General features: G+C 40.5%; 35 protein-coding genes and 9 tRNA genes. 5 read left to right on the top strand and 39 right to left on the bottom strand.

The window, feature by feature from the left end; genetic code table 11:
- Window positions 1-638: 638 nt before the first annotated feature.
- From AXF17_RS05270 to murC, 10 genes are all read right to left on the bottom strand, one after another.
- Entirely contained in the window at window positions 639-1073 is a 435-nt protein-coding gene (locus AXF17_RS05270; protein ID WP_094234126.1) for a LytTR family DNA-binding domain-containing protein, read from the bottom strand.
- A 387-nt stretch (window positions 1074-1460) separates the two neighbouring features.
- Window positions 1461-1700 carry an RNA-binding S4 domain-containing protein gene (locus AXF17_RS05265; RefSeq protein ID WP_094234125.1) on the bottom strand — a complete coding sequence of 80 codons (240 nt, stop codon included), beginning with the start codon at window positions 1698-1700 and terminating at the stop codon, window positions 1461-1463.
- Window positions 1701-1954: 254 nt separating this feature from the next.
- Window positions 1955-2986 carry a hypothetical protein gene (locus AXF17_RS05260; protein ID WP_094234124.1) on the bottom strand — a complete coding sequence of 344 codons (1032 nt, stop codon included), beginning with the start codon at window positions 2984-2986 and terminating at the stop codon, window positions 1955-1957.
- 123 nt (window positions 2987-3109) lie between these two features.
- Window positions 3110-3388, bottom strand: a complete 279-nt coding sequence (locus AXF17_RS05255) for an HU family DNA-binding protein (RefSeq protein ID WP_009643555.1) — start codon at window positions 3386-3388, stop codon at window positions 3110-3112.
- A gap of 128 nt (window positions 3389-3516) precedes the next feature.
- Window positions 3517-5154, bottom strand: a complete 1638-nt coding sequence (locus AXF17_RS05250; protein ID WP_094234123.1) for a putative polysaccharide biosynthesis protein — start codon at window positions 5152-5154, stop codon at window positions 3517-3519.
- Between the two features lie 88 nt (window positions 5155-5242).
- A complete protein-coding gene (gene mfd / locus AXF17_RS05245) occupies window positions 5243-8602 on the bottom strand; it encodes a transcription-repair coupling factor (protein ID WP_094234122.1) in 3360 nt (1119 codons plus the stop codon).
- A 2-nt stretch (window positions 8603-8604) separates the two neighbouring features.
- A complete protein-coding gene (pth, locus tag AXF17_RS05240; protein WP_094234121.1) occupies window positions 8605-9174 on the bottom strand; it encodes an aminoacyl-tRNA hydrolase in 570 nt (189 codons plus the stop codon).
- 73 nt (window positions 9175-9247) lie between these two features.
- Window positions 9248-10195, bottom strand: coding sequence for a ribose-phosphate diphosphokinase (locus AXF17_RS05235; RefSeq protein ID WP_094234120.1), 948 nt, complete (start codon window positions 10193-10195; stop codon window positions 9248-9250).
- Window positions 10196-10236: 41 nt separating this feature from the next.
- Window positions 10237-10941, bottom strand: a complete 705-nt coding sequence (locus AXF17_RS05230) for a UDP-N-acetylglucosamine diphosphorylase (RefSeq protein ID WP_094234119.1) — start codon at window positions 10939-10941, stop codon at window positions 10237-10239.
- Window positions 10942-10953: 12 nt separating this feature from the next.
- Window positions 10954-12330: a UDP-N-acetylmuramate--L-alanine ligase gene (murC, locus tag AXF17_RS05225; protein WP_094234118.1), complete on the bottom strand. Its 1377-nt coding sequence runs from the start codon at window positions 12328-12330 to the stop codon at window positions 10954-10956.
- Window positions 12331-12480: 150 nt separating this feature from the next.
- Between murC and purR the strand changes: the two genes are divergently transcribed.
- On the top strand, window positions 12481-13278 hold the full coding sequence (gene purR, locus AXF17_RS05220; protein WP_094234117.1) for a pur operon repressor: 798 nt from the start codon (window positions 12481-12483) through the stop codon (window positions 13276-13278).
- 115 nt (window positions 13279-13393) lie between these two features.
- Window positions 13394-14182 (top strand): PHP-associated domain-containing protein, encoded by a 789-nt coding sequence (locus tag AXF17_RS05215; RefSeq protein WP_094234116.1) that lies wholly within the window; start codon window positions 13394-13396, stop codon window positions 14180-14182.
- Between the two features lie 194 nt (window positions 14183-14376).
- Here AXF17_RS05215 and AXF17_RS05210 read toward each other — a convergent pair whose 3' ends face one another.
- The 7 genes from AXF17_RS05210 to AXF17_RS05180 form a co-directional block, all read right to left on the bottom strand.
- The gene (locus AXF17_RS05210; RefSeq protein WP_094234115.1) at window positions 14377-15750 is read right to left on the bottom strand and encodes a L,D-transpeptidase; all 1374 of its coding nucleotides are present in this window, start codon (window positions 15748-15750) and stop codon (window positions 14377-14379) included.
- A gap of 150 nt (window positions 15751-15900) precedes the next feature.
- A tRNA-Cys gene (locus AXF17_RS05205) sits at window positions 15901-15974 on the bottom strand.
- A 6-nt stretch (window positions 15975-15980) separates the two neighbouring features.
- A tRNA-Gln gene (locus tag AXF17_RS05200) sits at window positions 15981-16055 on the bottom strand.
- Window positions 16056-16076: 21 nt separating this feature from the next.
- Window positions 16077-16152 (bottom strand) — tRNA-His (locus tag AXF17_RS05195).
- A 17-nt stretch (window positions 16153-16169) separates the two neighbouring features.
- Window positions 16170-16246, bottom strand: a tRNA-Asp gene (locus AXF17_RS05190).
- Window positions 16247-16252: 6 nt separating this feature from the next.
- Window positions 16253-16328 (bottom strand) — tRNA-Val (locus tag AXF17_RS05185).
- A 3-nt stretch (window positions 16329-16331) separates the two neighbouring features.
- Window positions 16332-16408: transfer RNA gene (locus tag AXF17_RS05180), tRNA-Met, on the bottom strand.
- Window positions 16409-16568: 160 nt separating this feature from the next.
- Here AXF17_RS05180 and lgt point away from each other — a divergent pair.
- From lgt to AXF17_RS05165, 3 genes are all read left to right on the top strand, one after another.
- Window positions 16569-17315 carry a prolipoprotein diacylglyceryl transferase gene (gene lgt / locus AXF17_RS05175; RefSeq protein WP_169711323.1) on the top strand — a complete coding sequence of 249 codons (747 nt, stop codon included), beginning with the start codon at window positions 16569-16571 and terminating at the stop codon, window positions 17313-17315.
- Window positions 17316-17337: 22 nt separating this feature from the next.
- A complete protein-coding gene (ychF, locus tag AXF17_RS05170) occupies window positions 17338-18429 on the top strand; it encodes a redox-regulated ATPase YchF (RefSeq protein ID WP_094234113.1) in 1092 nt (363 codons plus the stop codon).
- 412 nt (window positions 18430-18841) lie between these two features.
- Window positions 18842-20278, top strand: a complete 1437-nt coding sequence (locus AXF17_RS05165) for a ribonuclease H-like domain-containing protein (RefSeq protein WP_094234112.1) — start codon at window positions 18842-18844, stop codon at window positions 20276-20278.
- A 306-nt stretch (window positions 20279-20584) separates the two neighbouring features.
- On the opposite strand, the gene AXF17_RS05160 is transcribed toward AXF17_RS05165, so the two are convergent.
- The 22 genes from AXF17_RS05160 to mraZ all read right to left on the bottom strand — a co-directional run bounded on the left by AXF17_RS05160 (window position 20585) and on the right by mraZ (window position 43007).
- Window positions 20585-20660, bottom strand: a tRNA-Met gene (locus AXF17_RS05160).
- Between the two features lie 12 nt (window positions 20661-20672).
- Window positions 20673-20761, bottom strand: a tRNA-Leu gene (locus AXF17_RS05155).
- 10 nt (window positions 20762-20771) lie between these two features.
- A tRNA-Asn gene (locus tag AXF17_RS05150) sits at window positions 20772-20846 on the bottom strand.
- 120 nt (window positions 20847-20966) lie between these two features.
- On the bottom strand, window positions 20967-21596 hold the full coding sequence (locus AXF17_RS05145) for a YwaF family protein (RefSeq protein WP_237049006.1): 630 nt from the start codon (window positions 21594-21596) through the stop codon (window positions 20967-20969).
- A gap of 57 nt (window positions 21597-21653) precedes the next feature.
- Entirely contained in the window at window positions 21654-22661 is a 1008-nt protein-coding gene (locus tag AXF17_RS05140) for a tetratricopeptide repeat protein (RefSeq protein ID WP_094234110.1), read from the bottom strand.
- Window positions 22642-24171: a B12-binding domain-containing radical SAM protein gene (locus AXF17_RS05135; protein ID WP_094234109.1), complete on the bottom strand. Its 1530-nt coding sequence runs from the start codon at window positions 24169-24171 to the stop codon at window positions 22642-22644. Before AXF17_RS05135 ends, AXF17_RS05140 begins: the two co-directional genes overlap by 20 nt.
- Before the next feature lie 11 nt (window positions 24172-24182).
- On the bottom strand, window positions 24183-25901 hold the full coding sequence (argS, locus tag AXF17_RS05130; RefSeq protein ID WP_094234108.1) for an arginine--tRNA ligase: 1719 nt from the start codon (window positions 25899-25901) through the stop codon (window positions 24183-24185).
- A 17-nt stretch (window positions 25902-25918) separates the two neighbouring features.
- Complete coding sequence (locus tag AXF17_RS05125; protein ID WP_094234107.1) at window positions 25919-26389, bottom strand: DUF523 domain-containing protein; 471 nt, start codon at window positions 26387-26389, stop codon at window positions 25919-25921.
- A gap of 86 nt (window positions 26390-26475) precedes the next feature.
- Window positions 26476-28851 (bottom strand): endonuclease MutS2, encoded by a 2376-nt coding sequence (locus AXF17_RS05120; RefSeq protein ID WP_094234106.1) that lies wholly within the window; start codon window positions 28849-28851, stop codon window positions 26476-26478.
- Window positions 28844-29323, bottom strand: coding sequence for a cell division protein ZapA (locus AXF17_RS05115; RefSeq protein WP_157682575.1), 480 nt, complete (start codon window positions 29321-29323; stop codon window positions 28844-28846). The genes AXF17_RS05120 and AXF17_RS05115 overlap by 8 nt, the downstream gene beginning before the upstream one ends.
- A gap of 39 nt (window positions 29324-29362) precedes the next feature.
- Entirely contained in the window at window positions 29363-30205 is an 843-nt protein-coding gene (locus AXF17_RS05110; RefSeq protein WP_094234104.1) for a TrmH family RNA methyltransferase, read from the bottom strand.
- The gene (ftsZ, locus tag AXF17_RS05105; protein WP_094234103.1) at window positions 30205-31347 is read right to left on the bottom strand and encodes a cell division protein FtsZ; all 1143 of its coding nucleotides are present in this window, start codon (window positions 31345-31347) and stop codon (window positions 30205-30207) included. Before ftsZ ends, AXF17_RS05110 begins: the two co-directional genes overlap by 1 nt.
- A 149-nt stretch (window positions 31348-31496) precedes the next feature.
- Complete coding sequence (locus tag AXF17_RS05100; RefSeq protein WP_094234102.1) at window positions 31497-32645, bottom strand: cell division protein FtsQ/DivIB; 1149 nt, start codon at window positions 32643-32645, stop codon at window positions 31497-31499.
- Window positions 32646-32653: 8 nt separating this feature from the next.
- Complete coding sequence (gene murG, locus AXF17_RS05095; protein ID WP_094234101.1) at window positions 32654-33766, bottom strand: undecaprenyldiphospho-muramoylpentapeptide beta-N-acetylglucosaminyltransferase; 1113 nt, start codon at window positions 33764-33766, stop codon at window positions 32654-32656.
- Window positions 33767-33768: 2 nt separating this feature from the next.
- Complete coding sequence (gene ftsW / locus AXF17_RS05090; protein ID WP_094234100.1) at window positions 33769-34986, bottom strand: putative lipid II flippase FtsW; 1218 nt, start codon at window positions 34984-34986, stop codon at window positions 33769-33771.
- A gap of 41 nt (window positions 34987-35027) precedes the next feature.
- A complete protein-coding gene (murD, locus tag AXF17_RS05085; protein ID WP_094234099.1) occupies window positions 35028-36416 on the bottom strand; it encodes a UDP-N-acetylmuramoyl-L-alanine--D-glutamate ligase in 1389 nt (462 codons plus the stop codon).
- Window positions 36417-36434: 18 nt separating this feature from the next.
- Window positions 36435-37400, bottom strand: coding sequence for a phospho-N-acetylmuramoyl-pentapeptide-transferase (mraY, locus tag AXF17_RS05080; RefSeq protein WP_094234098.1), 966 nt, complete (start codon window positions 37398-37400; stop codon window positions 36435-36437).
- A 15-nt stretch (window positions 37401-37415) separates the two neighbouring features.
- Window positions 37416-38855, bottom strand: a complete 1440-nt coding sequence (locus AXF17_RS05075; protein ID WP_094234097.1) for a UDP-N-acetylmuramoyl-tripeptide--D-alanyl-D-alanine ligase — start codon at window positions 38853-38855, stop codon at window positions 37416-37418.
- 15 nt (window positions 38856-38870) lie between these two features.
- Window positions 38871-41045, bottom strand: a complete 2175-nt coding sequence (locus AXF17_RS05070) for a penicillin-binding transpeptidase domain-containing protein (RefSeq protein ID WP_094234096.1) — start codon at window positions 41043-41045, stop codon at window positions 38871-38873.
- A gap of 152 nt (window positions 41046-41197) precedes the next feature.
- Complete coding sequence (locus tag AXF17_RS05065) at window positions 41198-41611, bottom strand: FtsB family cell division protein (protein WP_094234095.1); 414 nt, start codon at window positions 41609-41611, stop codon at window positions 41198-41200.
- Between the two features lie 26 nt (window positions 41612-41637).
- Window positions 41638-42567 (bottom strand): 16S rRNA (cytosine(1402)-N(4))-methyltransferase RsmH, encoded by a 930-nt coding sequence (gene rsmH, locus AXF17_RS05060; protein ID WP_094234094.1) that lies wholly within the window; start codon window positions 42565-42567, stop codon window positions 41638-41640.
- Between the two features lie 8 nt (window positions 42568-42575).
- Entirely contained in the window at window positions 42576-43007 is a 432-nt protein-coding gene (gene mraZ / locus AXF17_RS05055; protein ID WP_094234093.1) for a division/cell wall cluster transcriptional repressor MraZ, read from the bottom strand.
- Window positions 43008-43346 lie beyond the last annotated feature (339 nt).

Genomic DNA, 43346 nt, shown 5'->3' with positions numbered 1-43346 from the left:
TTTGAATTGTACAGGGACATACGACATATTTGTACATCGTTTGTCTCTTATACGATCTTGAGATCTGATCTCCAGTTTGCACTGTGTCGATCTCTTGACCAGTTTCTACACTATGAAGTTGTCATGGTTCTGCTGACTGCGTTTGAGCGTTTTTAAGCTAACGGCTCTCTCGCGACAGCTTAATCATTATAGCGCACCATTTTTGACTCGTCAAGCACTTTTTATCTTTTTTGAAAGATTTTCTGCTCGACTCATCTTGGCTCGCATACCTGTCACCTAACAGGCAACAAGTGTTTCCATTATAGAGTCTGCACTATTGCCTGTCAACCCTTGATTGCAACGTTTAGATATTATTATATTCATTTTTGATATAACCTATTTAATAGTATCTACATTTATAATTTATTTATTATTTTGTAGGTGTATTTGCAATGCGTACACCCTACTCTCTTTTATTTTGCTTTGCAGCTGTTATTAATCTCTTTCACCTTTCTTACATTTACACACATTGTCACATCTACACTTATATAAGTAGAGTATTTTATAGATACTATTTTTTTCAATTCTTTTTTTGTATTAATTAATTTCCTTCTTTTTTCACACTCAGGTTGTGCAGCTCTACAACGGATGTTACTCACTTATAGATTTTTCTCTTTGTATTTTGATTCTTCTTCCCATAGTGAGTTTATTGTCGCATGCGGTTTGCTCTCCCAATCTACAGTCACATACGGCGGATATCTAAATAGATACTTTTTATACGCCCTTCTGATTTTAGAGTGATTGTTTCTGCCAATGCCTATCTTTCTCCCTGACTCGAATTCGATTTCGTATTTATCTATTCTTCTAACTTTATCAAAATTGATGATTAAACCTACTAATGGTCTAAAGAACGATCTTCCAACTAACGAATATGCAATATCGTTAATTTTGGTAAAAGTCTTGTAGATATATGACGAGGTATATATAAGAAGAGCTTTTCCTTCTCTGTCTATAAATTCGATGTCATCAATCGCAACTTGTGCACATGTCGATCCAGTGATAATTGATATAGTGTCTGTGTTTTCCTTATACATATTTTGCTCCTTCTTTCGTTATGAAATAACACACTTTTGCAACCAAGGTTGACTGGTGGCTTAATCTTAACCTTATAGATACCAAAAGTAAATCGACTTTTTTCGACCCCAAAATCGATATATAGACATCCTAAATTTTACAACCACAATCTCTGCCATTTTTTAAATGTCAAATTTATTCCCAGAAAATTATTTATATATTTTTTCTTGATTAATGTACATAAATCCTATTCGTGGGCATCATTTCACCTTATTAATTAATGAAATTACAAATTCGTTTAGATACGATTAACTAACATCTATACGAATAAAATAACTGCAACCTATCAACAGTTATAAGTATCAATTCTGTTGATGACTGCAGTTATTTTTATATACACGGTACCATTATATAACTGTAAACATCGACTCTGCATCGACTTTTTTTACAGTATCTAATAGTTTTTCTACTCTAACTTCAAGCTCGCTCGTTCCAAAAGTGATTTTTATAACATCTCCTTCCTTTAGTTCGACTCCGGGCTTCGCAACTTTTCCATTAACTTCTACTCTACCCTGCTCACACGCCTCTTTGGCAACGGTGCGTCTTTTTATTATCCTCGAGTTTTTAAGAAATTTATCAAGCCTCATATCTTCCCCCACTTTATATTTATTGCCTTGTATATAGTTGCATTAACAACTTGAATTTTGTTTTTAAGCATATTGTATCTTTGTAATTTAGATTTTGTTTTTAAGTTTATTTTACCTTTGCAGTTTGGATTTAATTTTTAAGTTTGTTATCTTTGCAACTCGAATCTGTTTTAAGCTTATTTTACCTTTGTAATTAGGATTTTGTTCTTAAGTTTGTTGTATCTTTGCAGTTTGCAGTTTACACCATGTACTATTTAATCATCATCATACTCGCGAGCAACCTCAGCGACAACACTGAACTTTGTCATCTTATTTTGTGTATCAAACCTTACATATGAATAATATTCATTCCAAAACAAGTGATCACTTCTCGGGCTCCACTGTATACCATAATAGAGACTTGTCTCATCTGTTGGATAGTTAGGTACTGACCACAAATGACGTCCAAAAGTATCCTTAAATTCCTGTTCACTTAAAGTAGAAAGTAAATCAAGTCCATTAAGTTTAACTTTATTACTGCAATTTCTAGCATTTTTTATACAATCCTCATCCATCATTATAGCAATAACTTTACAATCCTTGACCAGGGTATCCTTTTTCATATCGCCAAAGAAAAAAATACTGCCGATAACAGTGTCATTCTTTACTATTAAATATTTCGAATAAAGTATTCCTTCTTCAGTTCGCTTGTAACCAGCAGGGATAACCATATTGCTATCGGGCGAATATTTTTCATATCTTGGTGAATTTAAAATATTTGTATAGTCATCCTCACTCCAAGTGTCGTCACTTACTCGTACATATATATCAAACCCATTATCCATTAGCTCCGAAGCTTTCGTCTGCGCCATCTTAATATCCATGTCGCCAAGGGTTACAACTGGCGCCCTTTCCGGAAGACCAATTACAGCAAATGCCAACATAAGAAACAACGAGAGAAGTGCTGTTGCTGCAAGGATCATCAACGATCTGCCCGTTCTTTTGCGGGCATTAAATAGCGCAAGTGCCGGCGGCCCAATTATCCATCGCGACATAATTGAAAACCCAGAGCCTGCCCCTTTTACTAGCCTAATAGCTCCGCTAACCGCTATCGCTATCATCAGAACATAAACTATTAATTCGTTTATAGGAATTTTGCTCGTATCTGGCGATTCATTAACAGCACTATCGAGAAGAGATAAACCGTTAACTTTCTTAATCTTCATATACCTATACGCCCCAACGCCTATGCCGATATATAGTAGAGCCAAAAGCCCAAGTAACCCAAGTAATGTCAGTCTAGCCATTTTATCCTCTCAAACTGCTTCAAACTGTATGTGTGCACGGATGATATACACATATTACGTGAACATTAAATTTGCAAAGAAAAAGATGGGCACATCGTACCCATCCCCTTAAGTATCATTCAATTACTTGTTTACTGCATCCTTAAGCGACTTTCCTGCCTTGAAAACAGGCGCCTTTGAAGCTGGGATATCAATAACTGCCTCTGGCTTCTGTGGGTTTCTACCCTTTCTAGCCTTTCTTGATCTTGTCTCAAATGTACCGAAACCGATGAGTCTTACACTGTCTCCAGCAACTAGAGACTCTTCAATTGTTCCTAGTACAGCATCCAAAGCAGCCTCTGCATCCTTCTTCTTAAAACCAGTCTTATCAGCAACTTTGCTTACTAATTCAGCCTTATTCATAATTTTCCTCCTTATGGTAACTTAACTACACGTATTATACTGTTGAAGTATTGAAAAGTCAACGAATTGATTATGTTTATCTTGTTTTTAGTTTGTAAAATGCCTATAAAATGTAAAAATAACCACTTTTATTGCTTATTCGTCAAGTGAAGTTTATCTGTTAGTCTCAAAATCTTCTCTCCCTTAGGCATCATAATGATTTCCTCTGGCCCTAAGCATTTAGTTACAAATACGGCTACTACATAAACGAAGACAGCTATCATCATCGCTACAAGTGTCGCTAGTGAGTTGCTTCCTAGGAGTCTAAACACCAAAACATACGAGCCATGTGCTGCACCACCCATTATCAGTGATGCAATAGCAGGTTTAACAAATGTACTTATTATATCTAGGTTAGTTCCAGTAAGCTTATGCATTGCACGATAGTTGAGTATTGCAGTTATTCCATATGCGGCCACGTTTCCAGCAGCGGCACCATTTATATTAAACGACGGAATACCTACTAATATATATGTGATGATGAATTTGCATATAACACCTATCGAAAGGTTTATAACAGGTATCGCTGGCTTTCCTATTCCTTGTAGAACGCTCGAGAACGTACGTAAGATTGACAGACACACTATCCCCAGTGATAGAACCTGCAGTGTTGGTACTGCAAGCGCAGAATCCTCAGGCTGTCCTGGATATAATAGGAATAAAATTGGTCTTGCTAAAGCGATTAAACCAACCATGCAAGGAAAACTGATAATCATACTCGTCTTTATTCCTGTCTGGATATTCTTATGAAGACCAACCATGTCAGTTCTTACGAATGCCGATGAAATCGCTGGTACTAAGCTGACAGCTACCGCAATAGTAAACACCTGCGGGAAACCGATTAGCGGATCACAGAACCCGCTGATCAAACCATATAGTTGTTTTGATTGATGGTGACTCCACCCTGTAGCCTGTAACCTTCTCATTACTAGCCACAAATCTACAATCATCATGAACGGTAAGATTGCAGAACCAATAGTAATCGGTACAGCGATTTTGAGAAGTTCCTTGAATATTGATTTTGTAGATTCATCCTTGTGTACCGATTTCTGAAAGTGAAGTCTACGAGCATTAGATCCTGCAATGTAGACGATTAACAGTAGAATTAGTGCCGCAATCGAGCCCGCCGATGCTCCAAAAGTAGCACCTGCTGCCGCCTTTGTGAGATCAGCACTGGAATGAAGGAACATGTAAGCAAGACCTAATCCCGCAAATACTCTCATCAGCTGCTCGATAACTTCCGATGCCCCCGTAGGCATCATCTGCTGTTGTCCCTGTGAGTATCCTCTGAACGATGCAACGATAGGTGCAGTTAGTAGCGCTGGTGCAATCGCCCTAAGAGATGCCGCCCCACCAGGATTTTTACTGTGTGCAGCTATAATATCTGCTCCGAAATAGCAAACAATAAATCCGAACACGCCTATAGCAAACATGATTCGTAGAGATACCTTGTATACTCTGTGTGCATTGATATAATCACCAATAGCAACCCTTTCTGATACCATCTTTGAAATCGCCACTGGCAGACCAGCAGTCGCAATAATCAGAAAGAACGAATAAATCGGATAAGCTACGCCATAATACGACATACCTGCCGCACCAATCCAGTTATTAAGTGGAATTCTGAAGAATGCGCCAAATACTTTAGCAATTATTCCTGTAATAGACAGGATTGCTGCACCTTTTACGAATTTGGCTCCATGTTCAGAGTGATGAACCTTACTCATTTATATCTCCTAAAATATATAGTTTCTTTAAGCACTAACGCCGATTATACCATAACATGTACATAAGTCTATGATGAACTCACGATACCTATTCAGCATGAGACGGTCCTTGTAGCCTTGCTTCTGTCATTGTCGTCATCAAGTCTAGGATTCTGACCGTTGGCTTTTCCTTAGCCTTTTGTAGACTAAGATAAGGATTTGTTCCACTGCTAATGACTAGCTGCTCTCCATATTTTTGTTTTGCGACGATTAATGTGAATGCATCAGCATTGTTTTCCTCGTTAAATTCAATGATATACCTTCCACCGCGTTCAGATATTAATTTAACACCGAGTTCTGCCGCTAAACACTTAATCTCAGCAATCCTAATTAAATCAACTGTTACATCTGGCAAGTCACCGTATCTATCTATCAGCTCTGCTACAAGCTCTTCAGCCTCTTCATGATTAGCAATCTGCGCAATTTTTTTATAAGCCTGAAGCTTTAGTGTCTCATCCTTAATATACTCAGCCGGTATACGAGCTGGTATATCTATTTCAATCGCTATCTCTTCTCTTCCTTCAGTTATCTTTTCACCCTTAAGTCTTCTGACCGCCTTGTCAATTTCCTTAACATAGAGCTCATAACCGATACCTGCGATATTACCATGCTGTGCTTCTCCTAGTACATTTCCTGCTCCTCGAAGCTCAAGATCTCGCATAGCCAACTTAAAGCCTGCTCCAAACTCGGTAAACTCCCTGATAGCAGCAAGCCTTTTTGCAGCAACCTCCGTTAATACTCGCTCTGGTTTATAGAGCAAGTATGCATAAGCAAGTCGATTTGACCTTCCTACTCTACCCTTCAGTTGGTAGAGCTGCGAGAGACCTAACTTATCAGCATTTAGTATGATTATCGTATTGGCGTTAGGAATATCGATACCATTCTCGATAATCGTAGTAGCGACGAATACATCTACATCTCCCTCTACAAAGTCTAGCATGACATTTTCAAGGGTCGTTTCATTCATACGGCCATGCCCGACTGCAACGGTTGCATCGGGAACTAGTGAGTTAATGCGCTTTGCAACGTCGTTAATACCATTTACACGATTATAAATTACATAGACCTGTCCGCCTCTGTCAAGCTCACGTCTTACCACGCTTCGTATCAGCTCATCATCTTCAGCAGATACGAAAGTCTGTACCGGATACCGATCCTGCGGAGGTTCCTCAATTGTACTGATATTCTTGATGCCCGTTAGCGACATGTTTAGTGTTCGCGGAATTGGTGTTGCAGATAGTGTAAGAACATCAACAGACTGTCTAACCATCTTGAGCTTCTCTTTGTGTTTAACTCCAAATCGCTGTTCTTCATCAATGACTAGTAGTCCAAGATCTTTGTAAGATATATCATCGGAAAGAAGCCTATGCGTACCTATTACTAAATCTACCGTACCCTTATTAATACCTTCTAGCACTTTTTTCTGATGCGACTCATTTACGAACCTTGACATCATCTCTATGTTGAAAGGATAATCCTCAAAACGTTCTTTTAACGTATTAAAATGTTGATTCGCGAGAAGCGTCGTTGGCGCTAGAAACACTGCTTGTTTTCCTTCAGAAATACACTTGAATATAGCTCTCGCTGCAACCTCTGTCTTACCGTATCCGACATCTCCGCAGAGCAGTCTGTCCATCGGTAGAGGTTTCTCCATGTCCTCTTTTATTTCAGCTACTGCCTGCAGCTGATCGTCTGTCTCTTGATACGTAAAACTATCTTCAAACTCGCGTTGCCAAACGGTATCGCGCTGAAATGCATATCCCCCCTTAAGTTCTCGCTCGGCATATAGTTTAACTAGGTCTTCAGCAATCTCCTCAATCGCCTTGCGAGCCCTAGCTTTGGTATTACGCCAGTCTCCCCCTGAAAGTCTCGATAGTTTAGGCGCCTTTCCTTCACTTCCGATATAACGCTGGACTATATCCATCTGTTCGGTCGGAATATATAGTACATCGGTTCCTGAGTAATGGATTTTCAGGTAGTCCTTTATCTCCCCATCAGCCTCTAAAGTCTTTATTCCTTCAAAACGGCCTATTCCATGCTCTTCATGAACAACGTAATCACCTGCATGAAGATCAAGAAAATCTTGCTTCTTGGTCTTACGCTTAACCTTACGCTTTGCACTCTTCTTTATATTAGGAAATATGTCTGACTCCGTTATATAGCAAAGCTTCTCATTATCGAGCATCATTCCTGAGCCGAGCTGCCCTATATCATATCTAAAATGTCCGAAAATCTTGGCATCTTCTAGATACTCACGGATTCTCTCATGTCTCTCTCGTTCAGTCGAAACTATATGTACTTCATATCCTTCTTTAGAGAGTCTTCTCATCTCTCTTCCAAAGAGTTCCATCTGTCCGTTAAAGCTTGCAATCTGTCTACTAGTCACATTTACGACTTTGTTGAACTCCTCTATACCCTTAATAGGTTCAGGAAACGGTGTAAATACGACTATATCTCTATTATAAAGTTTGTTTAGATCAGATTTTTCTTCATATTTGGGAATCTCGGTCTCTACCCTGTTAGGGTCATAAATCATCAAGCTTGCATCATCACTGCATTCAAGATAATCCCATATCCTCTCATCCTTTATATTGAAGAACTTTAAATAATTAGCAAATATCTGCACATTGGTGCATTCTGTAAACATTTCCGTGATACGGCCCTTAAGCTCATTTATTCTATTTATTCTGCCATCTGATATTTCCCCATCCTTATTCTCAGCATGCAGCTGAAAAAGCCTATCATCGTATTCCCCAATAATTTTAGTAAGAGCAGTTAAACGCTCTTCTTTCGTTGGAACGAATTCTGCTGCTGGGCAAATTCTAACAGAATCAGCATTTCCAAGAGATATTTGAGACACTGCATCGAAGCACCTAAGAGAATCTATCTCGTCATCAAAGAACTCTATTCGAACTGGGTCAATATGGTTAGGTGAAAAGATATCTACTATGCCACCGCGTGTACTAAACTCTCCCTCCGCTTCAACCACTGGGGCAGCAACGTATCCAAGTGCAACAAGCTTATGCTTCAGTTCAGATGGGTCAATTCTCATGCCCATCTCAAGCTTGATAATAGAATCCGTGAACCTTTCAGCTGGCTGAAGAGGTTTTAAAGCAGCTGAAATCGGCGCAATTACAACCGATTTATCATCCGATGTAATCGCATCAATGGCTCTTATTCTCTGAATAAGTGAGTTGCTATCTTTTGCCTCATAAATAATCTGCAACTCATCCTCTTCAGGCATCACGAAAATCTCGCGATCTTGTACAAAAAAAGAAATATCATCTCGAAGCCTCGTAGCAACATCTGCTCTGGAAACGATAATTATTGTCTTCTTATTCTTAACAATCTCCTTGGCTGCATAGTAGGCAACCCTACTTCCGCTGACGCCAGTGATATTGGTCTTCATATCTAGTCCTTTTTCTTGGTAGTATTGTTGAGATTCATTGCTTTCTCAATTCCAACCTCAATAATATCCTTTGCCGCTTTTGCCGCTTTTACAGCAGTTTCATCGAGAATTGCATTCTCATCCTTTGAAACTTTTCCTATTACATGGTCAACTAACGAACCGTCATTACCACCAACACCGATTCTAATCCTAGGAAACTCAGTTGTTCCAAGCTGGCTGACTATTGAACGCATTCCATTATGAGTGCCTGTCCCACCAAACTTACGAATCCTAATTGCTCCTAATGGAATATCGATATCGTCGTATATTACAATCACGTTTTCTGACGGCACCTTGTAAAAACTTGTGACTTCCTTCAGAGCATCACCGCTAAGGTTCATATACGTTTGCGGCTTTACAAGCAACACTTTCTGAATTCCTATTCTACATTCTCCAATCAAAGACTTGAACTTAGCTTTTGTAACATCGACATTTAAATCATCTGCTAGTTTGTCGATTACCCTAAACCCCATATTGTGTCTCGTCTGTGCGTATTTATCCCCTGGATTCCCTAATCCTGCAATAATGTACATACTCTTTTTCTCCAATAGATAGATTGGCAACGGAGATAACTCCGTTGCCATAAATAATAGTTTTATATCAATATTAGTCAAATAACGGGCTCACAGAACCACCCTGATAAATTCTAGTGATTACCTCTGAAAAGATTGGTCCTACAGAAATAAATATCATCTTGTCAATTTTCTTCTCGTCAGCAATTGGCACTGTGTTGAGAAGAACCAGCTCCTTGATAGGACTCTTCTCAAGACGTTCCATAGCTGGTCCCGACAGAACTCCATGAGTAGCGCAAGCATACACGCTCTTTGCACCAAGTTCCATAAGAGCATTTGCAGCATTACATATAGTACCTGCGGTATCAATCATATCATCTAAGAGAATGCAGTTCTTGCCATTGATATCTCCGATGATATTCATAATCTCACTCTTGTTAGGCTCTGGACGTCTCTTGTCGACAATTGCAATCGGAGCATCAAGCCGCTGCGCCATATTTCTAGCTCGTGTTACGCTTCCGTGGTCAGGTGATACAACAACAATATCCTCTAGATTCTTTTCTTTGAAGTACTTTGTGAGTATCGGTAGTCCAAGTAGATGGTCAACTGGAATATCAAAATATCCCTGAATTTGATTAGCATGGAGATCCATAGAGATAAGTCTATCTGCTCCAGCAGCCTGAATTAGATTTGCTACAAGCTTAGCTGTAATCGGATCTCTAGCCTTTGCTTTCCTATCCTGTCTTGCATATCCATAGTAAGGAACTACTACATTGATTCTTCCTGCAGATGCTCTCTTGAGCGCATCAATCATGATAAGAAGCTCCATCAAATGATCGTTAACAGGTGCACACGTTGGCTGAACGATGTATACATCGCAGTCTCTAACCGACTCCCATATACTTACCTGAATCTCACCATCACTGAACTTATTAACAGTTGATTTGCCAACTTTAATACCCATTAGTTCAGCAATCTCATTTGCTAGCTCTGGATGCGCGTTGCATGTAAAAAGCTTTAGATCGGAAAAGACCTTGTTCATTGTTTACCTCCAATACGTGAACTTAAAAATATAATCGCTAGTTATTTATTATCTTTTTTCAAAATCTTACGGTTACTTACCCAATTTTCCTTTGTGGTCATCCTCGATCTTCCTATGCAAAGAGCATCTTCCGGAACATTCTCCGTAACTGTTGTAGCCGCTGCTACGTATGCGCCTTCACCTACTTCAACCGGTGAAACAAGGTTAGAATTGCATCCAATAAATGCATCATCGGCAATCTTGGAACGATACTTCTTATTACCATCGTAATTTACGAATACTACTCCGCATCCTAGATTTACATTCTTTCCTATATCAGCATCACCTATATATGTCAGGTGCGAAGATTTACTTCCATCTCCCATAGTAGAGTTCTTAACTTCAACAAAGTCTCCTACTTTACATTCGTCACCGATAACACTGCCCGGTCTTATATACGCGAATGGTCCAACACTAGTCTTTGCTCCGACCTTGCTCTCATATATGTAAGACGCTTCTACAGTAGAGTCACTACCTACCTCCGCATCTCTAAGCACGGACGACTGACCTATATAAGCGCCAGATCTAATAATGGATTTACCAGAAATCGTAACGTTCTGAGCAATAGTAGCCCCCGCTTCAATCACAACCTCTTCATCAATATAAGCCGAATAGATATCTACAAAGTTAACTCCATCCTCTTCCATCCTGCGTCTGTTAGACTCCAGCCTTGCACTCTCGCAATTCCTGTACTCCTCAATAGTCATATAATTCCTCCGCTACGCCTTAAGCATCATCTGGCCTATTTTATAAACGTCGCCAGCTCCCATCGTCATCACGATATCGTCCTTTTCTGCATTTGCTGCAAGGTACTTAACGATATCTTCAAAATCCTGAACATAATAGACTTCTCTATCAGGATATTCTGCCTTAATGGCATTCACTAGCTGGTACGAAGAAACACCGTACACGTCCTTTTCTCTAGCCGCGTAGATATCGGTTATAATCAACGAGTCCACGTGGTCGAAGGACTCAACGAACTCCTCGAAAAGAGCCTTTGTCCTAGTATATGTATGTGGCTGGAACACGACTCTCAACTTGTTATGCTTAACCTTGCTTGCAGCCGAAAGTGTCGCCTTAATCTCTGTTGGATGATGAGCGTAGTCATCGACAATCTTGACACCCTTCTTAGTAACTCCAGTGAAGTCAAATCTTCTATGAGTTCCTTTGAAGCTCTTAAGTGTACCTGCGATAACATCATCTCCAACGCCGAGATATCTTGCTGTAACGTATGCTGCCATTGAGTTCAGTACGTTGTGCTCACCTGGAACACCGAGATGCAGGTGGCAGAGAACCTTACCTTCATGGCAAATGTCATACTCTGGGAAACCGCCATCATCAAACGAAACATTTTCCGCATAGAAGTCGTTACTGTCTGTATATCCGTATGTAATTACATTGTTAAGTCCTCTGAGTGCCTCCTTGACAAAAGGATTCTCACCGAATGCAATGATGATTCCCTTCTTAGGAATGTTGGACACAAATTCCTTAAACGACTTAACTATGTGATCCATGTCTTTGAAGTAATCTAGGTGGTCTGAATCAATGTTGAGGAGAACTCCGATTGTTGGAGTAAGATACAAAAAGCTATCCATGTACTCGCAAGCTTCCGTAACAAAGTAGTTGGTACCCCCTATCTCTACATTGCCCTTAATCTCATCAACATTACCACCAACAAGAATTGTAGGTTCATACTTTGCATCACGAAGTATTAATGAGGTCATGGATGTAACTGTTGTCTTACCATGTGTACCACATACCGCAATGCTATGCTTATAGTTGTTCATAAGCATACCGAGAACTTCCGCACGAGAGAAGATAGGAATCCTTCTCTCCTTTGCACGAACAATCTCAGGATTAGTATCAGATACAGCGTTGGAATACACTATAGCATCTACATCATCAACATTCTCTGCCTTATGTTCACAGAACACTTTAATACCAACCCTATTGAGATGGTCAGTAATATCTGATCTATTGATATCAGTGCCACTAACTACATGACCATTGTCTTGAAGTATCTCCGCGACAGCCGATAGACCTACGCCGCCAATACCTAGACAATGAATTCTCTTGAACTTTGAAATGTCAGCCACTTTATTTACCTCCAAGCAAATTAATACCTCGAATAATTATACGGCATATCCCTTATGATTTCAACGAAGAATAGGTACGAAACACGATTATAGCATGAATTGACTTTTGGTCTAATCGCGGTAAAATTAATGATATTGGAGGAAATTACCATGAAGAAAAATAAACGTGTTGGAAGCTTGATTACAGAGCTTCTCTCCCACCCTAGCAAGCTCTATTCATATAATGACTTTTGTTCGAAGTTTGACATTGCAAAGTCGAGCCTTAGTGAAGATATTACTACCACCGGAGAAATTATAGCGGAGGAAGGAATAGGTAGACTAGAAACCATTCAGGGCGCTAACGGTGGGTTGAGATACGTTCCCGCCTTATCGAGTGATAAGCTAAAGAATCTACAGAAAACACTTGCAAATAAATTATCCGACCCAGCGAGAATTCTCGGGGGAAGTTTTTTGTATACTTCTGACCTCATGTTTGACAGCCAGTTAACTCGCAGTATGGGCACTTATTTCGCTGGCAAGTTTGCAAACCTTAACGCCGACTATATCGTCACGGTTGAAACCAAAGGAATCTCACTCGCTGCCGATGTAGCCTTCATGATGAACCTCCCTCTCGTGGTAGTTAGACGAGAAGCGAAATATTCAGAAGGATCTACTGTTAGCATCAACTACTTCTCTGGATCGTATGACCGCATACAAAAGATGTCAATTTCCAAGAGAGCCGTTACAACGAGTAAGCGTGCAATAATCATTGATGATTTCATGCGCGGTGGTGGCAGCCTCAAGGGTGTATCAGAAATTCTTTCTGAATTTGATATTGAAGTCGTAGGTGCAGGCGTTGCAATTGCATCAAGAGAGCCAGTTAAGAAGAAAATTTCAAACTACCTACCCGTCATATACCTTGACTCAATCGACGAGGATGCTAATGTAATCAAAACGTCATTTGAATAGACATTTTGCAGGTTTTTGGACTATTTAAGATACTTAAAAATACTCCTATTTCTACACAGATTTGACATACTTGAGTTATATAATCATAGCAATTTATGATTCGAGGGAGAGATTATTGCTAAAATTTGATATGCACTGCCATACGAGATATGGCTCGATAGATTCCAAGGTTAGAATCTCCGAATATGTCGAGATGCTTTCTGAAAAAGGATACGACGGAATGCTCATAACTGATCACGATTCTTACCGCGGATATAATCGATGGAAGACTGAAAATCCAGATAATACATTTAGAGTTATAAGAGGAATCGAGTACGATACTAGAGATGCTGGCCACTTTATCGTCATTATGCCTGACGGTGTTCACCTACAGGCACTTACAATGCGCGGGATGAAGGTTGAAAAATTAGTCCACCTCGTCCACCAGTTAGGCGGAATTGTAGGTCCAGCTCACCCATTCGGCACAAAAAGTTCAAGCGCCATGCTATTAAAAGCACTTAAACGAAACAGAAATCTAGTAAAAGAATTTGATTTTATTGAAGGTTTTAACGCCTGCGAGACTGAGACTGCAAATGATTTATCGCAGCTACTGGCCAAAGATTTTGATAAACCGATGTTCGGAGGTTCAGACTCTCATGACTATAAGTATGTAGGAATGGGATATACACTGTTCTCAGATGATATATCATGCTGTGATGACCTAATAGCTACAGTGCGCAAGGCTTTAGATTGCAATGATAATAAAATAAGTTGCGGCGGAGTTGTGCGCGGCGAAACTTTAAAGTCAAAGCATGCACATGCTTTCTATTCAGTATATGCATTTATCGCTTATAACTTCAGTCTCGGGATAATTTATTCTCCGTTTAGATCGCATAGAATCAAGAAAGCCCTGGAGCACAAATAGGTTTACTGCCATATTTAACTACACATATACTTAACGTAGCGTGAAGCGAATATTCAATCTAGCATGCGGTTAAGTACAAAATATTAAAAAACAAAAGCACCAGCACCCAATGCATTATCATTGATAGCTAGTGCTTATTTATTTGTGTGAGATTGTAAAGCTACTCGAATTCACGAGTGTGTTCATAGCTAAAATTAGTTATATACGTATACTATAGTTCCAATAGGAATGATTCCGAATAGCTGAGCAGCCATTGAAGGAGGCATGTTTACACAACCATGTGAGCCGTTCGAAATATATATTCCCCCACCAAATGCACCTCTCCAGTTCGCGTCATGGAGACCATTGCCACCGTCAAATGGCATCCAGTAATTAACATGTGATTCGTAATCTGAACCATCATCATTACGGCCTCTCAATGTGACATTACGCATCTTGCCGTTAATTCTAAAGATTCCAGTTCTCGTTCTATGGCCAGGACCTCCAGATACAATGGATGATGTGAATACAATATTTCCATTCTTGATGTACTTTACATTCTGACCTGCAAGATTAATTTCTAGATGCGAACCACCACCACTTGCTACAGCTTTATCTGTAACGATTGAACCTGTTTTGCCATTTTTAGCAGAATCAAGGATAGAATCAGCAGTCTTATCCACATCCACATTGAGCTTCAACGCACTGTTATACAGTGTCTTATCGCCAGAAAGTGTCTTAACAGTCAATGTATTACCTGAATACTTCTCAGCAATTTCCTTAGCAACTTCCTTGGCTCCCTCTTTGCTATACTTTGGTCCTTCCTTCGAATAAAGAATTACCTTAGCCAAGGAATTAGGTTCAACCTCGTACGGAGTTCCTGTAATAGTATTTAGGTACAGTGGCTTAGAAATATACTTCTTAGCAAATTCAAACTCTTCCTTAAGCGATTCAGCAGTTACCTTAGGTTCTGAAATCAGCTTTTTGCGGTCAATCTTATACTTATTAAACTTATAGTCAGCAGCCTTCTTCTCAGCAATTTCTTTAGCTACCTTAGTGAAATCAACACTATCGCCCTGAACCTCAGGAACTAGTTCCATGTTGTTATAATCGATGTAAGCATCTTCCGTATACTTAACACCCTGTGCATCAGGAACAGCCTCGCCAATAATCTTAGCAGACTCTTCAATTCCACCTTCATTCTTGAGCGAAACACTATAGTCTACACCATTTCTCATCAATATCCTTGGATCGATGGACGAGATTGCAATTTTGGAACGAACAGATGACTTAATGTCGTAAGTAAAAGAAGTTGTTATATCCTTCGGTTCCTGACCTTCTTCCTCGATTGTAAATGAGTTATTTGCATCCGTAACTTTCTTTACAGCCTCATCCACCTTGAGTCCAGATACGTCTACACCATCAATCTTAACGCCACTCGGGAAAGTTGTTGCGTTACTATATCTATATCCCCCAAATGCACCCACACTTATCAAAATCACTGCAACAATTGCAATGATTATTTTAGCTCGCTTACCAGTACCAACCTTCTTATCAGCGAGATCTTGTACTACATTCTTATTTCTCAACTCCTATATTTCCTTACTTCTTTTATGAATTTTATTATTAAATTAAATTGCATTTTGTAAAATCTATACCTATTAATTAAATCACATTAGGGTGATTATGTCAAAGCAAAATAAAACAACTGAACCATATTAGTTCAGCTGTTTTCGTTATGGAGGCGACACCCAGATTCGAACTGGGGATAAAGGTTTTGCAGACCTCTGCCTTACCACTTGGCCATGTCGCCATTTATTGGCTGGGGTAACAGGATTCGAACCTGTGAATGACGGAGTCAGAGTCCGTTGCCTTACCGCTTGGCGATACCCCAATATTAATTTGTAAATATGAATGGGGTGGGTAATGGGATTCGAACCCATGCATACAGGAGCCACAACCCTGTGTCTTAACCGCTTGACGATACCCACCATACCAAGTTTAAAATTGGCGACCGGGAACGGGCTCGAACCGTCGACCTCCAGCGTGACAGGCTGGCATTCTAACCAACTGAACTACCCGGCCAAAATATGGTGGACGCTATAGGGCTCGAACCTATGACCCCCTGCTTGTAAGGCAGATGCTCTCCCAGCTGAGCTAAGCGTCCAAATGGTAGCGGCGGATGGACTCGAACCATCGACCTTCCGGGTATGAACCGGACGCTCTAGCCAACTAAGCTACGCCGCCACAAGCACAGATTAATGTGTCGCCAAATTATATTACCAAACGACATTATCCTTGTCAATACTTCATAATCATTTTCTGTGATAATCTCGTTAAATTAACCTATTTATGATATACTGTCCTAGTATATTTTTCAAGAAATAATTTATTATTGGAGGTTTCTGTGACATCACCAGGTTCAATTGCAATTTCAATAGCCGGTTTCGATATAAAATGGTACGGGATTTTGATTGCTTCAGGCGCATTACTAGCTCTGTTCATAAGCTACAAACGTGCTCCTAGGTGCGGATTATCCCCCGAAGATGTGTTAGACATAGTCCTCGGCATACTTCCAATGGGTGTAATCGGAGCCAGAATATACTATGTAATATTTAACTGGAGCTACTACAGCAAGTACCCTTCTGAGGTAATTAACATACGAAGCGGAGGGCTCGCAATACACGGTGGCCTCATATTCGGCTTTATAACTGCATACATTATTTGCAAATATAAGAAAATTAGATTTGTAGATGTAGCTGATCTCATCCTACCTTCAGTCGCCCTTGCACAGGCTATAGGTCGCTGGGGAAATTTCTTTAACAACGAAGCATATGGTACCGAAACTAACCTTCCATGGGCTATAATAATAGATGGAAAGTCAGTACACCCCACTTTTCTTTATGAATCAATATGGTGCTTGTTGATGTTCATTGCCCTTTCTTATATGTATAAACGCAGAAAGTTCCCTGGGCAAATTGCTTGTCTATATGGTCTCCTATATGCTCCAGAGAGATTTCTTGTAGAGGGGCTAAGAACAGATAGCCTAATGATTGGGTTCTTGAGACAGGCTCAAGTTATAAGCATAGTTATCTTTTTCGCTTCACTCACACTGTATTTATACCTAAAGAGAAGAAGTACACTAAATAATTAATATAATTTGTAAGAGGTAAAAAATGAAACTAGGTATAGTCGGTCTACCTAACGTAGGCAAGAGCACGCTATTTAACGCTATTACTAAGGCTGGCGCAGAAGCCGCCAACTACCCTTTCTGTACAATTGAACCAAACGTCGGAGTTGTAACGGTTCCAGATAAGAGACTCGAGGTCTTGACAGACATCTACAAGGCAAAGAAAACTATTTATACGACGATAGAATTCTGCGATATCGCTGGACTTGTTAAGGGTGCTTCAAGGGGAGAAGGTCTTGGAAATAAATTTCTCGGTCACATTCGCGAGGTTTCCGCGATTGTGCACGTTGTAAGATGCTTTGAAAATGACAACATCGTTCACGTAAACGGTCACATAGACCCTCTCGATGATATCGATACTATTAATACAGAGCTTATCTTTGCTGATCTCGAGGTTCTAGAGAGAGCTATTGCTAAACTGAATAAGAATATGAAGACAGATAAAACTCTCAGCAAACAGATTGCATTACTCGAGAAAGTTAAGGAGTGGCTCGAAACTGGTAAATGTGCTCGCGCTATTGACCTTGAAGACGATGAAAGAAAAATTATTGCGACAATGGATCTCCTGACATATAAGCCGGTAATATATGTAGCTAATGTTTCTGAGGATGAGATTGCTAGCGAGGATAACGAACATGTAGTTAGAGTTGCAGAGTTTGCAGCTACTGAGGGTGCGGGGTGCGTAAAGATTTGCGCTGAGATTGAAGCTGAAATGGCAGATCTAGAAGATGAAGAGAGAGAACTGTTCCTAGAGGATTTAGGAATCTTCGAGTCAGGTCTCGACAAGCTTATCAAAGCAAGCTACTCCCTGCTTAATCTAATATCCTATCTAACTGCTGGCGAACCTGAGGTTAGAGCTTGGACAATTACCAAGGGAACTAAGGCTCCTCAGGCTGCGGGAAAGATTCACACTGATTTCGAAAAAGGATTTATCAGAGCTGAGACCATTGCCTACGACAAACTTATCGAGTGCGGTGGTAGCCTTGGCAAAGCACGTGAACAGGGATTAATTAGGTCCGAAGGTAAAGAATATGTAGTTCAGGACGGAGATGTAATCCACTTCCTATTCAACGTATAGAGATTAATATATAAACAATTGAGAATTAAAAGGGGCTGCTATATAAAGTGGTCCTTTTTTAGTAAAAACATCTATTGATATCATTTATCATCACATATATTAATCGAATAATCTCTAACTTAAAATATTTATTATGTTACTAGTATAATTATTATCACAATAAGTATTGCAAAATATACAAAGAGCGACTATAATCACTTATAGAGATTGTCTCCCTGGCAATCTCTTAATCTCTAGTCCCAATACCCTTTTTACGAAACAGACTACTCCCCTGTAGTCTGTTTTACTTTTTTGTACCAATGAATTATAGTAATAAAATATAGAAGATAACATTTATATCATTATACTTTATGCTAAATTTATAACAGTAGACATTATTATATTTCTTACTTAACACTTAGATGTCATATATTTGGCAGCAATAAATGGTAAAGACATGAAAAAATTTACAAGGAGTTACAACGTACCCATTTACTCTGGGCAAATATTCGATTTATATCACGGTGAGCTAAAGCCATGCATATTTGATATTGAAACAACAGGCCTCTCCGCACAGCGAGGAAATAAAATTATCCTTACAGCTTGTCTCACAGCGGATAATAGAGGAGTAACTATAACTCAGTTTCTTGCAGAAAGTCCATATGAGGAGGATCGTGTAATCATGGCCACTATGGATTTTCTGAAAGAAGAAGGAATAGATTATTTGATTACATATAATGGATCATCGTTCGACATTCCATTTATGAAGCAGCGTCTTGATATAAAGCGCCTGCCATACACCCTAAACATGTATGAATTCGATCTATATAATTTCATTAGATCTAACACTAATCTCAAATCTAAAGTCGGTTCAATAAGCCAGAAAAATATTGAGCAACACTTCGGAATTAGTGGTAATCGCAAGGATGTAATATCTGGTCGAGAGAGTATCAAGCTGTTTTCAGAATATGCTGTAAATCAAGATTCTGTAATAGAAAAGATAATCCTTACGCATAACCGCGAGGATGTCCTACAGCTCTGTCACCTTCTCAATATAATCGGACGAAACAACTTTAGTGCTGTGCTCGGTGAAGCTGATACTGATTGTGGTTGCAGGAATTCTTCTGAGTTTGGAATTGGTAATGCGAAAGCGACGCCTAATGTGAGAGCTGGGATTCATAAGAGTGCGGTGCCTGATGTTAGAGCTGCTTCTGCATCTAGTAATAAACCTGGTACTAGCGCAGCATCTAGTGCTAGCAATGAGACTTATCCGAGCGCAGTATCTGCTTCGAGCTCGGGTATTGATGAGAGCGCCGGTTATAATATAAGCGATGCTTCTGTGGCTAGCAATGAGCCTGGTGCGAGCGCGATGTCTGGTGCGAGCATAGCATCTGGTGTTTCGAACCACCGTTTGGATGCGGCGCTGGCGCAGACGGGAGCTGGGCTCCCGTCTGCTGGCGGCGAGCTAACCGCAAGACCGAGGCTCGCTGCCGGCTGCCTGACCGTGACGGGCAGGCAGCTCCGTGCGCCGCACAGGCTGGCCGATGATACTGATTTCGCTATCAATGCTAATTACTTCCAAGAAACAGCATCATCTGTAAGCGCTGAATTCATCAAGGAAAACTGCTCGTACCAGATAAGAGTTCCACTTGAGAAGCACGGAAACTCGCAGTTTATAGATGTCAGACAAATATTATCAGATGCAGAATCATCAGATGATAAAACCCAGATTAAATGTGCTCACTTATTAAGAAATTCTGATAACCTTGTTAATGACTATCTATTGCTTGTGAATGATGGCAAAGAATTGAATCGAGAAATTAATTTATTTTCTATTCTTATCAGCACCAAGTTATATAGAAGCGTATAAATACTATTATTTTAAAGCATATTTGTTACAGTTATATATGCGATTCATACGAAAAAATTCATGCTGCAAATTAAGCCACAGCATGAATTTTTTCGAATCGAAACCATGGTAATTTCTCCCATTCTTCTGGGCTTCAAAAACTTGATATGTTAATTCAAAATATTTGATAGATGATTATCATCACAGCACCCTTCTTAAATCTATAACTGCGAAGCTAATTATCTTATCAGACTACAAGATATTAAACAACACAAATTTTAACACCAAAAAACGACTTCAGATTGTTCTGAAGTCGTTACTTTTTGTTGGTTGCGGGGACAGGACTTGAACCTGCGACCTCCGGGTTATGAGCCCGACGAGCTACCAACTGCTCTACCCCGCGACATTTTATACATGGTGCCGGAAACCGGGGTCGAACCGGTACGAGAATCACTTCTCACGGGATTTTAAGTCCCGGGCGTCTGCCAATTCCGCCATTCCGGCACAAACTCAATGGCTCCGAGGGTGGGGCTCGAACCCACAACCTACCGGTTAACAGCCGGTTGCTCTGCCATTGAGCTACCTCGGAACATTATCCCGCATTTGCGACTCCTTCATTTTACACTACTCATAATATGGTGTCAAGCAGTTTTGTGTAATAAAAATACACCTATGAAAATACATTTATAGCAACCTATCAAATATGCGTTTAAGCACTTTCTCTCTTGCCTAATATCTTCAGTGTAAACTTTTCAAGTACCATCTCACCACCAACTAGAAGCAGTGTCATGAGAGCAAATATGATGTATTTATTAACATCAATCGGAAGCGCTGGAGGTAGTTTCATTAAATAGCTGTAGTTGCTACCAAGAATTGTGTTCAATATTATAATCACCAAGTTCATTATGAGTGTAATTACAACTACGCTCTTTAGATCCAGCTTTACTTCATTCTTCGCAATTACCATAAGCGAACTCATCGTTATGAAATAATGCGTACATATAAAAGTAATATTAGTTAGGTGTGGCCACATATAGTCAGAAGGATCTGGCACACCGAACGCAACAATAGTTCCGATGATTCCTAGCCAAGCAAAATATTTTGTCATCTTCGGTTTCTTTGCTGCATACCCTACTGCCGTCATTATCACTGCAATCCTGCAGTGATATAGCGGAAGCCCTTCTTGGATAAAAAGCTCCTTATAGCCAAGATACCAGATAAATAGCGTAATCTGCAGCAATACATTAACAGCTAAAAGTACTTTTAATAACTTCTCATTTTTTCTAAATTTATATGCAATAATAATCGCTATTACTAGACCTGCATATACAATTTTCATGTTTAGATGCGGGTCACCATCCAAAGTGTATCTAAAAAAATGTTCCATTGCTCTTATTTAGAAATTCTCTTGTTCTATATTGTTCTTAACTATCTCAATCTTATTCAGGTACTTGGCAGCATTTGCCTGATCTCCTATCGCAGCATATACAGATGCAAGCTCTTCCATAATATCTGTATTGCTCGGAGTATATACAAGCGCCTGCTTATAATACTCAATCGCTGGTTCGGCATTACCTAGCGATGCTGCACAAACTGCCATGTAGTACCAAAGTGGCCACCAATCACGGTAGTTCCCATTCTTGTACCTGGACAAAATTTCTAGACCGCCTAGATAATCTCCACTAAGCACGCAGTTTACACCCTCTTCAATCTTGACTGGCTCCTCTAGAGCTGTCATCCTCTCGGAAATCTCACTGCGAAGCTCTTCAGTCTCTGGGTCGCCAGAAGCTGCGGTAAGCTCTATGAACTTTTTCCATGTTAGGTCAGCTTTAGTATAGAGTCCCATATTTGCATATCCATACCCAAGGAAATAGTAGCCCATTTCAAACTCCGGATGAATCATGGTAAGAAGTTCGAAAACATCAAGTGATTCAGCTTTGAAGTTACCAACATAGGACTCGTCTTCGTTCTCTAACTCATAAGCATCCTTGCAAGCCCTACCATATAGATACAGTGCATCTTGAGATTTAGGATCAAACAGCAAAACCGCTCTGAAGAACATTGCTGCAAGCTCGTAGTTTCCAGCCTGACCATACTTGGCGCCTTTTGCGATTAACGCCTTGCCAGCATCATCACCAAATATGTGCTTTATATATGCTACATAGCTATCCTTATACTCAAAAGTAGTGTCTGCACCTATGACTCGCGCCATTCCAAAGGCAATCGTTAAAGTCGTTAGCTCATCTCCCAAGCCTGCCGAAATCGGAACTGGAACGCCATGAAGTATTTCCAATACTCCTGCTTTTTTCAAATATTTATCCGAAAGCTCATCAAATAAAATACCTCCATTTAAATTCTGGAGGTATTTTGCAATGCGATCTTGTTTAGCTTTTTGCTTTGACATGTATTTCCCAACCTTTACGTTCTAGTCTTCTAATCACATCTTGTGAAACATTGTTGTTCATATCGCTATGAAGCACTTCCTGAAGCACCTGCAGCTTTAGCGTATCTTCATTCTTATCGTATAGCTCTGCAGCATATGTATATAGAACTCTATATAGATTCTCCTCTTTGCCTAGCTTGCATGTAAGATTATTCTCCATTATGAATAACGTAAGTCCATCGAAAAACTCGAACGGCTTCATGCCCGCATCAAACAATATCTTGCCGATAGAATCTTCAAAACCGCGTTCAAAACGCTTAATCGTTTCAGCTACAAGCTTGATTCTTACAATATTAGCTGCCGAAATATAATCATTCGTTATAACTTCATTAGGATACTCTCTACTATATTCATATCCAAACTCTTCAGCTCTCTGTCTAAACATCGTGCCCTTCTTGATGCGAAGAACCTTAATGTCAAACTCATCAGCACCGAGATTGTAAATCTTGTTAAATGCTCTTTCAAACAGTTCTATCGTCTCACCGGGTAGTCCTACACGCTGTACAACTCGCACATTAACTTTGCTATTCTGCAAAAGTTTAGATACGTTATACATGAGCTGATATATATTCTCCTTGCGGCCTGATGCTGCAAGAGCAATTGCATTTGTACTCTCGATATCGATATCAAAATGGAATAGTCCCGGTCTAGCTTCACTTAGAAGTTCCACTGTTTCCTCATCCAGCAGGTCACCATTTACATCAAAAGAGAACGAAGTAACACCATTGTCGTTATTGATTAAGTACTCCCATATTCTGTAAGCCCTGGAAATATCATAGTTAAACCACTTCTCGACAAACTCGACTTTTTCGACCTTCTTAACTAGGAAGTATCTGAGTTCGTTGCAAATTCTGTTCAAGGACAGCGAACGAAGCGATACACCTGGCATGTACTGCGAGTAGTGACAGGTATCGGGAACGCCTCTAGACGATTCGTAGTATATAGTGTCGCCTTCCTGAACCTCAAACTTATCATATGCAAACGGAATATCTTCGTAACGAATCGGCTCACCAATTTTATTTACAAGAACCTCGTCATTTTCCCTATACGCTAAACCATCGATGCTCTCAAAGTCAAAATTATACGTAATAATCGAACGTACGAAGTCGAATAGAACCTTTTCACCCTCACCGCGGAACACATAGTCCACTTCCGGATGCGCTAGCATAAATTCACGAGTCTCGAAGCTCACTTCCTTACCACCAACCACTGTTATGCAGCTTGGAACTGCCTTCTTGATCATCTCGCATATATGCACTATCTTGGATTCATTGATTTCATCTGCATGGAAATACAAGATACTGTACTTCTCTTCAAGAAGCTCTTCGTAAATCCTCTGATCAGTTTCACTCAATTCAAACTCCTTGAGAGTCACCTCTAGCGGTGCATTCCCAACGACATTGTACATATTCTTGAGTGCTAGCTTTGAATCAAAGCAATCTGTCTTGACTGTGCTGAGCAATAGCTTCATCGTTGTCTCCCCTACATTTTATCTGGCGCTTTTATACCCAAAATCGCTAAGCAATTGGCAATTGTAACCTTAGCAGCATATACTAACGCTAGCTTTTCAACTTTCTCTTCTTCATTATCCACTAAAATATGTTCATCATGATAGAACCTATTAAAGCTCTGCGCGATATCTATCAGATGTCTTGTTAGAATTGATGGCTCATACTTAGCTGCAGCCTCTCTTATTACCTCTGGCACCCTATAAATCAGCTTAGTTAGCTCATAAGCACTATCCGATGTCACATAGCTGAAATTACTGATATCACAGTTCTTAATCCTGTATAATTCCTCACTTGATGCATTTCTAAGGACACTAGATGCTCTAGCATGTGTATACTGAACATAAGGTCCTGTCTCCCCATCAAAGTTAAGAATTTTATCCCATGAGAATACGTAATCTTTAATCCTATTGTTAGATAATTCTTGGAATATAACCGCACCTATACCTACTTCTTTAGAAATCTCGTCGATATCAATACCACTTGTATTCTTCTCGGAGATTATCTCTCTAGTCTTCTCAACAGCCTTTTTAAGAACATCCTCTAAGAATACCACCCTGCCCTTACGAGTTGACATCGTCCCTTCTTCAAGGCTAACAAGACCAAATGGAACATGAATACAGTCTTTTTCCCACTCATATCCCATAAGTGATAGAACCTGTTTCCACTGTTTAAAATGTAGATTCTGCTGAGTTGCTACTACATAGATGTTCTTGTAGAAATCGTAATGCTGCTTTCTGTATATAGCTGCAGCAATATCTCTAGTAGCATACAGACTTGAACCGTCAGACTTAGTGATAACAGCTGGCGGCATGTCATAATCTTCAAGGTCGACAATCTGCGCACCTCTCGACTCGTGCATGAGATTTTTGTCCTTTAGCTCCTGCAGAACTGCTGGCATCTTGTCCGAGTAGAAGCTCTCACCAGCATATGAATCAAACCCGATATCGAGCATCTTGTAAACTCTGCTAAATTCTTCAAGGCTGAGCTCTTTAAATCTCTTCCAAAGCTCAACTTCCTCTGCGTCGCCATTCTCCAGCTTAGCGAAAGTTTCACGGGCCTTATCATCTAGGCTAGGATCCTTTTCAGCTTCCTCATGGAACTTAGTATAATACTTAAGAAGCGATTTAATAGGATTCTGCTTAAGCTCCTCTTCACTTCCCCAGAGTCTGTACGCCACAATCATCTTACCGAACTGTGTACCATAGTCTCCAAGGTGGTTAATTCTAACAACATCATAACCAGTAGCATCGTATAACTTGTAAATGGAATTTCCGATTACTGTGCTTCTGATATGACCGATATGGAATGGCTTAGCAATGTTAGGCGAAGAAAATTCTACGATTACTTTCTTGCCTTCGCCAACGTCCGACTTACCGTATTCATCTCCAAGAGAAGTCACTTCCAAAACAACATTATGTACAAAGGCATCCTTACAGATGAACATATTCACATACGCATTAACCTGTTCAACCTTCTCAAAGATGGTTTCTGATTCAATTGCTGATGCTATATCTCCGGCTATCATCTGAGGTGCTTTCCTCATCGTCTTAGCTAGTCTAAAGCAAGGAAATGCAAAATCTCCATTCTTCGAATCAGCTGGCACCTCAATCATTTCAGCAATTTCGTCGGCAGTTAATCCAATTTCCTGCTTAGCAATAATATGTGCAATCTGTACCTTGTAGTCGATCATTACTCGGACTTCTCCTCTTATATCTTATCTTTAAAATTTTTCTCACTCATAACCGGAATGCCACGCTCCTTGAGAATTTTGGCAAAGATACCATCTCCCGAAATCAAGGTTCCTGTAAATGTCCCATCATATATCTGCTCACTTCCGCATGAGGGACTGTTAGCCTTGAGAATAGCTCCTTCAATTTCTTCACCCAATTCATCGCGCCGCCTAAGTGCCTCCTCTAGCGAAGTCATCGCGCCCTTAATAAAATTCTCTGTTAGGTCGTCACCCGTCTTGTCGATAACATGAATTTCCACGTTGCCACCAGGCATCTCGATTTGCTGGTGTTCAGCTGGCGGCCTTGGTGTTTTTAGACCACCTAATGTCTCTGGGCAGACCAAAATAACTGCATGATTACGACAAAATTCAGCGACCTCTTCGCTGTAGTTATTACCACCATTGTACTTGCAATTATTACCTAGAAGACAGCTACTAACGACGAACATTTATAAAATCTCCAGTATGAATCTTTAATCAATTAATTATATATCAAAATTAGTATTTTGGTAACCTATTAAAGGTCTAAAGCTCATTATTTGTCTATAAAAGTGACTACTGTCACACCTTCTCCCCCTTGGTCATACGATGCGCCTAATACAGACTTAATGTTTTTGTTACGCTTAAGCATATTTCTGATGCCGCTACGAAGGATACCTTCACCTCGTCCGTGTACAATCTGAACCTCGTTTATACCAGATAGAAAGGCATCATCTATATACTTGCTAACCTCTAACTCTGCATCGTCAAGGTTTTTACCGATTACATTAATAGATGGTGAAATCGTCCTGGCCTTAGCCGTGTTCATCTTCGCATAGCTCCTACGTTTACGCTCTTTTGTACCAGGCTTATTATCCTCGATAATCATCACATCTTTAATATTTGCACCCATCTTGAGGGCCCCGATTCTTACTGTCAGATTCCCAGATGAATCAGGCGAAGTCTCAACTTCACCATTCTGTCCGAGCTTAAGTAGCTTGATTCTAGTTCCAGGTTTCAAGTCCTCTGCTTTTGGAACATTAGTATTTTTGATGCTTCGTGGGGCAACAGCATTTTCAATTGATTTCTCTCTGAGCTTACGCTTGCTGTCAGCGACAACTGCTGAAGAGTTGTTTCTACCCTCCTTGGCTGCCTTTTTGAGCTCTTTGCTCACTTCCTTGACAGTCCTATTTGCATCGCTGATGATATCTCGAGCCTCTTCTTTGGCAGCTTCAATTATCTTATGCTTACTCTCTTTTGCTTTCGCAAGCTTTTCCTCAGCTTCCTTAAGTTTTCTCTCCGCTTCTGCTACTTTGATGTGAGCTTCTTCAAGCGCTAAATCAACTTCCTTTTGATCTTCCTCTACTCGTGAAACCGCACCCTCAAACTCGATGTCACTTTCATTCATCAGAGATATCGCTCTATCGATAATACTAGAATCAAGGCCTAGTTTTCTCGAAATTTCAAAGGCATTAGACTTTCCAGGAAGTCCAACTTTTATCTTATATGTCGGTGCAAGTGCATCCATGTCGAACTCCACAGATGCATTTTCAACACCATCCGTAGAAAGTGCATATTTCTTAAGCTCCGTATAATGTGTAGTCGCCACTATGTGAGCACCCTTATCCTTCAAGGCCTCGAGCATTGCAACGCCTAGAGCTGCGCCTTCAGCAGGGTCAGTTCCAGATCCAACTTCGTCGAGTAGCACGAGTGATTCATGATCTGCATTTGAAATAATATTCGCAGTATTGAACATATGAGAAGAGAATGTGCTGAGATTATTTTCGATACTCTGTTCATCACCTATTTCAGCATAAACTTCCCTGAAGAGTGGGATATTGCTCTCCTCGTAACACGGAATGTGCAGGCCTGACTCCGTCATTAAGATAAACAGTCCGATAGTCTTAAGTGTTACGGTCTTACCACCTGTATTGGGACCTGTAATCAAAAGAGTGTTGTATTCATCACCAAGACTTACATCGATCGGAACAACCTTCTCCTTATCTAGTAGGGGGTGTCTACCTGCTCGTATATCCAGAAATCCATCTTGATTGAGCTTCGGTGCGACAGCATCCATTCTTACAGAAAGCCTGCCCTTCGCGTTTATAACATCGAGTTTTACGAGAAGCTCCTGATTGTTTCTAAGTTCATTATAATGCTCTCCAACTCTGTCAGACAGCATCTGCAGTATTCGCTCAATCTCTCTCTGCTCAGCTAATTCCAGTTCTCTTAACTCATTGTTTAAACTTACTATCGCCTGTGGTTCAATAAAGAACGTAGCACCTGTTTTAGACTGGTCATGGATGAGGCCAGGCACCTTGCTGCTATATTCTCGCTTAACAGGTATTACATATCTACCATTCCTTAAAGTTACTATTGAATCCTGGAGATATGAATTGGTATTTCCTGCACTAGTATAGCTATCTATTTTACGACGAATACTCTCGTTTTTATTTCTGATTTCTCGCCTAATCTTATTTAGTTCAGGCGATGCATTATCCGCCATCTCATCTTCAGACAGTATACAGCGGTTTATTTCACTCTCCAGTTTAGTATTTGGAGCAATTAGCGAATTTATCTCATTAATCATCGGTATTTCCGGAACATCAGAAGAAAGGAAGTCTTTGACTTCCCTCGCACCAGCTAGACTTCTATTAATTGCAAGTAGTTCTCTCATAGAAAGTGACCTGCCCTTGCGAACGATATCCAGCAGGCGTATGATATCCCCGATTTCCCCGACCGGAATACTGCCTTTATACAGAATAATGGAAACTGCTTCCGTAGTTTCCGTTAATGCTTCCTTAACCATCCGCATATTGGACATAGGTGTAAAACTATTGATGCGTTCACGCGCAAGAGCCGACCCCGCCTGAGCGGAAAGCAAGTCTATTATTTTGTTGTATTCCAGAAGATTTAGAACCTTCTTATTCATTCTCGCCTCTGAACTTCTGTAGGTTTCTGATTTCGTTCTTGAGGTTAGTATTCTCCATCTGAAGATCAAAGTATGCGCTTTCAAGTTCTGCACACTTTGTCTCAAGATCTTTATACTTCTCACTCTCCTGAACATTGATGTCAGATGCAGTTGTCATCTTATCCTTTAGATCAGATACCTGTAGCTTAGCATCTTCCCAAAGTGAGATATAGTGCTTAACATCGTTGTCAAGCTGGTGATTCTCAGTCTGAAGCCTAAGTAACAAATCACTGTTATCCATGAGCTTCTCAGCTAGATTGATAGCTGTCAAAACTGCACTTCTATAATTTGGATTGCTATTAAGCATCTTGCTGGTATGTCTAAGCTCATCGTCAACGTACTTAGCAATTTCTTTGATCTTATCCTCGCTCTTATCTCCGGATAGAACATAGTCATTGCCACAGATTGTAACGTCTGCTTTGCATTTTTCCATAATATACTCCATTCTGCTATAAACGTTGTATTCGTATTATCACTCAACAGTCCTTACTGCTTCGTACATCAACAGCGAAGCGCAAATAGCTGCATTAAGCGATTCAACTTCTCCTTGCATAGGTATAGTCACACGAATGTCGGAACACTCCATAATCTCGTTACAAATACCATTGCCTTCATTTCCTATAACAAGCGCTATATCCTTTGCAAGATCGCACCTGTAATAAGGATCCCCTTCTCTTGGATCTGTCACAACAATCTTCTTGTCTAGCATCGACACCAAATTCTTGAATTCATCAGTATCAGCAAGTTCAACAATTGAGATGCCAAATATCATCCCTACCGATGCACGTAATACCTTTGGCGAATAGATGTCTGCCGTGCCTTTAATCGTCGCGACTATAGAATACCCCGCCGCAACAGCAGTCCTAATCATAGTTCCTATATTGCCTGGATCTTGAAGTCTATCAAGCACGAGAATATTGCCCCCTAAGTTAGCATCAATACCATCAAGACTGTCTATCGTATAAGAACTCTTTTTAACGACTGCAATAATTCCAGATCCATTTTCCGCATCACTTATCTTTTCAAATAAAAACCGCGGAATCATGTATATATTTCGATAATCAACGCCCACAGATAGCACATCTGCTATCTCACTGAAGTCAAAATCATCAGCTATCAGAACAAGCTCTATATGCTGCTCTTTACCTAGTGCCGCTCTTACAAGATTAATTCCTTCAATAACGAATTTCCCTTGCTGGTCACGGTACTTCTTTTTGCTGAGTTTATTGATGAGACGAATCTTATCATTATCGGGAGAACTAATTAATCGATATGAGTCATTGGTTTTCCCTATATATTCGTTGTAAGCTTCCACTACTTAAGAAAATCAGGAACATCAAAGTCAGATGATCCGCTGTTATCCTTATGCTCTTCATTCATGAAGTCGCTCATATCAACAATCTGTCCTTCAAGTCCATCTACGTTAACGCGTGTTCCACGTACGTTTGGTGATGCAACTTCAGGTGTCTCATTGATTGGAGCAGAAAGTCCACCACTAGTGAAGTCAGTAGCAATAAGAGTGATAGAAACCTTGTCATTCATGTTCTCATTAACAGTAGCTCCGAAGATAATGTTAGCATCTGGGTCAGCTTCATCCTGAATCTTGCTAGCAATCTTGCTGATGTCCTGCATGCCCATGTCATATCCACCGCAAACGTATAGAAGAATGGATCTTGCACCATCAATTGATGTCTCAAGAAGAGGACTCTCGATTGCATTTCTAACTGCATCTTCAATCTTGTTGTCGCCATTACCAAGACCAACGCCCATGTGAGCAACTCCTCTGCCCTCCATGACTGTCTTAACGTCTGCAAAGTCAACGTTAACGATTCCGTACTCAGAGATAAGATCAGAGATACCCTGAACACCCTGTCTTAGTACATCATCAGCCATTGAGAATGCCTCAAGCATTGTAGTATTCTTCTCGCTTGAATCGATAAGTCTATCGTTAGGAATAATAACTAGAGAATCAACAAAGTTAGTCAGATACTGAATGCCCTTTGTAGCCCTATTCCAACGCTTCTTACCTTCAAACGAGAATGGCTTAGTAACTACAGCAACTGTTAGTGCACCACAATCCATTGCTGCTTTAGCGATGATTGGAGCAGCACCTGTTCCAGTTCCACCACCCATACCAGCAGTAACGAATACCATATCTGCATCCTGTAGATATCCTGAAATCTCCTCTAGGGTTTCTTCAGCTGCCTTCTGACCGATTTCAGGGTTAGCACCTGCACCACGACCTCCAGTTAGCTTCTCACCAATCTGAATCTTCACTTCAGCCTTGCACTTTGCAAGAGCCTGCTTATCAGTGTTAACCGCGATAAAGGTTACACCTTGAAGATTCTCGTCAACCATTCTATTGATGGCGTTACAACCGCCGCCGCCTACACCTACGACTTTGATAATCGCAGCATTATCAGTGCTGGATACGAAGTCTGAAACAAATTCCATCATAAAGCCCCTCCTATTATCGACTAAATCTAACTAATAATATCATATTGAATAGCACAATGCACTATATATGCGGTTCTTTTTTGCATTCAAACCACAAAATACATGGTTTTTTATTGTTTTTGGTTAACAAATAAAAAATATATGTAATATTATAACTCCGGTGTAAATGAAGCATATCCATCCGACGAAATTGTTATCGTACCACGCTTTATGTTTCTCTTGAACAGCTCATCAAGCACCTTGTGCAGACGCCCCTTGTCAATATTCTCTATGAGATCTTTATACTTACTTCTTACAACTAATGAATCATACACATTAGCTGTTATAAACAGCTCTGTAATATTAATCTTTGTGAAGTACACATCTCCATCCTCCATCGATTTAAGGAGTGTAAGAAGCTTCTTAAACAGCTCTGGGTCGCTAACTTCTACATTCTCTCCAAGCTTTACTTGCTTAACCTTGAAACCTGTAACTATCGTCAATTTAGGTTTAGTTTTAGTTATTCTAAGAAGTGTTCCTTTATTATCTATTATCAGGAACTTGTCACCGTAGTTTAGAGCAGCAATCTGCATACGCTCTTGTACATTGATGACAATCGTACTAGGAAGCTTTCTATATATTCTCGCCTCCTCTATATATGGATTTTTTTCCAGATACTTGAGCATACTGCCCTTGTTTAGCTTGTAAAGAATATTTCGTCCGGTGCTTGCATGCGCCATATTCGCAATCTCTTCGTCTGTAAAATACTTATTACCCTGTACGTCTATCGTATCAACTGTAAAGAAGCTTGATAACGAGAATGCAATCACTACAATAGTCACACCAACAACGATAAATATTCTCGTAAAAAAGCCTGGCATCTTGAGCTTGCGCTTACGTTTTATTCTTCGCTTCTCAATGTCGTCAATAGCAGCTTTAGGCTTCTTCTCGTAGGAATTTTCATCACCCTTTACATCTTCTGTATCATCAGATATTTCTTCACTTTCGGTAGCTGTCACTTCTTCAAATTCATCGCTACTGGCTTCTCCAGATGCTGAATCTTCCGACACATTATCTAGGTTGTGCTCAGCATTATCCTTATCGTCTTCATCTAACTCTCTATCTATAGTTGATGAATTGTCGGTATCTATATCAACCTTTAGCTCACTACCTGCTGATTTTTCCGAATCGCTTTCATCAGAGCTTGATTCCTCTTTAGACTCAATATAGGCTTCAAGCTCTTCTTTAGCACCGTTAAAAAGCGACTCCAGATATTCTTCTTTATTCAATTCAGGCTTTGTATTATTATCCTTGTCCATTGAAACCCCTATTTTCGTCTTGCTTTTACGTCGCTTATAATCTCTTCACAAATAATCTTTGCTGCGTCTATAGGTGCCGACTTAAAACTTCCTTCCTCCATATCCTCGAGGATTGACGCATCTGTGCTAAGCTCTTTTAGAGCATTAAGAACCCTAAGCTCTACATCTCCATTTTCTGTTATTAGAACGGCACCACCGTTGTCAGCTACAGCCTTGGCGTTGTAATATTGGTGATCACCAGTTACATTAGGTGATGGCACGAAAATAGCTGCTCGGCCAGCCATCGTTACCTCAGCAGTCGAAAGCGCGCCTGATCTACATATGATAACGTTACTTGCCGATAGCATCTTAGCCATTTCAGATATATATGGCATAACTCTGACGTTTGCGGGCGATTCCTTGCCACCTGTAGTCAATCTAGTTTTTATATGCTCATAATAATCCTTGCCTGTGCCAAACAGAATAGTCACATTGTCGTCATTGCCGTACTTGTTTACTATCTCGAGACCAATATCATTGATGGTCTCTGCACCAAGGCTGCCGCCAAATATCAGCACTACGAAATCATTCTGTGGAATACCTAACTCATCACGTGCACACTCTCTATTTTGTTCTCCAAATTCACTTCTCACAGGATTTCCTGTGTATACAACCTTCTCACTTGGAAAATACTTTCTCGCAGCCTCAAAACCTAGGAATACCCTTCTCGCGTACTTTGAAAGCAGCTTATTTGCAATGCCTGGATACGCGTTCTGTTCATGGATGTATACAGGTATTTTGAGAGCTTTTGCAGCTAAAACCACCGGCACACTCACAAAGCTCCCCGTGCTCATCACAAGATCCGGTTTGAATTGTTTCATTACACTTATCGCCTGTCTTTTGCCCCTTCCATTCTTGAAAAGAGTTTTAGCAAGCTTAAGTGGGCTGCTTCTATCAAACCATCTGGAATTAATGTATTTTAGTTCATAACCGTATTTAGGTACTATGTAGCGCTCCATACCCTCATCCGAACCGAGGTATAGAAACTCTGCATCATTGTCAATTTCCTTGAATTGATCCGCAATCGCTAGCGCTGGATATATGTGTCCGCCAGTGATTCCACCAGTCAAAATTACTCTCATCTCTAATTGGCCCTTCCTTGCTTAGATATATTTAGCATTATTCCCATCGACGCCATAAATACCCACAGAGATGTACCACCATAACTTACGAATGGTAAAGTGATACCAGTTGCCGGCATAGAAGCGGTTACAACAGCGACATTTACGATAACCTGCAGGCCGAGCATAATAGCTATTCCCGCAGCCATAAACAGCCCTAGCTTATCCTTGGCTTTGGAAGAAACCATTATGCACCTCCAGATAAGCACAAGATATACCACCATCATTATAAATATTCCTATAAATCCAAGCTCTTCACCAATGATAGCGAGGATAAAGTCGTTCTGTGGTTCTGGTAGATACAGGTTTTTGGATATGCTCTTTCCCAGGCCAAGCCCCTTGAATCCGCCGTTTCCAAGCGCTATTATAGACTGAGATACTTGATATCCCTCGCCCTGAGCATCCTTGAAAGGATCCATCCAGTTGGTAAGTCTCGAATACCAGTGAGTGTTTCTAAAGAACATCAATATGGAAATCATTCCCGCAGTTAAGCTTCCAATAGCTACAATAATATATCTCCAAGCTAGTCCACCCACAAACAGAATACCTATCATGATTGCCACAATTACAATAGCCGTGGATAGGTTTGGCTGCTTGATAATAAGGCCTGCATGAAGTGCCATCAGACCAAGAATGGTAGACATACCAACAAGTCCTTGTTTAGCCTTGTTAGGGTTTTCTGCAAGATAAGTTGCGGTAAATATAATCATAGCGAGCTTTGATATTTCACTCGGTGTGATTCTAATCGGCCCTATAAATATCCATCGTCTAGCAAAGTTAACCGTTACACCGAGAGGTGTAAATAGTAGTAGAAGCATCACTACACTGAATACCGCAATCTGCTTATAATATTTAGAATACGAATGATAATCCAGCTTTGAAAAAGCAAGTAGAATTGCAAAACCAGAAACAGCAAAAGCAATCTGTCTCTTCAAGAAATAATAAGCATCTGTAGATTTTGCAAGCGTTGAATAATAACCAGCACTAAAAACCATAACCACACCGAACATCGTCAGTACAGCTACGAGTAGAAATATGGTGAAGTCACTATCCGTGTATAAGCTGCTCATCGCACCTCTAAAGAACTTACGGCTTGATGAAATCTTTTTAGTTTTAACAAAAGCTTCGCTCTTTGTATTTTTGTTTTTCTTCGTTTTTGTAATATTACTTGGTTTCTTCAATTTGGCTTTCCTCTATCACAAACTTCAATGAGCACTATCCGCTATCTGAGAAGTTGATTCACACAATTTTTGAAATGATCTCCACGTTGTTCATAATTGTCGTACATATCCCAACTTGCACAAGCCGGTGATAACAGTACCTTGTCCCCTTCAGCAGATATCTCATGTGCCCTATTTACGCAGTCATTCATATCACTCTCTATGTATATATTTGAGAAGCCTGCAGTACGAGCCGCCTTCTCAATCTCTTTTGCATCTCTTCCGAGTAGTATAAGTGCTTTTGCCCTACCCACAAGGCTTTCACCAAGCTCGGTAAAGTCCTGAGCCTTTCCATCTCCACCTGCAATCAGAATGATGTCATGCTCTAATGCTTTGAGAGCTATTACTGAAGCATCTACATTTGTTCCTTTTGAGTCGTTATAGAACTTAACACCGTCTACAACCCCGCAGTATTCAATCCTGTGTTCAACACCAGGGAATTTCTTAATTGCCTCTGCTATTACATCTGTATCAATTCCTGCAAAGAAGGAAATCGCTGCAGCTGCGAGAGCATTTTCAAGATTATGGCTTCCAATAATCTTTAGCTCATCCTTGCTGCAAATCTGATGAACAATGCCATTCTCATCTCTGATTACTATGTATCCATCGTCTAGGTAAGCACCAAAATCAAGTAGCTCCAGCCTACTAAAAGGTACAAGTTTTGCCTTTGTATTACTAGCAAGCGCTAGACACGCCTTGTCATCATAGTTTATAACCATATACTCATCAGCAGTCTGATTAGAGCCTATCGCAGCTTTACAAGCACCATAGGCTTCCATGCTTCCATGTCTGTTTAAATGGTCAGGTGTAAAGTTAAGTATTGCAGATACTACAGGCTTAAACTGTGATATAGTCTCAAGTTGAAAGCTACTAGCTTCCGCGATCATCCACTCGTCATCAGTTGATTCCTGTACCTTTGAAATAGTCGCAACACCGATATTCCCAACAACAGTATATTTCCTGCCAGACTCTTCAAATATCTTTCCAACAAGGCTCGTAGTTGTTGTCTTTCCGTTAGTTCCTGTAATTGCCACGTATTTGCCACGAGATAGTCTATACGCCATCTCCAGCTCTCCAATTATCTCTACGCACTTATTTCTTCCCTCATTAAGAAAATCAAGGTTAGGGTTTACACCCGGACTTAAAACGACAACGTCGAAGCACTCCATATGCTCCGGTGTCGTTCCAAAGTAATAATCAATACCTTCTCTCTCTAGGAATGTTATGAACTTCGGATCAATCTTGTCCACAGTGTTAATATCCTGCGCCGTTACAGTCGCACCAAGAGTATTAAGCTCTTTAACTGCCGCAACGCCGGAGCGTCCCATGCCCACGACAAGAATTTTTTTAGTGGAGATTTCTCTTCTGTATTGATCAACTGTATAACTCATAATTCACTCCTAATCATATTAAGCTACTGAGAAATAGGCAATTACACTAGCACATATCGTCACCAGCGCAAATAGCTTTACTACGTTGTACTCCTTCATACCGCCGAGTTCAAAGTGATGATGAATCGGTGCCATGCGGAAAAATCTCTTACCACCGGTTCTACGGAAGTAGATTACCTGAATGATAACCGAAACAGATTCAACTACATATATAATTCCAGCTATAGGTAGCAGAAATTCTGTCTTGCTCACTATGGCAATTGCCGAAAGAACTCCACCGAGAGCCATTGAACCGGTATCTCCCATGAATATCTTTGCAGGATACTTATTGAAGACTAAAAATCCAATGAGGGATCCCGCGATTGCAAGTCCGCACACCATGAGGATATACACATCATGAGTATATCCAACTACAGCAAACAGAATGGCTACAACGAGCGTTACCGTTGATGCCAGCCCATCTAATCCATCCGAAAGGTTAACGCCGTTAGACATTGCGACCTCCGTAAGAACAACAAAAGGCATGAATAGAAATCCGAAGTTCACATATACATTTGCAAACGGAATCAATACTTCTGTACCATTGCCACCAAATATCATATAAAGACCAATTCCAAGACTAAGTAGCACCTGCAGCAATATCTTCTGCTTGGCTGTAAGGCCTAAATTGTTTTTCTTGGCAATCTTCTCAAAGTCATCAAGAAAACCAATTGCTCCAAAAGCTAGCATAGTAAAAATGATCGCAATCGTGTCAGCGACCTCGCCATTTGAAATCATGCCCGTTATTAGTCCAACCATGATTCCAAGAACGATCATCACCCCGCCCATCGTTGGAGTTCCCGCTTTTTTCTTATGAGCCTGTGGTCCCTCTTCACGAATAAACTGACCAAATTGTTTCTGCTTAAGAAACGGGATCAGAATCTTAGTTCCTATCGTCGAAACTAATAGTGAAATTATAAAAACAACTAAAAGTGAAATATTCATCTAGCCTCTTCCTTGCTACTTAATAGCTGAAATAACGTCTTCTAACTTCATGCCACGCGATGCTTTTACCAAAATTAAATCTTTATCACGCAGAATATCATTTATCTCTTTAATTGCAGATTCTTTATTCTGATAATAGAGAACCTTTGTCCCCGTACCATGTTCTAAACCTATAGAGTGATTAGCTGCTTCGGCCGCCTTGGCAATCGCTTCAGAATTCTTACCAATTGCGATGAGCAACTCTAGACCAGCCTGTACCGCAAATGTTCCTACACTGGCATGTAGAGCTTCAGATTCATCACCAAGTTCAAACATGTCCCCGAGGATTGCGACGTGCCTATCTGCCCTAGATGCCATGAGCATCTCTATCCCCGACTTCATAGATTCTGGGCTTGCGTTGTATGCATCATTGACGACAGTAAGATTTTCCCTCCTGTCTATCTCAAGTCTGCCTGAGGAAAATTTCGTATCGGCAAGAGCCTCTATAGCCTCTTTAGGCTTTATACCGAGCCTTGTTCCTGCCGCAATGGCTAGTGCTGCATTTCCTAGATTGTGTGAGCCAACAACAGGTATCTTTAATTCAAATGTACCATCGTAATTTTCATCGTCTACTTGCACATCTAACGAGCAACTCACTCCATCGATGCCCAAATCTTTAATGTTGTAAATTTTAAAGTTATCGTCAATTATACTACCTATCGTTATAACAGATACGCCAGAAGGCACTATTTTACTGACATTTTCTCTTGTGAGTAAATCACAATCCGAATTAACAATAATTGTTTCTTCGTCTGTAAAGTATTTTGCGATGTCTAACTTCTCTGCTGCTAGCTCATTACGTGTTCCAAACACCTCTAGGTGAGCAGTACCCACATTTGTAACAACACCTATATTGGGCCTAACGATATCTGACAGCTCTCCGATATTCACAGACTCACCTGCTCCCATTTCAATCACAGCTGCCTCAATTTCCTCGTCAAATCCAAATACCGTTAAAGGCACGCCATAGTCACTATTAAGGTTACCCGGTGTCTTGCCCGTCTTGTACTTTGCCCCGAGGACTGCACCTAGAAAATCTTTAGTACTTGTCTTTCCAACGCTACCAGTAACAGCCACTTTGATAAGCTCTGTCCAATCTGCTACATACCGCTTAGCAAGCTGCATAAGCGCATCTCTCGTATTATCTACGAGGATCACGGTCATGTCGCCTGCCTTTGTAATTCTATTAGCCCAATCAGGGTTTGATACTACTGCCGCTAAGCATCCGCTTTCTCTTACATCTGGAAGGAAATCGTGACCATCATTCCTATCTCCTATAACGGCGAAGAAAAGAGATCCTTCTGCAACCTGCCTCGAATCAATAGCAACACTCGTAATATCTTTTGACCCAGCATCAGATATTAGCTTTGCACCATGCATAGATTCAAGAATATAATTAATTCCTGTTTTCTTCATTAAACTACCCTTTAATTACTCACTATAAATGTATACTGTTCCGCCCTTTACGAGTTTCTCACCCTTCTTAGGGTACTGGTCTATTACCACGAATGAGTCACCCGTTCCTTCAGGCATCTTCTTAGCCTTAAGCCCTGCTGCTGATATCTTGTTTATCGCCTCACTGCTGTTAAGTCCTGTTACGTCTGGTACCGAGATATCTGCCTTAGCTAGCGCATTTTTCTCGCTCTTAGAGTACTTACGCTCTATACCCTTATATACTAGTGTCTTTTCAAGAATCTTCTTGACTATAGGGCCAGCGTTAGCAGCACCGTAGATACTCTTCTTAGGTCTCGTTACCATTACGAGTATCGATACCTGTGGATCATCCATAGGCGCCATAGCGATAAATGAAGCTATCGTCTGCTCGGAATATCCTGCGTTTTCAGCGATATTTGCCGTACCCGTCTTTCCTCCGACCCTGTATCCAGCTAGATATGCACTCTCTCCGCCTCCATCAGATACGTAATATTCCATGATTGCACGCATCTTATCAGCAGTCGATTTTGATACGGTCTGTCTGAGGCGACGATTCTTAATAACTTTCTTAACCTTGCCGTCCGGATCGACAACCTGCTTTACTACCTTAGGCTGCATCATGATGCCATCATTACCAAGGGAGTTGATAGCTGTCATCAGCTGAATTGGTGATATTGCAATGCCCTGTCCGTATCCCATAGTAGCAAGGTCAACATTACCCACCGTGTTCTTGTTCTTGATAATTGGATCAGCTTCACCAGGAAGATCAACTCTTGTCTTCTGTGTAAATCCAAATATATCTATATACTTATAGAAATTGTACTTGCCCATATCAAGAGCTACTCTCGCAAGTGCAGGGTTACAGGAATTTCCAACGGCTTCCGTTATGTTCTGCGTTCCATGAGGAACTGGACTCCAGCAATTGAGCTTAGTGCCATCTACATTGATATATCCTGGGCAGCTGTACCTGGATGAATCATTTGCCGTTCCACACTCGATTGCGGAAGAAGATGTGATAAGTTTGAATGTGGAGCCTGGTTCATATAGTCCACTAACAGCTGGGTTAGTCCACATCCTACTCAGATAAGCGCTCTTCTCCTTTGTGCTAAGAGCTTTAAATTTCTTAGCTTCTTCACCCGAAGGTGTATATGGATTGTTAGGATCATAGCTCGGTGTACTTGCCATTGCGAGAATATCCCCTGTGCGCGGATCCATTACAATACACGTGATTGATTCAGCCCCAGTATCCTCCATACCTTCTGCAAGAGCATCCTCAACATAGTGCTGGATTACCTCGTCTATAGATGTTACGAGGCTATCGCCGTTCTGAGGCGAATAGTACTTGCTGCTGCCAACGGAAAGAGAGTTTCCATATATATCAGTAGTTCTAACGACTCTACCCTTTATTCCAGCAAGCTTCTCATTATACTCATACTCTAGACCATTAAGTCCTGTATTCTTGTTATCTACTGAACCAAGAAGAGTTGAAGCGAATGTTCCGTTAGGATACGACCTTGTCACTTTAGTCTTTACAACGATATCCTCCCCCCACTCTTTTTGTGCTTTGTTTACTTGACTCTGATCTAGACCTTTTGCTAAAAGCACTAGATTCTCCTTGCCAGAGAGCTTTTTCTTCATATCCCTACGGCTTTCACCCGCAAGTTTTGCCAGATCATGCAAATTCTTTTCTTTTACAGAGCTATCCAGATCCTTCTTCTTATAAAGATTGAGCGAGTATCCGTAAAGCTCATACTTTGTAACAGTTTGAGCTAGGATCTTTTTATTTCTATCGTAAATATTACCCCTAACAGGCTCCAGCTCTGTATCGATTTTCTGCATCTCAGCAGCCTTTGCATTTAAATCATCAGCCTTGATTACTTGCCAAAATGCTAGTCTGAAAATGAGAAGCGTAAAACATACGACAATCGCAAGAAAGCCTATACCAAGTCTAAACTTGTTTTCAGCAGTAACAGCGGTATTGACACCCTTGCGTCCCACCGTGCTTGCGGTAGATATCGATTCGCGTGAGCCATAGCTTTTAGTGGTTCTAGTAGCTCGTTTCTTTGCACTTGACTCCCTGTCCTTTACGGAGCTTTTCATAGACTTTGAAGACTTTCGTTTGTCTGAATTTTTCTTATTCTTTTTATCTAAAGGATTGTGGAACTTTGCCATCAAATTCTCCTAATTCAATCTCTAAATATCCGTAACACTACAATTTACATTATATACCATATCTAGTTGTTTTTTATATATTTGTATATATATATTTGAAAAAGCCACCGACCCAATTCAGGATCAGTGGCATTATAATCAATACGGATTATTTATTCGTAAGCTTCATCCTTGATTGCCGATGCTAGATTCGTCTTGCTGGACGATTTTGAATCTCCGACGGTGATACAGTTCTGCGATTCTGAATGTACCATTCCGTACTTCTCAGTAGCAGTCTTCTCTATCTTGTTGATATTGCTTGCATCATTAATCTTAGTATTCAGTGAGTCTACTTCCGCCTGAATATAGTCATTCTTCTTCTGAAGCTGATTGTTCTCCTGATTAAGGTTTGCTGCAAAAGCTGACATAACTACTATTATCAAGCACATGATGCCCGCAAGCATAACTCCTGCAAACATTCTTGAATTCTGTTTTGCTCTTGCATTACGCTTACTAATACCAGAATTCCTTCTAACAACACCTACACCGCTGTTCATTGTTCCTGCCACGTTTGTTGCAACCTGCATTTCCTTCCTCTCCCTTACTGAATATCCTATATTTTTTCAACAACTCTTAACTTAGCACTTCTAGCTCTAGGATTGTCCTCAAGCTCTTGATTGCTTGCTATTATTGGCTTTCTTATAACCTTTCTTACGTCTGCCACTTTGCCACATACACACACAGGCAGTCCCGGCGGACAAGTACAAGGATTCGCTCGATTATTAAATGCATCCTTTACTATCCTGTCCTCTAGTGAATGAAATGTTATCACCGACATCCTTCCGCCAGGTGCAAGCAGCTCTGGAAGCTTCTCCATCGCTAGCTTCAAATGCTCTAGTTCTCCATTCACTTCTATTCTAATCGCCTGGAATGTTCTCTTGGCTGGATGAGGACCTGTTCTTCTTGCTGAGACTGGAATTGCAGCCTTGATAATCTCTACCAGTTGTCCCGTGGTTTCTATCTTCTCTTCAGCTCTAGCTTTAACTATAAATTTTGCTATTCGCGATGCCCAACGCTCTTCTCCATACTCTTTGATAATTCGAAAAAGCTCAGATTCTGGATACTCATTTACAACAGTCGCAGCTGTAAAAATATCATCTTCATTCATGCGCATGTCCATCGGGGCATCGTGCATGTAAGAAAACCCTCTCGCTGCTGTATCTAGTTGATATGAAGAAACTCCCAAATCTAGAAGTATTCCATCAACAGCACCGACTTCAGTCTTTATCTTGTCGATGTCACTGTAGTTAGCGTGAATAAATGTCTTGCGGCACTCGAACTTCTCAAGCCTCGTCCTCGCAGTTTCAAGTGCGACATTATCTCTATCAACGGCTACTAGGTGTCCATCCTTGCTAAGTCTCTTGCAAATTCCAGAAGAGTGACCAGCGCCTCCTACTGTTCCATCCATATATGTTCCATTCGCTTTGATATTGAGCGAATCGATCACTTCATTGAATAAAACAGGTACATGCTCGAACGTCATCTTCTCTCCTATAGTCCATACTCAGCTAGCTTTGCTATGAAGTCTTCGTCATCCATAGGATTGTCATCCTCGTTCTCGTTGAAGATCTCCTTGCTCCAAATCTCAATCTTATCCATCGCACCGAGTGTTACTAAGTCTTTGTCAATTCTCGCATAACTCTTGAGATTAGCAGGTACTATCACTCGTCCCTGTGAATCGAGCTTGCATTCGCTCGCCTGCGAGAACAGCTTTCTGATGAACTCTCGTATCGCTGGATCTGACTGTCTAAGTTCCTTTAGTTTCTCTACTAACAGCCCCCAGTCTTCCATCGTATAGATGTAGATACAGCGGTCATATCCTCTTGAAAGAACACACTCACCACCGAGCTGATTTCTGTACTTTGCCGGGATGATTAACCGGTTTTTACTGTCTATTGAATTTTCATAAGTCCCGGTAAACATATCTTCCCTCTTTGCACATAAATTCTAATTTTCATAATTTCCTCTCCATTTTAAACCACTTCTCACCACAATTCAACACTTTATTGGTATTTTTATGTATTTTTCAGTATTCTCGCTGATTTTTTCAATAGGGTAGAGCGAGGGCGTTAGCCCTCAACCCTCCCGTTGCACCGTACGTACGGGTCTCGTATACGGCGCTACATCAACATAGAATCAAGCGTTAATTCAGATAATACGCCAAAGGGTCGACCAATCCCGGTCGGCTCTTTGTCTTTTTGCCAAGTATCGTTGGATTGAGCAGGAAATTAATATCCCGAATAGTAGCCATTCGGTACCATC

The sequence above is a fragment of the Mogibacterium pumilum genome (genome assembly GCF_002243385.1).
GTDB lineage: Bacteria > Bacillota > Clostridia > Peptostreptococcales > Anaerovoracaceae > Mogibacterium > Mogibacterium pumilum.
The sequence above is the reverse complement of the archived record's forward strand: the minus strand, read 5'-3'. Positions and strand labels throughout refer to the sequence as shown.

What these genes read in the sequence shown, in the direction of transcription:
- AXF17_RS05230 (WP_094234119.1), bottom strand. Translation starts at nt 10,941, where the DNA reads ATGACTATTGAGGAGTACAGGAATTGCGAGAGTGCAAGGCTGGAGTCT.
- AXF17_RS05115 (WP_157682575.1), bottom strand. Translation starts at nt 29,323, where the DNA reads ATGGAAAAATGCAAAGCAGACGTTACAATCTGTGGCAATGACTATGTT.
- AXF17_RS05235 (WP_094234120.1), bottom strand. Translation starts at nt 10,195, where the DNA reads ATGAACAAGGTCTTTTCCGATCTAAAGCTTTTTACATGCAACGCGCAT.
- AXF17_RS05100 (WP_094234102.1), bottom strand. Translation starts at nt 32,645, where the DNA reads ATGGACAAGGATAATAATACAAAGCCTGAATTGAATAAAGAAGAATAT.
- AXF17_RS05135 (WP_094234109.1), bottom strand. Translation starts at nt 24,171, where the DNA reads ATGAAGCTATTGCTCAGCACAGTCAAGACAGATTGCTTTGATTCAAAG.
- AXF17_RS05265 (WP_094234125.1), bottom strand. Translation starts at nt 1,700, where the DNA reads ATGAGGCTTGATAAATTTCTTAAAAACTCGAGGATAATAAAAAGACGC.
- pth (WP_094234121.1), bottom strand. Translation starts at nt 9,174, where the DNA reads ATGTACATTATTGCAGGATTAGGGAATCCAGGGGATAAATACGCACAG.
- ychF (WP_094234113.1), top strand. Translation starts at nt 17,338, where the DNA reads ATGAAACTAGGTATAGTCGGTCTACCTAACGTAGGCAAGAGCACGCTA.
- AXF17_RS05065 (WP_094234095.1), bottom strand. Translation starts at nt 41,611, where the DNA reads ATGCAGGTTGCAACAAACGTGGCAGGAACAATGAACAGCGGTGTAGGT.
- purR (WP_094234117.1), top strand. Translation starts at nt 12,481, where the DNA reads ATGAAGAAAAATAAACGTGTTGGAAGCTTGATTACAGAGCTTCTCTCC.
- ftsZ (WP_094234103.1), bottom strand. Translation starts at nt 31,347, where the DNA reads ATGATGGAATTTGTTTCAGACTTCGTATCCAGCACTGATAATGCTGCG.
- AXF17_RS05260 (WP_094234124.1), bottom strand. Translation starts at nt 2,986, where the DNA reads ATGGCTAGACTGACATTACTTGGGTTACTTGGGCTTTTGGCTCTACTA.
- mfd (WP_094234122.1), bottom strand. Translation starts at nt 8,602, where the DNA reads ATGAAGACCAATATCACTGGCGTCAGCGGAAGTAGGGTTGCCTACTAT.
- murD (WP_094234099.1), bottom strand. Translation starts at nt 36,416, where the DNA reads ATGAGTTATACAGTTGATCAATACAGAAGAGAAATCTCCACTAAAAAA.
- AXF17_RS05075 (WP_094234097.1), bottom strand. Translation starts at nt 38,855, where the DNA reads ATGAAGAAAACAGGAATTAATTATATTCTTGAATCTATGCATGGTGCA.
- AXF17_RS05270 (WP_094234126.1), bottom strand. Translation starts at nt 1,073, where the DNA reads ATGTATAAGGAAAACACAGACACTATATCAATTATCACTGGATCGACA.
- AXF17_RS05125 (WP_094234107.1), bottom strand. Translation starts at nt 26,389, where the DNA reads ATGTTCGTCGTTAGTAGCTGTCTTCTAGGTAATAATTGCAAGTACAAT.
- murG (WP_094234101.1), bottom strand. Translation starts at nt 33,766, where the DNA reads ATGAGAGTAATTTTGACTGGTGGAATCACTGGCGGACACATATATCCA.
- mraY (WP_094234098.1), bottom strand. Translation starts at nt 37,400, where the DNA reads ATGAATATTTCACTTTTAGTTGTTTTTATAATTTCACTATTAGTTTCG.
- AXF17_RS05145 (WP_237049006.1), bottom strand. Translation starts at nt 21,596, where the DNA reads ATGAAAATTGTATATGCAGGTCTAGTAATAGCGATTATTATTGCATAT.
- argS (WP_094234108.1), bottom strand. Translation starts at nt 25,901, where the DNA reads ATGATCGACTACAAGGTACAGATTGCACATATTATTGCTAAGCAGGAA.
- AXF17_RS05255 (WP_009643555.1), bottom strand. Translation starts at nt 3,388, where the DNA reads ATGAATAAGGCTGAATTAGTAAGCAAAGTTGCTGATAAGACTGGTTTT.
- AXF17_RS05140 (WP_094234110.1), bottom strand. Translation starts at nt 22,661, where the DNA reads ATGTCAAAGCAAAAAGCTAAACAAGATCGCATTGCAAAATACCTCCAG.
- mraZ (WP_094234093.1), bottom strand. Translation starts at nt 43,007, where the DNA reads ATGTTTACCGGGACTTATGAAAATTCAATAGACAGTAAAAACCGGTTA.
- rsmH (WP_094234094.1), bottom strand. Translation starts at nt 42,567, where the DNA reads ATGACGTTCGAGCATGTACCTGTTTTATTCAATGAAGTGATCGATTCG.
- AXF17_RS05250 (WP_094234123.1), bottom strand. Translation starts at nt 5,154, where the DNA reads ATGAGTAAGGTTCATCACTCTGAACATGGAGCCAAATTCGTAAAAGGT.
- AXF17_RS05070 (WP_094234096.1), bottom strand. Translation starts at nt 41,045, where the DNA reads ATGGCAAAGTTCCACAATCCTTTAGATAAAAAGAATAAGAAAAATTCA.
- AXF17_RS05120 (WP_094234106.1), bottom strand. Translation starts at nt 28,851, where the DNA reads ATGAATAAGAAGGTTCTAAATCTTCTGGAATACAACAAAATAATAGAC.